The organism is Nocardia concava NBRC 100430 (assembly GCF_000308815.1).
Lineage (GTDB): Bacteria > Actinomycetota > Actinomycetes > Mycobacteriales > Mycobacteriaceae > Nocardia > Nocardia concava.
The window spans coordinates 115,343-173,013 of the sequence record NZ_BAFX01000017.1 but is presented as its reverse complement, the minus strand read 5'-3'; the positions used below and the strand labels follow the sequence as shown (position 1 = coordinate 173,013).

48 protein-coding genes, 1 tRNA gene and 1 pseudogene (2 of these 50 running past the window's edge) are annotated in these 57,671 nt (G+C 67.2%); 25 read left to right on the top strand and 25 right to left on the bottom strand.

Features of this window, described 5'->3' with window-relative positions; all coding sequences use genetic code 11:
- Positions 1-667, bottom strand: partial view of a MerR family transcriptional regulator gene (locus tag ON43_RS05180; RefSeq protein ID WP_218003206.1) — the 5' portion only. Its footprint begins 200 nt before the window's first position; the window shows 667 of its 867 coding nt (coding positions 1-667); its start codon is at positions 665-667; the stop codon falls past the left edge of the window.
- 59 nt (positions 668-726) lie between these two features.
- Between ON43_RS05180 and ON43_RS05175 the strand changes: the two genes are divergently transcribed.
- The 4 genes from ON43_RS05175 (at position 727) to ON43_RS05160 (ending at position 3,257) form a co-directional block, all read left to right on the top strand.
- Positions 727-1,335 (top strand): maleylpyruvate isomerase family mycothiol-dependent enzyme, encoded by a 609-nt coding sequence (locus ON43_RS05175; protein ID WP_051177914.1) that lies wholly within the window; start codon positions 727-729, stop codon positions 1,333-1,335.
- Positions 1,336-1,414: 79 nt separating this feature from the next.
- Complete coding sequence (locus ON43_RS45880) at positions 1,415-2,158, top strand: hypothetical protein (RefSeq protein WP_218003205.1); 744 nt, start codon at positions 1,415-1,417, stop codon at positions 2,156-2,158.
- Between the two features lie 118 nt (positions 2,159-2,276).
- A complete protein-coding gene (locus ON43_RS05165; protein ID WP_040804050.1) occupies positions 2,277-2,519 on the top strand; it encodes a hypothetical protein in 243 nt (80 codons plus the stop codon).
- A gap of 126 nt (positions 2,520-2,645) precedes the next feature.
- On the top strand, positions 2,646-3,257 hold the full coding sequence (locus ON43_RS05160) for a hypothetical protein (protein WP_157513906.1): 612 nt from the start codon (positions 2,646-2,648) through the stop codon (positions 3,255-3,257).
- 73 nt (positions 3,258-3,330) lie between these two features.
- On the opposite strand, the gene ON43_RS05155 is transcribed toward ON43_RS05160, so the two are convergent.
- Positions 3,331-4,794: a glyceraldehyde-3-phosphate dehydrogenase gene (locus tag ON43_RS05155; RefSeq protein ID WP_040804144.1), complete on the bottom strand. Its 1,464-nt coding sequence runs from the start codon at positions 4,792-4,794 to the stop codon at positions 3,331-3,333.
- Between the two features lie 114 nt (positions 4,795-4,908).
- Positions 4,909-5,529 (bottom strand): GNAT family N-acetyltransferase, encoded by a 621-nt coding sequence (locus tag ON43_RS05150; protein WP_040804046.1) that lies wholly within the window; start codon positions 5,527-5,529, stop codon positions 4,909-4,911.
- A gap of 29 nt (positions 5,530-5,558) precedes the next feature.
- Here ON43_RS05150 and ON43_RS05145 point away from each other — a divergent pair, with 29 nt between their 5' ends.
- Positions 5,559-6,650 (top strand): GAF domain-containing protein, encoded by a 1,092-nt coding sequence (locus ON43_RS05145; protein WP_051177913.1) that lies wholly within the window; start codon positions 5,559-5,561, stop codon positions 6,648-6,650.
- A 278-nt stretch (positions 6,651-6,928) separates the two neighbouring features.
- Here ON43_RS05145 and ON43_RS05140 read toward each other — a convergent pair whose 3' ends face one another.
- On the bottom strand, positions 6,929-7,180 hold the full coding sequence (locus ON43_RS05140; RefSeq protein ID WP_157513905.1) for a hypothetical protein: 252 nt from the start codon (positions 7,178-7,180) through the stop codon (positions 6,929-6,931).
- A gap of 267 nt (positions 7,181-7,447) precedes the next feature.
- Here ON43_RS05140 and ON43_RS05135 point away from each other — a divergent pair, with 267 nt between their 5' ends.
- Both ON43_RS05135 and ON43_RS05130 read left to right on the top strand, forming a co-directional pair.
- A complete protein-coding gene (locus ON43_RS05135) occupies positions 7,448-8,023 on the top strand; it encodes a hypothetical protein (RefSeq protein WP_040804043.1) in 576 nt (191 codons plus the stop codon).
- Positions 8,024-8,137: 114 nt separating this feature from the next.
- Complete coding sequence (locus ON43_RS05130; RefSeq protein WP_051177912.1) at positions 8,138-9,586, top strand: amidase; 1,449 nt, start codon at positions 8,138-8,140, stop codon at positions 9,584-9,586.
- A gap of 22 nt (positions 9,587-9,608) precedes the next feature.
- On the opposite strand, the gene ON43_RS05125 is transcribed toward ON43_RS05130, so the two are convergent.
- Together ON43_RS05125 and ON43_RS05120 are read right to left on the bottom strand one after the other, a co-directional pair.
- Positions 9,609-10,802: a lipid-transfer protein gene (locus ON43_RS05125; protein WP_040804041.1), complete on the bottom strand. Its 1,194-nt coding sequence runs from the start codon at positions 10,800-10,802 to the stop codon at positions 9,609-9,611.
- On the bottom strand, positions 10,795-11,241 hold the full coding sequence (locus ON43_RS05120; protein WP_444543734.1) for a Zn-ribbon domain-containing OB-fold protein: 447 nt from the start codon (positions 11,239-11,241) through the stop codon (positions 10,795-10,797). The genes ON43_RS05125 and ON43_RS05120 overlap by 8 nt, the downstream gene beginning before the upstream one ends.
- A 132-nt stretch (positions 11,242-11,373) precedes the next feature.
- Here ON43_RS05120 and ON43_RS05115 point away from each other — a divergent pair, with 132 nt between their 5' ends.
- The gene (locus tag ON43_RS05115) at positions 11,374-11,976 is read left to right on the top strand and encodes a GTP-binding protein (protein ID WP_040804037.1); all 603 of its coding nucleotides are present in this window, start codon (positions 11,374-11,376) and stop codon (positions 11,974-11,976) included.
- A 6-nt stretch (positions 11,977-11,982) separates the two neighbouring features.
- Here the strand turns inward: ON43_RS05115 and ON43_RS05110 are convergent, their stop codons facing one another.
- A complete protein-coding gene (locus tag ON43_RS05110) occupies positions 11,983-12,510 on the bottom strand; it encodes an LppU/SCO3897 family protein (RefSeq protein WP_051177911.1) in 528 nt (175 codons plus the stop codon).
- A gap of 354 nt (positions 12,511-12,864) precedes the next feature.
- On the opposite strand from ON43_RS05110, the gene ON43_RS05105 reads away from it, so the two are divergent.
- Positions 12,865-15,621, top strand: a complete 2,757-nt coding sequence (locus ON43_RS05105; RefSeq protein ID WP_083913166.1) for an AAA family ATPase — start codon at positions 12,865-12,867, stop codon at positions 15,619-15,621.
- A 211-nt stretch (positions 15,622-15,832) separates the two neighbouring features.
- Here the strand turns inward: ON43_RS05105 and ON43_RS44620 are convergent, their stop codons facing one another.
- The 7 genes and pseudogenes from ON43_RS44620 to ON43_RS05075 form a co-directional block, all read right to left on the bottom strand.
- A complete protein-coding gene (locus ON43_RS44620) occupies positions 15,833-18,301 on the bottom strand; it encodes an NB-ARC domain-containing protein (RefSeq protein WP_157513904.1) in 2,469 nt (822 codons plus the stop codon).
- Positions 18,302-18,999: 698 nt separating this feature from the next.
- Positions 19,000-19,095 (bottom strand): annotated as a pseudogene (locus tag ON43_RS47375) (hypothetical protein); the annotation flags it as partial.
- Positions 19,096-19,268: 173 nt separating this feature from the next.
- Positions 19,269-19,592, bottom strand: a complete 324-nt coding sequence (locus tag ON43_RS46055; RefSeq protein ID WP_245568475.1) for a GNAT family N-acetyltransferase — start codon at positions 19,590-19,592, stop codon at positions 19,269-19,271.
- Between the two features lie 353 nt (positions 19,593-19,945).
- Positions 19,946-20,017 (bottom strand) — tRNA-Val (locus tag ON43_RS05090).
- Between the two features lie 65 nt (positions 20,018-20,082).
- Positions 20,083-20,547 carry a peroxiredoxin gene (locus ON43_RS05085; RefSeq protein ID WP_040804134.1) on the bottom strand — a complete coding sequence of 155 codons (465 nt, stop codon included), beginning with the start codon at positions 20,545-20,547 and terminating at the stop codon, positions 20,083-20,085.
- Positions 20,548-20,718: 171 nt separating this feature from the next.
- The gene (locus tag ON43_RS05080; RefSeq protein WP_040804132.1) at positions 20,719-21,141 is read right to left on the bottom strand and encodes a DUF3052 domain-containing protein; all 423 of its coding nucleotides are present in this window, start codon (positions 21,139-21,141) and stop codon (positions 20,719-20,721) included.
- Between the two features lie 137 nt (positions 21,142-21,278).
- Positions 21,279-21,836: an Rv2240c family protein gene (locus ON43_RS05075; RefSeq protein ID WP_040804030.1), complete on the bottom strand. Its 558-nt coding sequence runs from the start codon at positions 21,834-21,836 to the stop codon at positions 21,279-21,281.
- 217 nt (positions 21,837-22,053) lie between these two features.
- On the opposite strand from ON43_RS05075, the gene aceE reads away from it, so the two are divergent.
- The 7 genes from aceE to dctA all read left to right on the top strand — a co-directional run bounded on the left by aceE (position 22,054) and on the right by dctA (position 32,124).
- Entirely contained in the window at positions 22,054-24,921 is a 2,868-nt protein-coding gene (gene aceE / locus ON43_RS05070) for a pyruvate dehydrogenase (acetyl-transferring), homodimeric type (protein ID WP_174416449.1), read from the top strand.
- A gap of 45 nt (positions 24,922-24,966) precedes the next feature.
- Positions 24,967-26,268, top strand: a complete 1,302-nt coding sequence (locus tag ON43_RS05065; RefSeq protein WP_444543735.1) for a PucR family transcriptional regulator — start codon at positions 24,967-24,969, stop codon at positions 26,266-26,268.
- 128 nt (positions 26,269-26,396) lie between these two features.
- Positions 26,397-27,311: an ACP S-malonyltransferase gene (locus ON43_RS05060; protein ID WP_040804023.1), complete on the top strand. Its 915-nt coding sequence runs from the start codon at positions 26,397-26,399 to the stop codon at positions 27,309-27,311.
- 96 nt (positions 27,312-27,407) lie between these two features.
- Positions 27,408-27,713: a meromycolate extension acyl carrier protein AcpM gene (gene acpM, locus ON43_RS05055; protein WP_040804021.1), complete on the top strand. Its 306-nt coding sequence runs from the start codon at positions 27,408-27,410 to the stop codon at positions 27,711-27,713.
- An 8-nt stretch (positions 27,714-27,721) separates the two neighbouring features.
- Positions 27,722-28,972, top strand: a complete 1,251-nt coding sequence (locus ON43_RS05050) for a KasA/KasB family beta-ketoacyl-ACP synthase (protein WP_040804019.1) — start codon at positions 27,722-27,724, stop codon at positions 28,970-28,972.
- A gap of 164 nt (positions 28,973-29,136) precedes the next feature.
- Entirely contained in the window at positions 29,137-30,567 is a 1,431-nt protein-coding gene (locus ON43_RS05045) for an acyl-CoA carboxylase subunit beta (protein ID WP_040804018.1), read from the top strand.
- A gap of 147 nt (positions 30,568-30,714) precedes the next feature.
- Entirely contained in the window at positions 30,715-32,124 is a 1,410-nt protein-coding gene (gene dctA / locus ON43_RS05040) for a C4-dicarboxylate transporter DctA (RefSeq protein WP_051177910.1), read from the top strand.
- 3 nt (positions 32,125-32,127) lie between these two features.
- On the opposite strand, the gene ON43_RS05035 is transcribed toward dctA, so the two are convergent.
- Entirely contained in the window at positions 32,128-33,519 is a 1,392-nt protein-coding gene (locus ON43_RS05035) for an FAD-binding oxidoreductase (protein WP_040804014.1), read from the bottom strand.
- Between the two features lie 162 nt (positions 33,520-33,681).
- Here ON43_RS05035 and ON43_RS42150 point away from each other — a divergent pair, with 162 nt between their 5' ends.
- On the top strand, positions 33,682-36,120 hold the full coding sequence (locus tag ON43_RS42150; protein WP_051177909.1) for a serine/threonine-protein kinase: 2,439 nt from the start codon (positions 33,682-33,684) through the stop codon (positions 36,118-36,120).
- Here ON43_RS42150 and ON43_RS05025 read toward each other — a convergent pair.
- From ON43_RS05025 to ON43_RS05010, 4 genes are all read right to left on the bottom strand, one after another.
- Positions 36,109-36,525, bottom strand: a complete 417-nt coding sequence (locus tag ON43_RS05025) for a hypothetical protein (RefSeq protein WP_040804012.1) — start codon at positions 36,523-36,525, stop codon at positions 36,109-36,111. The genes ON43_RS42150 and ON43_RS05025 overlap by 12 nt on opposite strands.
- 159 nt (positions 36,526-36,684) lie before the next feature.
- Positions 36,685-37,218 (bottom strand): DUF3145 domain-containing protein, encoded by a 534-nt coding sequence (locus tag ON43_RS05020; protein WP_040804128.1) that lies wholly within the window; start codon positions 37,216-37,218, stop codon positions 36,685-36,687.
- Between the two features lie 121 nt (positions 37,219-37,339).
- On the bottom strand, positions 37,340-38,152 hold the full coding sequence (locus tag ON43_RS05015; RefSeq protein WP_040804011.1) for a serine hydrolase domain-containing protein: 813 nt from the start codon (positions 38,150-38,152) through the stop codon (positions 37,340-37,342).
- A 51-nt stretch (positions 38,153-38,203) separates the two neighbouring features.
- Positions 38,204-39,643, bottom strand: a complete 1,440-nt coding sequence (locus ON43_RS05010) for an amino acid permease (RefSeq protein WP_040804008.1) — start codon at positions 39,641-39,643, stop codon at positions 38,204-38,206.
- 159 nt (positions 39,644-39,802) lie between these two features.
- On the opposite strand from ON43_RS05010, the gene ON43_RS05005 reads away from it, so the two are divergent.
- Positions 39,803-40,993, top strand: a complete 1,191-nt coding sequence (locus ON43_RS05005) for a serine hydrolase domain-containing protein (RefSeq protein WP_040804006.1) — start codon at positions 39,803-39,805, stop codon at positions 40,991-40,993.
- A 12-nt stretch (positions 40,994-41,005) separates the two neighbouring features.
- Here the strand turns inward: ON43_RS05005 and ON43_RS05000 are convergent, their stop codons facing one another.
- Entirely contained in the window at positions 41,006-41,584 is a 579-nt protein-coding gene (locus ON43_RS05000) for a hypothetical protein (protein WP_040804002.1), read from the bottom strand.
- An 80-nt stretch (positions 41,585-41,664) separates the two neighbouring features.
- Positions 41,665-42,729: a phosphotransferase family protein gene (locus tag ON43_RS04995; RefSeq protein ID WP_083913164.1), complete on the bottom strand. Its 1,065-nt coding sequence runs from the start codon at positions 42,727-42,729 to the stop codon at positions 41,665-41,667.
- 116 nt (positions 42,730-42,845) lie between these two features.
- Between ON43_RS04995 and pabB the strand changes: the two genes are divergently transcribed.
- Complete coding sequence (gene pabB, locus ON43_RS04990) at positions 42,846-45,014, top strand: aminodeoxychorismate synthase (RefSeq protein ID WP_040804000.1); 2,169 nt, start codon at positions 42,846-42,848, stop codon at positions 45,012-45,014.
- Positions 45,015-45,021: 7 nt separating this feature from the next.
- Here pabB and ON43_RS04985 read toward each other — a convergent pair whose 3' ends face one another.
- A complete protein-coding gene (locus tag ON43_RS04985) occupies positions 45,022-45,519 on the bottom strand; it encodes a hypothetical protein (protein WP_051177908.1) in 498 nt (165 codons plus the stop codon).
- 87 nt (positions 45,520-45,606) lie between these two features.
- Here ON43_RS04985 and ON43_RS04980 point away from each other — a divergent pair, with 87 nt between their 5' ends.
- Positions 45,607-47,250 (top strand): HNH endonuclease, encoded by a 1,644-nt coding sequence (locus ON43_RS04980; RefSeq protein ID WP_040803998.1) that lies wholly within the window; start codon positions 45,607-45,609, stop codon positions 47,248-47,250.
- Between the two features lie 151 nt (positions 47,251-47,401).
- Complete coding sequence (locus tag ON43_RS04975) at positions 47,402-48,172, top strand: SDR family oxidoreductase (RefSeq protein ID WP_040803996.1); 771 nt, start codon at positions 47,402-47,404, stop codon at positions 48,170-48,172.
- 95 nt (positions 48,173-48,267) lie between these two features.
- Here the strand turns inward: ON43_RS04975 and ON43_RS04970 are convergent, their stop codons facing one another.
- Entirely contained in the window at positions 48,268-49,029 is a 762-nt protein-coding gene (locus tag ON43_RS04970; RefSeq protein WP_157513903.1) for a hypothetical protein, read from the bottom strand.
- A 111-nt stretch (positions 49,030-49,140) separates the two neighbouring features.
- Between ON43_RS04970 and ON43_RS04965 the strand changes: the two genes are divergently transcribed.
- The 3 genes from ON43_RS04965 to ON43_RS04955 all read left to right on the top strand — a co-directional run bounded on the left by ON43_RS04965 (position 49,141) and on the right by ON43_RS04955 (position 52,496).
- Positions 49,141-50,379, top strand: coding sequence for an MFS transporter (locus ON43_RS04965; protein ID WP_040804122.1), 1,239 nt, complete (start codon positions 49,141-49,143; stop codon positions 50,377-50,379).
- A 7-nt stretch (positions 50,380-50,386) separates the two neighbouring features.
- Positions 50,387-50,773, top strand: a complete 387-nt coding sequence (locus ON43_RS04960; RefSeq protein ID WP_245568474.1) for an ArsR/SmtB family transcription factor — start codon at positions 50,387-50,389, stop codon at positions 50,771-50,773.
- A 115-nt stretch (positions 50,774-50,888) separates the two neighbouring features.
- Positions 50,889-52,496, top strand: a complete 1,608-nt coding sequence (locus tag ON43_RS04955; protein ID WP_040803992.1) for a flavin-containing monooxygenase — start codon at positions 50,889-50,891, stop codon at positions 52,494-52,496.
- Positions 52,497-52,561: 65 nt separating this feature from the next.
- On the opposite strand, the gene ON43_RS04950 is transcribed toward ON43_RS04955, so the two are convergent.
- Positions 52,562-53,599 (bottom strand): alpha/beta hydrolase, encoded by a 1,038-nt coding sequence (locus ON43_RS04950; RefSeq protein ID WP_245568473.1) that lies wholly within the window; start codon positions 53,597-53,599, stop codon positions 52,562-52,564.
- A gap of 304 nt (positions 53,600-53,903) precedes the next feature.
- Here ON43_RS04950 and ON43_RS04945 point away from each other — a divergent pair, with 304 nt between their 5' ends.
- Positions 53,904-55,274: a serine hydrolase domain-containing protein gene (locus ON43_RS04945; protein WP_040803990.1), complete on the top strand. Its 1,371-nt coding sequence runs from the start codon at positions 53,904-53,906 to the stop codon at positions 55,272-55,274.
- A 53-nt stretch (positions 55,275-55,327) separates the two neighbouring features.
- Here the strand turns inward: ON43_RS04945 and ON43_RS04940 are convergent, their stop codons facing one another.
- A protein-coding gene (locus ON43_RS04940) for an AfsR/SARP family transcriptional regulator (RefSeq protein WP_040803988.1) crosses the window boundary here: on the bottom strand, positions 55,328-57,671 show its 3' portion. It continues 875 nt past the right edge of the window; the window shows 2,344 of its 3,219 coding nt (coding positions 876-3,219); the start codon falls outside the window, past its right edge; its stop codon occupies positions 55,328-55,330.

Sequence of the window (57,671 nt, the reverse complement as noted above, 5' to 3'; positions counted from 1 at the left end):
GTTCGGCTCCCGCGCGCGGTGGTTCGTTCGCCACGAGCAACCCGCCGACGGATTCGCACGCCTCGGCGACTCCGGTGAGCAGCGCCCGCGGGTGCCGGACCCCGGCCGGATCCGATCGCCACAGCAGCCGGGACATGGCGGCGGACAGGCCGGGCTCGCTGATCATCCCGACCAGTTCGCCATAGGCGAGCAGCCGCCGCGGATCCGGCTCATCGGTCGGTGCGGGCGCGTTCATCTCGAGGAACGCGTCGAACAGCTCCGCGGGCAACGGTTCCAGAATCCGCGACCAGAACGCCGTCACCTCCCGATGCGCGCGCCCCGGATCCGTGACCGCCCGCAGCACCTCACGCCGCCGCGTCAGCTCACCCAGCTCGGCCTCCACCGCCCGCCGCTCGGCCGCCGCCGCCTCGGCCACACTGCGCGAACCGCCCAGCACCTCCGCGATCGCGCCGAGCCCCAACCCCAGCCCGCGCAGCCGACGCACCAGCGCGAGCCGATCCACCGCGGCCACCGGATCGAACGCCCGATGCCCGCCCGAACTCCGCCCCGACTCCAGAACCCCTTCATCGCAATAGAACCGGATCGTCCGCACCGGCACACCCGTGCGGCGCGACAGCTCGCCGATACCGATCCACCCGCGAGGGCGTATGCCATGAGTCACATTCACTGGAACCTCCACCCGGCTGGAATTTCTACGGTACTGGGACACCGACCCGGGAGACCCTCATGACCACCACCGAATCGATGACCCCCGACCGCATCTGGCACGCCGTCGCCACCGAACGCACCACCCTGCACGCCTTGCTGACAACCTTGTCCGAGGACCAGTGGAATCACGAATCACTCTGCGATAGTTGGCGAATCCGCGACGTAGTCGCCCACATCATCCTCTCGGCCGACCCCACATTCTCCGCACTCCTGATCGGCCTGATCCGAGCCCGCGGCAACCTGCACGCCATGATCCGCGACACCGCCATCCGCCACGCACGCCAATCGACCACCGCGGACCTCCTGACCCAACTCCACGCCACCATCAACCACCGCACCACCCCACCCGGCACCACCCCCGCCGACCGCCTCATGGACCTACTCGTCCACGGCCAGGACATCGCCATCCCTCTGGGCCTCCCCCGCGAAATCCCCACCCCCGCAGCCCAAGTGGCCCTGGACCGCATCTGCCACGCAGGCACCTTCGGCATCCGGAAGACCCTGACCACCCACCGCCTCATAGCCACCGACACGACCTGGACCGCAGGCACCGGCCACCCCCTCGAGGCCCCCATCGCCACCCTCCTACTCTTCGCCACCGGCCGCGAACAGCCCCACAAACAATGAGTTTTCCGTTGGTTGGCCATTAGTCGGGGCCCGCATTCTCGGTGCACACGATCAGCACCACACGAAGGAATGCACACCGATGATCGCCACTCACGTCCGTACCGCCGCCCGCGCCGCGCTCGCAGCGGCCGTCGTCGGTACCGCAAGTCTCGGATTTCTGGGGAGCATGGGGGTCGCCAATGCCGGCGGCGACTATGGGCCCGATACCTGTCAGGAAGGGTATGTCTGGCGGGAAGCCAATGCGGCCGACCATGTTTGCGTGAAGCCGGCTACGCGCGATCAGGCCCGCGCCGACAATGCGGCCGCCGGATCGCGGCGGGCCGGGGGCGGCGCGTACGGGCCGAACACCTGTGTCAACGGGTTCGTGTGGCGGGAGGCCTACGACGGCGACGTGGTGTGCGTGACCACCGCGGTCCGTCAGGAGGCCAAGGACGACAATGCCGCCGCGGCGTCGCGCAAGGCGTCGCTGAACATCTGGCTCACCACCTACGTCTCCGGCAACAAGTGCACCGGCGACGTCTGCACGGTCGTCTCCGATTCGGGCAGCCAGTACAAGATCAACGGCGACCACTTCAACAACGGCACCATCACCCTGATCGTCAACAGCAACAACGGAACTCGCCTCGCGACCTACACCGTGACCGCCGGCGCCCACAACGGCTACCCCGGCGCCTCCTTCGGCTACGAGACCAATATGTGGGACCCCACCAGCGGCTTCGGCTCCTCCTGCAAGAAGGTCAACGACGCCTACATCCAGGCCTACGACCCGAACTCGCAGCGCTGGTCGGAGAAGCTCCCGTTCGTTCACAACTGCACCCGGTAATCACCGCCGCGACGGCCGCGCTTCGAGGGCGTTTGTCCCTGTAGCGCGGCCGTTGCGCGTTGTTAGCGTCGGACTCGACAGTCATTCCGTGACGCAGTACGTGATCCGAGGAGTCGCAATGTCCGAGACCACCAAGACGCTGAACCCGAATCAGCAGGTGGCGTTCGCGACGATCAATATCGTCACCTTCATGACCGGGTTGATCGTGCTCGCGGTGCTCGATCCGCGCGATCAGCGGTTCCTGCTGACCGCGCTCGTGGTCGCCGCCATCCTGACGGCGGTGAACCTGACGAAGTGCCGCCTCAAGACCATCCAGACCGATCACCTGCGCTACCCGGCGGGCAAGCTCGCCGATCAGTAGTCCGGCAAGAATTCGGCAGTCCGGAAAATTCCGGAACAAGTTCATTTCAAAACCGTCCGGTCACTCCCCGTCTCGGGGTAACTTCCTGCCCGTGTCCGTCCTCGGACCGGAAGGAAATGACAGACAGTGAGTATTGGGCAAATCGTGCTGCCGGCGGTCGGAGCGGTAGTGCTGGTCGCGGGACTGGTCCTGCGATCGCGATCGCAGGCGAAACCCGGCACCATCGTCGCCATCGCGGGCGTGCTGATCCTGGCCCTCGGGCTACTGGCCAGCATCAGCCGGACCACCACCTCCGAGGCCGGCCACCACGATCCCGAGCTGGCCGTCGGCAATTGCGTCACCGCCAAGGACTATCGCGCGGCCCAGATCGGCAAGATCGCGCCCGCCTCCTGCGCCGACCACGCCGCCGTCTACGAACTGGCCGCCTCGGTCACCAACGGGGCCACCTGCCCGGACGGAAAGCTCAAGGACGCCGCCTATTTCGTGCTGACCGACGGCAAGCATTCGCTCTGCTTCGCCCCCAATGTCCAGGTGGGCGACTGCTACAGCATGCAGGCCGACGTCAACCAGATCACCCCGGTCGACTGCGCCGCGAAGACCGACAACGGCGTCACGGTCCAGATCGGCGGCCGCTTCGACGGCACCACCGACACCAGCAAGTGCGCGATGCCCGCGGGCGCGACGGTCACCCCGCAACCTGCCCGCGTGGTGTGCTGGCAGCCGGTGACACCCAGCTAGCACCCCCTCGGCTAGCGCGACGGGCCCGGGCAGAAGCTCTGCCCGGGCCCGATTCGCCTGTGCCGCTTCGGGACTAGCCCGCGACCGCCACGAGGGCGTTCTCGCCCAGCTGCGGGTAGGTCGGGTATTCGATGCCCGAGATGTACTGCACGGTCCGCACCACCTGGCACGAGTAACCGAACTCGTTGTCGTACCACAGGTACAGGATCGCGGTGTCACCATCGACGATGGTGGCATTGGCATCCACGATCGACGCCGCCCGCGAGCCGATGAAGTCGCTGGACACCACATCGGTGGCGGCCGTGAAATCCAGATTGCGACTGAGCGGGCCCGACAGCGAGACGCCGCGCAGGTACTCGAGCACCTCTTCCTTGGTGGTCTCGCGGCGCAGCTGCAGATTCAGGATCGCGACCGAAACATCCGGCGTGGGAACGCGAATCGAGCTGCCGGTGATCTTGGCGGCGAAGTCCGGCATGGCCTTCTTCACCGCGGACTGCGCGCCGGTCTCGGTGAGCACCAGGTTGAACGGCGCGGACCGGCCGCGGCGATCGGATTTGTGGTAGTTGTCCAGCAGGTTCTGGTCATTGGTGAACGAGTGCACCGTCTCCACATGCCCGCGCACGATGCCGAACTCATCCTCCATCGCCTTGAGCGGCGGCACGATCGCATTGGTGGTGCAGGAGGCGCAGGAGTAGATCTGCTGGGTCAGATCCAGCTCGCGGTGGTTGACGCCGTGCACGATGTTCGGCACATCGCCCTTGCCCGGCGCGGTCAGCACGACCTTCGCGATGCCGGGACGCAGGTGCTTCTCGAGGCCCTCACGGTCGCGCCACTTGCCGGTGTTGTCGATCAGGATGGCGTCGTTGATGCCGTACTCGGTGTAGTCGATCGCCGACGGGGAGTCGCTGTAGATGAACTTGATCACGTTGCCGTTGGCGATGATCGTGGAGTTCTCGGCGTCGACCTTGATGGTGCCGTTGAACTTCCCGTGCACCGAGTCGCGCCGCAGCAGCGAGGCCCGCTTGACCAGGTCTTCCTCGCCGCCCTTGCGCACCACGACCGCGCGCAGGTTCAGGCCGTTGCCCGAGCCGACCTTCTCGATGAGCAGCCGGGCCACCAGGCGGCCGATGCGGCCGAAGCCGTAGAGCACGACATCGCGCGGCCCCTGCGCTTCGGCCTTGTTGCCGTCGATGATGTCGGCCAGCACGTCGGCGGTGAACTCCGGCACCGACAGTCCGCGCTGGTCGGCGCGGTAGGCCATGACCAGGCGGCCCAGATCGATCTTGCTCGGGCCCAGGTCCAGGGCGCTGAGCACCTCGAGGAACGGGAAGGTCTCGTCGATCGAGAGCTCCTCGCCCTCGATCTGCCGCGCGAACCGGTGGGTCCGCAGGATGCTGATCACCGACTTGTTCACCAGCGAACGGCTGTGCAGCAGGATCGTCACCCCCTTGTCCCGGTACAGCTTCCCGATGATCGGGATCATCGCCTCCGCCGCGGCCTCGTGGGCGTTCCAGCGGTCAAGATGTTCGGTAGTCAACACACGTCCTCGGGGTTTCCTCGATCTCTACGTGGAACGATGCTATCCAGCGGCTCGGTATCACAATCTCCGGCTACCCGCATGTGAGATCCAGGTCGCGTCCGGGATGGGTGCTCAGCGGACCGCCGGGTCGCGCCACATGGCCCACATGGTCGGGCGGGCTCCGAGCGGCAGCTGGAATTCCCCGGTTACTTCGAAGCCGAATCGCTCGTAGTACGCGACGTTCTCCTGCTTCGTGCACACCAGGTACTGACCCCGGTCGGGCGCGGTCTCGGCGCGGTCGGCGAGCAGCGCGGCCGCGTAGCCCTGACCGCGGTGGGTCGGTGCGGTGCCGAGATTGGCGAGATACCAGTGCTCCGGCTCGCGGGGATGCCGCTCGTCGAGGGCCCGGCGGACGGCGATGGCCGCCGCGATGCGCGTGCGCAGCGCGGGCAGCAGGTCGGGCAGCGCGCGCAGGGTGCGGGTGATCGGCTGATCCCAGGCGCCCGGCGGATCCCACACGGCGACAGCGCAAATGCGATCATCGCGATCGGTGGCGATCTGCACACCGCCGGCGGGCAGGTGGAAGTGCCGCAGCGAGGCCACGAAATAGCCTGGCAGCGCGGCCTTTCGGCGGATCGGATCGGGCCAGATGGTGGACATGAGCGGATCGTCGGCGAAAGCCTGCGCGAGCACCGTGGCACAGGAGTTCAGGTCGGCGAGGGTGGCGACGCGGGTAGTGTGCACGACGATCATCTTTCCTCAGGGCAGCGAGCGGGGCACCGGTGACGAAACAGGGGTGGACACTGGTCGAGACGCTCGGGCCCGACCGGGTCAGCGTCATCGCGCGGGGTGGTGAACCGCGGGCGCGGACATCGTTCGAGCGCACCGTGACCGAGCTCATCGGCGCGGGCAAGGCGCCCGGGGCCGATGCCGCGCGATGGCTGCGGACGGTGATCGAGGAGCTACGCGGACGGCCGGAACCGCGCACCACGTCGATGACGCTGCGTTCCGGCCGCGAAATCCACGCGCGGCTGCTGCCGGTGGTCGGGCCGGATGGTTCGCTGCACGGAATTCACCTGTGGCTGGGCACAATCGAGTCCGCGCCTTCGACTCCTCCATTGTCCGCGTTCGGATTCGAATGGGATGCCCAGCGCCGCATCGCCGATATCCCGCCCGCACTGGCCGCCGGGACGCCGCGTACCCGGCTCACGGCCCCGGAGGTCTTCCGCTTCCTCGAACCTGACGATGCGCTTTCGCTGTTCGAAGCCCTGCTGTCGCAACGACCGGACGCGGACTGGGACGGTGCGGTCACCATGGCCGCCTACGGCGCGCGGCTCCCGGCCCGGCTGGTGATGACATCCGGGGCAGGCTCCAACGCGCACCTGTGGCGCGGCATCCTGTTCGAAACCCCTGCGGCGGAAGGGATTCGCACCGAGAGCCTGGAGGCCGCCGCGCTGGCCGCCATCCCGCGCATGACCTCGGTGCACATGGCCATGCTCGATGTCGCGAAGATGCGGCTGCTGCGCTGGATCACCGATCCCATGACCGATGTGCAGTGGAAGGGCCAGGTCGATCAGCGCGACACACCGCATCCCGAGGATGTCAGGCGCATCTTCGAAGCGGCGGAGGGCATCTTCACCGGGCGCACGGAGGTCGTCACCGTGCCCGGAATTCGCTTGCGGCGCAAGGGCGGTGGCTGGGTGGTCGTGGACTGCACCGGATCGCTCATGCGGACGCCCGCGGATTCGCCGCAGTTGCTGCTCGCGCAGTTCCATGTCACCGGGTACTCCGATGAGCCGGACCCGGTGCCGCCGTCGGACGCCGGGCATCCCGGGCTGGATGATCCGGAGTATCCGCGCTATCCGTTGAAGTGAATCCGGCCCGCCCGGTGATTTGAAACCGACCTGCCCCGTGGTTTGAAACCGGCCCGCACGGCCGACACCACGCTGCTAGGCTGTGGGCCATCTTTCCCGGTACCGGTCTTCGACCGGACGCCGGATGCCACTCACACCGCCTGTGCGGGAATGAGTTCTGTTCGCATGTGCATCCCCGGGTTTCGCTGTTCCGCCTCCACCCCGCCGCACTCGGGCCGGGCTTGGTGAGATGCGCGCGCGGCGAAGGGGGCTGCGCGCGCATCTCAGCGGGCCCGGCCCTAGTGTGCGGACAGGCTGCTGAGGATCTCGCCCAGCGCGCCGCCGGCGTAGCCGCTGCCGAACGCACCGCCCAATATGAGTGCCGCGCTGCCCGCGTCCACCGAGCCCGCGCCCACGGCATTGCCGAGGTCCGCGGCCGAGCCCGGAGAGATGTCCACGTCCTGCAGGGGAATCCCCTGCGCCCCGGCCGTTCCGCCACCGGCGCCGAGCACGGCGAAGGCCGCGATACCCACGAATATGGTTCTTTTCATCAAGATGTCCTCTAATCGATCCGGCGAGGAAGGTGGTGTTTCGCCCACCCCGCGCGCCAGAGCATATGAAATATAGGCGAGTCAGATAGCGGTTTTGGACCGTTTGGTTTCCCGAAATGCCGAGGTCGGACGGTGCCGAGAAGTTGCCCGGCGGCTACTCATAGCCGTCCGGGCATGCTGCGAAGCCGGTCACAAACCTGTTGTGGCGCACGCACCGCCGACGATGGGGTGGTGACGACACGCTGGAACTTCGAGAGGCGGACAGACATGGCAGGACGGCATCGCGCGGAGAGCAAGCCTTCCCGGTTGCTGCGTGGAATTCCGGTGGCGGTCGTGGTCCCCGCCGCGGTCGGCATCGCTGGAACCGGCACGGCCAGTGCCCAGTCCGCGCCCGCCTCGATCGCCGCGCCCGCGGTGGACACGACCGCCGCCGAGGTGACCGAGCGGCCCGCCGCCCTCACACAGCCCATCGCTTCCGCCCGGTCCGCAGCGCCGATCGCCTTCGCCCCGGAAGCGGCCACCTCCGCCCCGGTCGTCGAACTCATCGAACCCGTTGCTCCGCAGCCCATTCCGGCTGCGGCACCGGTCGCCGCGGCCGCACCCATCGCGAGCCCGATGGAGAACGGCACCTATATCGGCCAGACGGCGGGCCAGATCATCGGCGGCATTTCCGGAGCCGTGCTCGTGGGCGGCCTGGGCTCGGCCGTGGGCCCCGTCGGCACGATTGCCGGTGCGATCGTCGGCGGTGTGGCGGGCACGTTCATCGGCTACTACGCCGGATCATTCATCGGCTCCTGGGTGGGCGAGCAAGCGCCCCAACTCATTCCGAACGTCCTGCCTTGACTCGGTAGCGCCGGGTGAACTCGGCACGTTCACACCCGTAGACGTCAGTGCGATACTGCCCATGAATCCCGCGCCCGGCGCGGCGCGCGGGATCGGAGCAGGACGGAATCGGGCATGAGCACCTCGAAACTGGCGGAGACCACCGGCGGGTCGAGCCCTGAACTGGCCTTCGAAGGTGTCGCCGGAATGGCGGAAAAGGTTGCAGGGCGGGCGATTTCCGCGCGGGAGCTGACCGCGTACTGCCTGGATCGTATCGATCGGCTGGATCCGCGACTGGGTGCGTTCGTGGCGGTGCTTCGCGAGGAGGCGCTGGCCGAGGCCGCGGCGCTCGACGAGCGGCAGGCGCGGGGCGAGGAGCTGGGCCCGCTGCACGGCGTGCCGATCGCCATCAAGGACGAGAACCATGTCCGTGGCGTGGTGACCGGTTATGGGACAGGCGCTTTCGATCGGGTCGCCGAGGCCGACAGTGCGGTGGTCGCGCGGCTGCGGGAGGCCGGGGCGGTCATTATCGGCAAGACCGCCATGCCGGAGTTCGGGATCTACCCGTTCACCGAGTCGATCACCCACGGGCACACGCGTAATCCTTGGGATCCGGAGAAATCCACGGCCGGATCGTCGGGCGGCACCGCGGCGGCGGTGGCCTCGGGCATGGTGCCCGCCGGAATCGGTGGCGACGGCGGTGGTTCCATCCGACTGCCCTCGGCCTGGTGCGGATTGTTCGGGCTCAAACCCCAACGGGGGCGGGTGAGCACCGCGCCCAATTCCGACCTGTGGAAATCGCTGGGCACGCTCGGCCCGCTGACCCGATCGGTGCGCGACAGCGCCCTCATCTACGACGCCATCTCCGGTACGACACCGGGTGTGGACCGGTTCACCGCCGAGCCGTGGCCGATCACCCTGTCCGAGGCGGCCGTTCGCGAACCCGGCCGACTACGCATCGCGCTGTCGCTGGCCCCGCCGGCATTCACCACGTCCGTGGACGCGGCCACCGCGAGCGCCGTCCGCCGCATGGCCGATCTGCTCGCCGATCTCGGACACGAAGTGATCGAACAGGATCCGGACTACGTCGAGCTCGCGGCGGCCTTCAGTCCGCAGATGGCCGCGGGCGTCGCGGAGGAGGCGGCGCGCGCCGACCACCGCGAACGACTGGATCGGCGGACGCTGACCCTGGCCGCACTCGGCCGACCGGCGAACAATCGAGTGATCGAGCCTGCGGCCGAAGCACTCGCCGCACGACTGTCGGCGAAGATTCTCGGCATCTTCGACACCGTCGATGTGGTCCTGTGCCCGACGGTGCCGAGCACGGCTTGGCCGCTGGGCCAGCTCGATGATGTCGGCTTCGTCAAGGCGTCGGCCCGCGGCTTGCGGGCCGCCGGGTACACCATCGTGTGGAATGTGTGCGGTAATCCGGCCGCCGCGGTGCCCGCCGGATTCGATGTCACCGGAATGCCTTACAGCGTTCAGCTCGTGGGCCGTCCGCATGACGAGCCGACGCTCGTCAGCCTCGCGGCGCAGATCGAGGCGGCACAGCCGTGGGCGCACGCGCGCCCACGGCTGTCGTGATTCAGCGGGTGACCGTCGCGATTCAGCGGGTGACGATGGTGGCCGAACCGTGGCCGAACAGGCCCTGGTTCACCGCGATGCCCGCGCGGGCATTCTCCACCTGGCGGCCGTCGGCCTGACCGCGCAGCTGCCAGGTGAGCTCGCAGATCTGGGCGATGGCCTGCGCCGGGATCGCCTCGCCGAAGCAAGCCAGGCCGCCACTGGGGTTGACCGGGATCCGGCCGCCCAATGTCGTTGCGCCACTGCGCAACAGCTGCTCCGCGCCGCCGACCTCGCAGAGGCCGATGTCCTCGTACCAGTCGAGTTCGAGGGCGGTGGACAGGTCGTAGACCTCCGCCATGGATAGGTCCTCGGGTCCGATTCCCGCATCCTCGTACGCGGCGTGTGCGATGGCGGAACGGAAGGTGTGCTCCGGGGGCTCCACCGCCACAGCGGAATCCGTCGCGAAATCCGGCAGGTCGAGCACGGTCTTCGGGAAGGTCGGGGTGACCGTGGAGAGCGCGCTGATGCGGACCGGATCGGCGATGCCGTGGCGGCGTGCGTAATCCATCGACGTCAACACCAGTGCCGCGCCGCCGTCGCTGGTCGCGCAGATGTCCAGCAGCCGCAGCGGATCCGAGACGATGGCCGAGGCGGCGATCTCCTCGACCGAGACTTCCTTGCGGTAGCGGGCATTCGGGTTGTTGAGGCCGTGGCGGGCGTTCTTCACCTTGACCGCGGCGAAATCGTCGAGCGTGGCGCCGTGCAGGGCCATGCGGCGGCGGGCGTACAGCGCGAAATAGATGGGGTTGGTCGCGCCGAGCAGGTGGAAGCGCAGCCAGTCCGGGTCGTCGCGGCGTTCGCCGCCGACGGGCTGGAAGAAGCCCTTGGGCGTGGTGTCCGCGCCGATCACCAGGGCGACATCGGTCAGCCCGGCCAGGATCTGCGCGCGGGCGTTCGCGATGGCCTGCGCGCCGGAAGCGCACGCGGCGTAGCTGCTCGAGATGCGCGCACCCGACCAGCCCAGCGCCTGGGCGAAGGTGGCGCCGGACACGAAGCCCGGGTAGCCGTTTCGAATGGTGTCCGCGCCGGCGATGTAGCCGACATCCTGGTGGCTCACCCCGGCGTCGGCCAGGGCGGCGCGGGCGGCGACCAGGCCGTATTCGACGAAATTGCGTCCCCACTTGCCCCACGGGTGCATGCCCGCACCGAGGACGGCGATATCGCGGTTAGTCATTGACCGGCCTCCACTTCCACACCGTGTGCTCTGCCTCGTCGTCCTCGTAGAGGGTGCCGACGGCCAGCTCCACCGGCATGCCGACGGCCAGATCGTCGACCGTGAAGCCCTTCACGACCTGACCGAGGATCACCAGCTGCTCGACCTCGAGCTCCACGGCCGCAATGACATACGGCTCGAACGGATCGGCCGAGACGTAGGGCGCGGGCGGCTTGTACCGGGCATCCGCGTACGACCAGATCCGGCCACGCGTGGAAAACAGGTATTCCTCCAGCTCGGAGCCGTCCTTGGGACCGGCACAGCGGGGATTGCGGCAGGCCAGCGTGTTCTTCGGGAAATACGGTGTGCCGCATTCCTTGCAGCGGCTGCCCTTCAGCCGCGCGACGCCGTCCTCCGCGGTGAACCAGTCGGCCACAGCGGGGCGTTGTTCTTTCTGCACAGCCCCGACGGTATAGGAACACGTTCTACTTTGGGGGCGAATTCCGCTCCCAGGATCCGCGGCCGCGAGTACGGTTGACCCGAGTTGAGGATGCAACCACCTCCTCGAGGCGATCTGGAGTACCGCAATCCGATGGGCACCAAAGCCATTGACCCGCAGTCGATCCGCAATACCACCCTGATCGGTGAGCCGGCCGAGACGACCGGCGTGGTCGATCGCGTGCTCCGCTGCTACGGCAGCAACCGGTCCGGCGGTCAGACCACTGTCCACTGGCCAGCAGACGGGACCGACCACACGATCCGCCTCACCGAGCTGTCCTCCCGAGCCCCGATCGCGACATTGGAACGCTGTATCCGGGTGGCCGACAGCGTGATCGCGATCGTGAACGCCGCGGCCACCCGCACCCCTCGACTGGAAACAACCCTGCGCGTGGCCGACGACCACCAGGTCGCCCGCCTCTGCCTGATCATCGGACTCGATCAGCCCGGCACCGACTTCGAGCGCTGCGTGCGCACCATCGCCGACACCCGCGGCGCGACACCCGTGGTGCTGCACGACCCGGTCGACCTGCCGCACCAGCGAATCCGCTCCCTCACCCGCATCGGCGACATCGTCCCCGTACTGTGCAGCCCGCCGCCCACCAGCGACGACATCGCCCCGCTCCTGGACGCCATCGCCCGCTATCTGCCGTCACCCCTGGACGTCTGCCAACCCGAACACGCCCTCGACTACTGAGCTCTACTACTGCTTCTTCAGGCAGAACGTCGTCTGAGGCTCGGCCAGAGTGATCACACTGTCGGTGTCCCCACCGCACAGGTTCTCGTCGGACTGGCCGTCGAATCGCGACAGCACCATGAAACTCGCGTCGGCAGTACCGCATTCGGCGTATTTGTAGCCGGTCAGCATGGCGTCGTGATAGCACTCGCCCTGCTTGAAGTTCGGCGCCAGGCACAGAAAGGCCATCGACTGCCCGTTCATGGTCTCCTCATACGAGGTGTAATCGGCCGCGCACTCGGTCTTCGCGCCGTACACCTTCGCCACCTTGTACACCGCCTTCGGCGACGCACAATCCACCGGCTCGGTCTTCGAATTGAACATCGACCCCTCGATCACATTGATGCAGTCCCCCACCTTGGCCCGCCCGGTATCCGACTTCCCCGCGTCCTTAACCACATCCGCCCCCTTCTGCACCACGGAACAGCCCGTCACCGCCACGATCGCCAGCGCGACCGCCCCCAGCCGCACCGAATTCGCAGAGATGGAACGCATGTAAGTCTCCTTTGTCAGCCACCGATCGAACCCGGACAACCCAACCCGGCCGGAGCGCGCGGAGCATCCGTGAAACCACGGGATCGGATGCGGCCGGACGGGATCACGACCAGGGATAGCCGCCGCGGCGCCCGGCGCGCACGGCTGTCGATGGCCGACCAGGTTCAGCTACCGCGCTGGAGCGGCATGCCGATCACCACCAACCGGGGTGCGTCGACCCGCGACCGCCCTGATCGCGGCGAGCGGAGGCCCGGGACTACCTGCCGCTGGGCATGAATCCGCGTTCGCTCCGGCCAGGCGCGAGACCGGCGGCGGCCACACCGACAGCGCCCTCTAGTCTGACGGCCTGACCGTTTGCCCGGAAGGGAGTGTCCGATCCCGCCATTCGTCGGCCGTGCCCAGGAACTCGCCGCGCTGCATTCGGAATGCCATGCGCCGGGCGGCGTCGGCGTGTTTCTGGTCGAGGGTCCCGCAGGCATCGGGAAATCGCGGCTCGCTGAGCAATTCGCGAGTGCGATGGAATCGGACGGGTGGCGGTCGCTGACCGTCGCGGGAGCCGAATTCGACCGGTCGGTTCCTGGTTCGCTCATTACCGATGTCCTGCACGGGCTCGGCGGCGCGGATCCGGATCCCGGTGATCGGGATCCGCGGACCTTGGCGCGGATGATCCGGCGACTGCTCGACACCGCGCCAACTCAGCTCCGCTCAGTGCCGACCCTGCTGGTCATCGACGATGTGCACTGGGCCGACACCATGTCGCTGCGGGTGCTGGCGCTGCTCATCCGGAATCGGCCGTCGGCCCGCATCCTGCTCGCCTACCGCGAGGGGCAGTTTCCCGACGTGCTCGGGCCCGCGCTGCACGGCTCGGGGGTGAGCTACCGCCATGTTGTCGTTCCGCCGCTGTCCGCCACCGAGGCTGTGTCTTTGCTACCCGATCTTCCGGCGGGCCGACGCGACCGGTTGATCGATGCGGCACACGGCAATCCGCTGTACCTGCAGTTACTGGCCGACCTGGCCCCGGCTGACTTCGAGGCGGTCCTCCTGGACGGCGATCCGGCCGCCGCCCCCGCCGACCACACCGCGTTGGATCGCACCATCCGCGCCGAGCTGGCCCACCTGCCCGAACGCGAACGCATCGTCGCGCAGGCAGCCGCGGTGTGCGGAACCGACGCCGACGTGGAATTACTCTGTGCCACCGCCGAAGTCACCCGCGCCGACCTCGACGCGGCGATCGACGACCTGAGCCGCCGCGGCTGGCTCACCGTCACTTCCGGCGCCGTGGATTTCCGCCACCCCCTCATCCGCGCCGCCGCCTACCGCCTCTCCGGCCAGGCCTGGCGAGCCGCCGCCCACGCTCGGGCCGCCGAACGTCTCCGCCAAACCGGCGCACCGGTTCTCACCCGAGCCCGACACCTCGAACACGCCTTCGGCCGCGACGAGTCGGCCGCGATCGATCTCCTCGATGCCGCCGAACATGCCCTCGCTACCGACCCCGGCGCCAGCGTCCGCTGGATCACCGCCGGACTGCTGTCCGCCCCGGATACCGCCTCCCACAAGTTGATTCCCACGCGGCTGCTCCTCGGCCGGGCCCTCCTGCTATGCGGATCGATCGAGCACGCCCGCGAAACCCTCGAGGCCCTGCTCCCCGACGGGTCGAGTGTCCCGGTCCGCCAACAGGTCGAAGCAGCCTTGCTCTACGCCCGCTGCGAACGAATCCTCGGCCGTGTCGACAGCGCCCGAAACCTGCTGTCCCAGACCATCGATCAACTCCCGGACGACGAATTCGGCCCGGTAGTCCTGGAATTGGCGATCCTCGAACTCCAGGACAACCGCGACACCGAAGGCGGCCGCCGAGTCCGCCAACTCTTCGAATCCCCCGCCATCCGCGACCCCGCCCTGCGCGCCGCAGCGACCACCCTGCTCAGCATGGGCCTGCTCAACGCCATGGAAATCCAGGACGCGATCGCGAATTACCGCGCGGCGGAACAAGAATTCACCCGCCTCACCGACACCGAACTCCTCGACGGCATCCATGCAATCGCCGCCCTCGGCTGGATGGCCTACTTCCTTGACGATCAACGCACCGGCCTGACCCACATCGAACGAGCGATCCGCGTAGCCCGGACCCGGGGCCGCTCGTTCATCCTCCCCGAACTCCACACCGTCCACGCCTACTCCCTGGCCAAACTGGGCCGCTACGAAGAGGCCTTGGCCGCCGCCGAAGACGCCGCGGAAACCGCCGAAACCTACGCCTACCCAGGCATCCTCCCCCTGGCCGGAGCCCTCAAACTCCGTGTCCTGGAGGAGACTTCACCCCGCGCCGAGGTAATGGCATGGTGGCAAACCATCAACGCCCTCCCTCTCCCCGCCGTCCAGTGGTGGCGTGCCGTCGTCGAGGCCGCCCTCCAGGAAATCTCCGCCCGCCTGAGCGACGGCGAAGTCCCCCTCCGCCAACCGACCCCCCGCCCCCACCCGATGCAGGCGGCGGAACTCTCCGTCACCGCCCTGATCGCCGTCGACCAGGGCGACCTCAATACCGCCGCAAACCTCGTGACCCTGGCCGAAAACGCAGCCGAACGCCTAACCTTCCCCTCCCAACTGGCCGCCGCAGCCCGAGCCCGAGCCGGATACCTCCGCGCCCGAGGCGACCTCACCACCGCCGACCAAGCGGCCAATTCGGCCGCCGACGCCTACGCCCAGGCCGACATGCCCGTGTTCCGAGCCCAATCCATCCTGCTAGCCGCCCAAATCGCCGCCGACCGAGGCGATTTCACCCTGGCCACCGCCCGAATAGCCACCGCCCGCGCCGCCTTCACCACCGCCGGCGCCACCGAACTCCTCCGCTCAACCCTCACGACCCAACGTCGCCTGGCAGGCCACCAACCCCCCACCGCACCAACCACTCTGACCAATCGCGAACACCAGATAGCCGAACTGGCAGCCAAGGGCCTGTCCAACAAGGACATAGCCACCCACCTCTACCTGAGCCCCCGCACGGTGGAAGACCACCTGAGCCGAATCCTCCGCAAACTGGGCCTGACCAGCCGAGCCGGCATAGCCCACCGCCTGACCGCCCTCGACAAAGCCCAGCTCTCCCCCACCGAGGGCTGAAAAGTTTGGACGACGCCGGGGAACTCAACTCAGCCCCCAGCTATAGATCCAGGAGCATTCCCCGCGTCGCGGCGACCACGATAACGACCCCCGTCCAGAGCCGCCACCTAATTACCTCCCGAGCGATTCCGAGAGCGAGGGGTCCGACGGTCCGCAGCGGCCGAACCGCTCTCCGGGGGACCGGGCCTGTCCAGCGCGGTCAAATCGCCGACTACGACGCCCCGAGAGACCGCTCAAGCGTTGATCTTATCCGCGTCTGTGCTGTCCAGAGTTCAGTTCCCGCACTAGATAGCTCACATGCTGTGGACATGGCATCACGAAGTATTCTTCTCTTGTGAAACGAAAGCACAGAAATATTTCGATCGATAAATTTACCGATCACAGTGAATACCCTCAAAGCTAGTTCATTATCTTGATTTCCCCTACGAGCAAGACTATTACTCGCCCGAGTGGTAAGGATCGCACATTCCGCCGTCACTGCTGCTAGCTTCTCATCACGAGAAAACTCTCGAAGTACCTTCACGCCGATATGGATCCCGGCGCTCGACTTCTCAAGGGCACTCTGATAGTTCGCTGCCTTTATCTCTGCATCAGACCAGCGCGACCAATTGTCTACGAGTGCAGTATATCCAATCGCTTTGAAGGTACCAGAAGCGTCTTCCAAGGCTTCCTCCACGTAACGCTGCCCTTCATCGAAATCGCCAGACCAAGTCAGAATCCGTCCCAACAGAAGCGCAGTTTGAGCGTTCGGAAGAAAATCATATGCTCGGCGCGCTTGCGGCAAAGCAAGTTCAGTATCTCGCATTTGACGAGCCAAAACATTGGCGAGCTCGAAGCAAGCTGTTGCTGTCGAAATATCGTCGCGAACGTAGTCCAAGGCGTGACGAAACTTCTCGACTGCCGTTCCAATCCTGCCCTCCATCAAGTAAACATGGCCAGCAACTCGATGCACTTCAGAGTATTCCGGCGAAAACGCCTCAGCCCGCCTGATATCCTCATGCGCTCGATCGAATTGACTAGACTTTGCCAGTTTCAGCGCTCTACTTAGAAGAAAGGCGGCAGGGCGATCCTTTTCATCCTGAACGAAAACTCGCTTAGTATCAATTCGGTCAACGTGACTCGCGACGCCAGCCCGTACGGCTGTTCTAAATTCATGCTCTCGCCGCAGAATTTCAGCAATAAAGAGTCCCTGCCCGTCAGGAATGGGCAGAAAAGTACGGGCAGTCTCGGTCAACGCGAGCCGACCCGCTGTCGAACCCTCAGGATCAGCTTCAATACTCACGAGCGATCCTCGCGTCAGCTCCTGGGTGGCCTTGCGCAGAACGTCAATAGTGAAATTTGTAAGGATGGAGAATTCATTAAATCCTATAGCTCGATCGAGAGCCCTGATAATATTCAATACCACATGAGACTCATCCCCAAGGCCTTCATAAACGTTCCGAACACAGAAGTCCAGCAACTCCTTTTGGTTCGAGATGACATCCAAGGGAACGCGCCCCGATTCTGCTGAGAGCACGTACCATCGAATCGCAAGAGGGCTATACCGAAGCTTCCCTACGGTATCTCTAATTTCCTTCTCAGACATTCTGAGAAGAATCCTTTGGCCACGAGCTGAAGCAAATTTCCTCAAGAGCAGTACGGACTCCCGTTCACCAAGCGGCGGAAGGGCAAATCGGCGTTCTATCTGACCAATTCCCACCCTACTGGTGAAAAGATAGTTCACGTTCGTCGGAAGTTTATCATACATTTCGACTACTTCGTCACCACGAACAGATTCTAGATTATCGATGATAATCAGTGAACTGATGCCATCCAGAGCGAAGGCTAGCTCCTCAAGCCTGCCAGAGAATTCACCGTCTATCGTCTTACCTAGCTCAACAATTGACTCCGGGATGCCCTGAATGGCATTTCTAATCTCCTCGACACCGTTGGCAGTGAGACGTTCCGTCTTAAGAGATACCCACAGAATAGCTTCATACGGGTTATCTGCGCTGTCGAGCAGCTTGTACGCTACATCCAATGCCAAGGCGGTCTTGCCGATTCCGCCTTCACCAGTCACGGTTATGACAGCATCACGCCGACGCTTCAGGTCAGAGAGCAGCTTATCCGCTTCTTCCTTCCGACCGATGAACGATGTCTCATCGTAGTCGACCTCTGGAAGGTTATGCAACGTTCGCTCGTCGGGCACGGGGAGCTTCTCAAAGAAGGGCTCCCAGGTCGGATCCTTTCGCAGACGTGCCAAGGTCTCTTTGGTGCTAGCCCAATGACGCGTCTTGTACTCATCCAGAATAGAAATCGCCTGAGCCGCATCATCGGCATTAAGCGGTCGTCCATGCATAACTCGATGCCTGATAGGCACCAGATGCTGGATATGCGGGGCATTCCTTGTCAGCTCCGAAGTAAGAGCGTGTGGCAATTCGTCACGATTCCGGAGAAGGAGGTCGTATGTGGCCCTTAAATCCATGTAGTGCACGAGACTTACATCGTCGCCATTTTCATCTCGCTCTTTCCGTTTGACCGCCTCCTCAAGCTCGCCAGCAGTTAGAAGGTCTTCCTCTGTCTTATCCACCAGCAACGCCTTGTCGATAATTTTTCGCATGTCATGCTCAAAACCGTCGATGAGGACGTAGAGTCTAGCGCGACTCATTCGCACTTGACTGATGATGGTCTGTTGAATCACGCGTAAGCTCCAAATAGCTGATGTCTTGGGTTTCACTGTCTAGGGCCGGTGCGTTCAGAAACGTTGATCGGTAGCCGATACTGACGCCCACGCGGTGGTACTCCTGATCGCTCCCCCTCGCGCCGCAAAGCTGTCAAGCCTCGATACGATTTCTATCACACTTAAGCCAGAGTCGCCGCCAATCATGCTGGGCGGGTGAGCTTTTCACCGGATGACCGCCAGGAGTCCGATCTCGACCGGCTAATTAGGAAAAAGCAGATGCGTGGGCCTTCCGGGGTTCGGTCGACGGCTGACGTGGGATAACCCGTTGTCGCTAGAAGAACAGCCGTCATGCCCGGCGATATCCGTAGTCCGGCCGACGTCATCGATCGGGCTGTGCGCCGACTCGACATTTCCGGCTGCACCACCACGATGCGCCCATGCACAGGGGCTCAAGCGTGGACAACAGCCCCTCAATACGATCGCTTCCTGCCTGGTCTCGAGGTCAGAGCCTCTCGATCCCCTTCAGACGCGCTATTGGATTCCGTTTGACCCGCGCGGTGTTTCGATCGGCGGCGAGTCTCAGCCAGCTTGCAGACGCTGCTGAATCAACGCAGGCATGTCCTCAATCGAGACGGCTGTGGTACGACCAGTTGCGCTTTCGATCCGCGCGGCCTTCTCCAGCAGCCGCTGGTGCGAACCAGGGGCTCGGATCTCCATCACAGCGGTGCGCTGCCTTGGTTCAACAGGTCGTGGATCTCCCGCAGGGAATGTGGCTGCTTCGCACGATCCAGTGCCAGTACCCACTCGGCGTCGAACTCCTCGCGCGCAACGCGGCAGGTAGAGCTAACCGTAGCGCCTCGGGATCCGCAGCGGGAATCTGCGGAGGATGCGGAAGCGGCACGGGAGTAGCCATGCGCCCACGATAACCGGCATCACCGACGAAATCGCCGATGATCCGGTGTGTGCACCGTCAAGATGCGGATGCCTACGGGTTGTAGCGCATGAGCCAGTTGCGGGGCCAGCCGCCGGGCGGGTCGACTGTGGCGGTTAGCTCGAAGCCGAATCGCTCGTAGTACGGGATGTTTTCGGGGTTCGAGGTTTCCAAGTGGGCGGGTAGGCGGTCGGATTGGCAGCGGGCGAGGCCGGAGAGGAGGAGGGCTTCGCCGTAGCCGTGGCCGCGGACTTCCGGGGCGGTTCCGATGGCGAGGAGGTGCCAGTGTGGTTCCTGGACATGGGAATCCAGATCTGGCGGGTTCCGGTTGTCGCCAGGCGGGTGCGCGATCCGTAGATCCGCCGCATTGTGAGCCACTCGTCCAGCGTCAGCGATAGGCGGGGCCGCAGGTGGGGAGTCGCGAGCCACAGGGCGCTGCCCACGATCCGCTGCGCCTCGTCGACGGCGAGATCGACCCCGTCGCTGAGGCGGTAGGCAGCCTGATAGGAACTCTCGAACGAGATGCGGAGCCGCCTCCGTCGCGAACGCGGCTGTGGATGGAACCACCGTACTTGCGGATCTTCATCGAAGGACCGCGCAAGCGTGTACGCGGCGATCGGCATATCGAAGGGTTGTCCGCGGCGAATGGTTTTGCGGACCGAGTCCATATTCTCGACCACGAATCCGCCCCACCATTTCCCGCACCGGCAAGCATGACCTGCCTCCATGAGTGGGCGCAGAGGGTTTCGAACCCCCGACCGCTGGTGTGTAAAACCAGAGCTCTACCACTGAGCTATACGCCCGGACCGGCCGGCTGGTGCCGGGGTCGGTTGTTGCGTTCGGACCCCGAGGGTTCGAACGCGACGGGTTATGAATCTAGTGTGGCCAACGCTTTTTCCCAAGCTTGCTGGTCACGGGGCTCGCCGGGGCCGTTCATCTCGGCGAAACGGATGATGCCGTCCTTGTCGATGACGAAGGTGCCGCGGTTGGGGTAGCCGGATTTCTCGTTGAAGACGCCGTAAGTTTGGGCTACTGCGCCGTGGGGCCAGAAGTCGGAGAGGAGGGGGAAGGTGTAGCCCTGTTCGGCGGCCCAGATTTTGTGGGTGGGGGGCGGGCCTACGGAGATGGCGAGGATTTCGGCGTTGTCGTTCTGGAACTTGGGGAGTTCGTCTCGGACCTTGCAGAGTTCGCCTTGGCAGATGCCGGTGAAGGCGAGGGGGTAGAAGACGAGCAGGACGTTCTTCTCGCCGCGGAAGCTCGACAGGGTGACTTCCTGGTTGTTCTGGTCCTTCAGCGTGAAGTCCGGTGCGACCGTACCGACCTCGAGCGGCATAGCGTCCCCTCCATCCTCGTTCTGGCGCGGCGCCCGCCGGATCTCGGCGGCGCCGGCCTTTTCCCGGTGCAGCGGGCCGGGCACAGCCGACCCAATGCCGAGCGACTCGCGGTGGAGACACGGGGAAACCACCGAAGTCGTCTCGGCTGACTGAAACCCTAGTGGAGGGCCTCAGCGCTGCTTGGAGGGCGTCTTGGGCTGAGTGAGTTTGGTGCCTGTCCAGGAACCCAGGGAGACCGGGGTGGTCGAGGTGAGGCCCGCGGGGGTGGCCGATTCGGCGATCTCACTGGGGTCCACGTGGCCGGGCTGTCCGGTCTTGGGAGTCAGTACCCAGACCACACCGTCGTCGGCGAGAGGAGTGATGACATCCATCAGCTCGTCGACTAGATCGCCGTCTCCGTCCCGCCACCACAGCAGCACGACGTCGACGACCTCATCGGTGTCTTCGTCGAGCAACTCGGAACCGGTGGCCTCTTCGACGGAGGCTCGAAGCGCATCATCGGTGTCTTCGTCCCAGCCCAGTTCCTGAACCACCATGTCGTGTGAAATGCCAAGCTTCTGAGCGTAGTTCTGCGCGTCCGCCGCGGCGACCACGGTGGTGTCCTCCTCAACTCCAGACAATAGGTAGTTGCAAGCGAACATGGTAAAAGCCCCCAGCGCAAGCCGATCGGCCGAAATCGCACCCTAAATGTCGTATGTGAGACCGGTGGGAACCGACGGACAGGCCGGTTTCACTTGGCCGGACACGCGTTGCGAACCGCCGTCAGAGCATCGTTGACCTTCTTGCTCGCGTCGTTCAGCGGCGCCACCGACGCCCCGGAGGACAGCTTGCGAATCTCCGCGGCCAACGCGCGCGCCGCGGTCACGTAATCGGTGAACTTGCCCGCGAGATCGGCCGGCAGCGCCGCACCGGTGGCCGTCAGCTGGGTCTCGACGCCCTTGGCCGCGTCCTCGAGCGCGGTGGCCGCCGCGTCCCGCTTGGTCAGCTGGTCGGCCGCGCTGGCGTCGTGCGCGTCCACGAACTCGTTGTACCGGTCGACCGCGTTCCCCGCCGATTTGCGGAACGGATCACAGTTGTCCGCAGTGGCTTTCGCGACCGCCGCCGCGGCCTTGGCCGAGCTGGCGGCCGCCGCCGAGGTCGCCGCAGCCGCCTTGTACGAGGTCACCTCGGCCTGATTCACCGTCGGGGTACCCTCGACGGTGTTCGAGCATCCGGCTAGAACCAGTCCCGCCGCCACGGCCGCGGATGCGCACACCAACCCGAACCCCCGCGGGTTCAGCAGCTTCACTTGGTTCCTCCCCGATCACAGCCCGGCGGTTCCCTGCGCAACCGTACTGGATTTCCGGCTGACATGATGACCTGGGCCGCATCATCGGCAAGGATGTGAGATGCGCCCCAGACCAATCGTTACGGGTATGCCGCCGACCGGCGGATATCCGGGGTATTGACGCCACACCAGATGTCCCACCCCATGTGTACGAGGAGCAAACGTCTTGACCGACTTGATGCACCCGGCTTCGTCGAATTCCGCTAATGGATCGGCACGCAAATCCCCGGCGGGAGGCCGGGTTCGAGTGATTCGCGAGGGGGTGGCGTCATACCTGCCGGACATCGATCCGGAGGAAACCAGTGAATGGCTCGACTCCTTCGACGAGATGCTCACCCGCGAAGGCCCCGGCCGCGCCCGCTATCTCATGCTGCGCCTACTCGAGCGCGCCGGCGAACGCCACGTCGCGATCCCCGCGCTGACCTCCACCGACTACGTCAACACCATCCCCACCGAGAACGAGCCCTGGTTCCCCGGCGACGAAGAGGTGGAGCGCCGCTTCCGCGCCTACATCCGCTGGAACGCCGCGATCATGGTGCACCGCGCCCAGCGCCCGGGAATCGGTGTGGGCGGCCACATTTCGACCTACGCGTCCTCCGCGGCGCTCTACGAGGTCGGCTTCAACCACTTCTTCCGCGGCAAGGACCACATCGGCGGCGGCGACCAGATCTTCATCCAGGGCCACGCCTCGCCGGGCATCTACGCCCGCGCGTTCCTGGAGGGCCGCCTCAGCACCGACCAGCTGGACGGCTTCCGCCAGGAGTACAGCCACGGCGGCCCGGGCCACGGCCTCTCGTCCTACCCGCACCCGCGCCTGATGCCCGACTTCTGGGAATTCCCCACGGTCTCCATGGGTCTGGGCCCGATGAATGCCATCTACCAGGCCCGCTTCAACCACTACCTGCACGACCGCGGCATCAAGGACACCTCGGACCAGCACGTCTGGGCGTTCCTCGGCGACGGCGAGATGGACGAGCCGGAATCGCGCGGCCTGATCCAGGTGGCCGCCAACGAGGGCCTGGACAACCTGACCTTCGTCATCAACTGCAACCTGCAGCGCCTCGACGGCCCGGTCCGCGGCAACGGCAAGATCATCCAGGAGCTGGAGTCGTTCTTCCGCGGCGCCGGCTGGAACGTCATCAAGGTGGTGTGGGGCCGCGAGTGGGACGCCCTGCTGCAGGCCGATCGCGACGGCGCGCTGGTGAACCTGATGAACACCACCCCCGACGGCGACTACCAGACCTACAAGGCCAATGACGGCGCGTACGTCCGCGAGCACTTCTTCGGAAGGGACCCGCGCACCAAGGAACTCGTCAAGGGTCTGTCCGATTCGCAGGTCTGGAACCTCAAGCGCGGCGGCCACGACTACCGCAAGATCTACGCCGCCTACGCCGCGGCCATGGCGCACAAGGGCCAGCCGACGGTCATCCTCGCCAAGACCATCAAGGGCTACGGCCTGGGCAAGCACTTCGAGGCCCGCAACGCCACGCACCAGATGAAGAAGATGACCCTCGACGATCTGAAGGCGTTCCGCGATCTGCAACGCATTCCGATCACCGACGCCGAGCTCGAGGCGAATCCGTATCTGCCGCCGTACTACCACCCCGGCCCGGACGCGCCCGAGATCCAGTACATGATGAACCGCCGTCAGCAGCTGGGCGGTTTCGCGCCCGAGCGCCGCACGATGGCAAAGCCGCTGCAACTCCCCGGCGACGAGGCCTACCGCAGCGTCCGCAAGGGTTCGGGCAAGCAGCACGTGGCCACCACCATGGCGTTCGTGCGCCTGATGAAGGAGCTGTTGCGCGACAAGGAGATCGGCAAGCGCATCGTCCCGATCATCCCCGACGAGGCCCGCACCTTCGGTATGGACTCGTGGTTCCCGTCGTTGAAGATCTACAACCGCAACGGCCAGTTGTACACCTCGGTCGACGCGGATTTGATGCTTGCCTACAAAGAGTCGAGCGTCGGCCAGATCCTGCACGAGGGCATCAACGAGGCCGGTTCCACCTCGAGCTTCACCGCGGTCGGCACCTCCTACGCCACCCACGGCGAGCCGATGATCCCGCTCTACATCTTCTATTCGATGTTCGGTTTCCAGCGCACGGGCGACGGCCTGTGGGCGGCGGCCGACCAGATGGCCCGCGGCTTCGTCCTCGGCGCTACCGCCGGGCGAACCACGCTGACCGGTGAGGGCCTGCAGCACAACGACGGTCACTCACTGCTGCTGGCGTCCACCAACCCGGCGTGCGTCCCCTACGATCCGGCCTTCTCCTTCGAGATCGCCCACATCGTGCGCGACGGCATGCGCCGCATGTACGGCGGCGGCGTGGCACAGGGTTATCAGGAGGCGCTGCCGGGCACCGATCCCGAATCGCATTCGGTGCACCACGAATTCGGCGGCGAGGACATCTTCTACTACATCACCCTCTACAACGAGCCGTATGTACAGCCGGCCGAGCCGGAGAACCTGGACATTCAGGGTCTGCTCAAGGGCATCTATCTCTACAACCCCGGCGCCGCGGGCGAGCTGCGCGCGAACATCCTGGTCTCGGGCGTCACCATGCCCGACGGCCTGCGCGCCCAGGAGATGCTGGCGAGCGAATGGAATGTCCAGGCCGACGTCTACTCGGTGACCTCGTGGGGTGAGCTCCGCAAGGAGGCCCTGGCCAAGGAGATCGCGAAACTTCGCCACCCCGACCAGGATCCGGGCCAGCCCTACATCACCCAGGTGCTGTCGAAGGCCCAGGGCCCGTTCGTCGCCGCCTCCGACTGGATGCGCGCGGTACCGGACCAGATCCGCCAGTGGGTCCCGGGCGAGTACATCACCCTGGGCACGGACGGTTTCGGTTTCTCCGATACGCGTCCGGCCGCGCGCCGCGTCTTCAATGTCGATGCCGCGTCCATCGTGGTAGCGGCCCTGCAGGGTCTCGCCACCCAGGGCAAGATCGCACCCGCGACGGTCGCCGAGGCGGCCCGCCGCTACGCCATCGACGATGTGAACGCCGCGCCGAAGGCCGCACCCGGTACCGAAGGCGGCGACGCATAACCGAACATAAGTACCGTGGAACGTAAACCGCCGAGGCCGCGCCGGATCAACGAAGAGGGCACCTCCTCCCACGAGGTCTATCTCCCGACCGGCGCGCTCTCCCCGAATCGGCAGACGCGCGACCCGCTTCCGGACACCCTCCTGAAACGGGTCAAGCAGTTCTCCGGTCGCCTGTCGACCGAGGCCGTGGCCTCGATGCAGGATCGGTTGCCGTTCTTCGCCAATCTGGACGCCGCCCAGCGCGCCGGGGTCCAGATGCTGGTGCAGACGGCGGTGGTGAACTTCCTGGAATGGCTGCAGGACCCGGAATCCGACATCCGGTTCAGTCTCGATGCCTTCCAAGTGATTCCGGACGATCTGGCGCGGCGGCTCACGCTGCGCCAGACCGTCGACATGGTCCGGGTGGCCATGGAGTTCTTCGAGCAGTGGCTACCGGCCTTGGCGCGCAACGACCGTCAGCTGGTGGCCCTCACCGAGGCGGTGCTGCGCTACGGGCGCGAGCTCGGTTTCGCCGCCGCCTCGGTGTACGCCTCGGCCGCCGAATCGCGTGGCGCGTGGGACACCCGATTGGAGGCCCTGGTCGTCGACGCCGTGGTGCGCGGCGACACCGGCCCCGAGATGCTCTCGCGCGCCGCCACGCTCAATTGGGATGCCACCGCCCCCGCGACCGTCCTTGTGGGCACTCCCCCCAAGGATCAGGTGGCCGTTGTCAGTTCCGTACATAGTGTCGCGGCCCGGCACAACCGGAACGCGCTCGCGGTGGTGCAGGGTTCGCGGCTCGTCATGGTAGTCAGCGGACATCTCGGGGACCCGATGTATCCGTCCCAGTTCCTCTCCGATCTGCTCGCCGAGGCCTTCTCCGAGGGCCCGGTGGTGATCGGCCCGACCATGCGCACGCTGTCCGCCGCGCACGTCAGCTCGGTCGAGGCCATGGCCGGTATGGAGGCCGTGGTGGGCTGGCGTGGCGCGCCGCGCCCGGTGCACGCCTCCGAACTGCTGCCCGAACGCGCCCTGCTGGGTGACCGCGCGGCGATAGACGCCCTGAACGAGCACCTCGTGCTACCGTTGGCCGCCGCCAGCGCCGATCTCTCGGACACGCTGGATGCGTACCTGGATTGCGGTGGAGCCGTCGAGACCTGTGCCCGCCAGCTGTTCGTTCATCCAAATACGGTGCGCTATCGGCTCAAGCGAATCGGCGACATCACGGGCCGGGATCCCATGAATCCGCGCGATGCCTACGTGTTACGTATCGCCGCCACAGTAGGCAGGCTGACTCGAACTCGTAACGAATCACCCACTCCTGCCACTGATGTGACTCCCGTCACAGACCCCAACGAGGGGGTGTAACGAGATTCGCGGATGGGGCGATCCGGACAACCCACTTGGTCTTTTGTGGACTCCTCACAAAAGACCAAAGCAAGCTTCATTCGCGCCGACATCTCGTGAGAGCGCGGCCACAGTGTTTTCTTAATCCCGTGATCGCATTGCTCGCCCCTGGACAGGGCTCTCAGACACCCGGCATGCTCACCCCTTGGCTCGAACTTCCCGGCGCCGCGGATCGCATCGCGCTGTGGTCGAAGGCCTCGGGGCTGGACCTGCTGCGTTTGGGTACGACTGCGACCGCGGAAGAGATCGTGGACACGGCTGTCACCCAGCCGCTCGTCGTCGCGGCCGCTCTGCTTGCCTTTGCTGAAATCCCGCAGGAATCGCTTCCCGCGGATACCATCGTCGCCGGACACTCGGTCGGCGAATTCGCCGCCGCTGCCGTCGCCGGAGTCCTCTCCGCCGATGACGCGGTGGCCCTGGCCGCCATCCGCGGAGCGGAAATGGCCAAAGCTTGCGCCCTCGAGCCGACCGGAATGTCCGCGGTGCTCGGTGGTGACGAAGCGGTGGTGCTCGCTCGTCTCGAGGAACTGGGCCTCGTTCCGGCCAACCGCAACGCGGTGGGTCAGATCGTGGCAGCGGGTAAGCTCGAGGCGCTCGAAGCCCTTGCCGCGAACCCGCCCGAAAAGGCTCGCGTCCGTGCTCTGCCGGTCGCCGGCGCCTTCCACACCGCGTTCATGGCACCCGCCCAGGACGCGGTCGCGGAGGCCATCGCCAAGATCGCTCCCAACGAGCCGACCCGGACCCTGCTGTCGAACTTCGACGGGCAGCCGGTCGGCTCCGGACAGGACGCGATCGACAAGCTCGCTGCTCAGGTCACCCGCCCCGTGCGCTGGGACCTGTGCACCGAAACGATCCGTACCGCAGGGGTTTCCGCGGTGGCAGAGTTGCCGCCGGCGGGCACCCTGGTCGGCATCGCCAAGCGGGAGCTCAAGGGCATCCCGAATCTGGCGCTGAAGACCCCGGCGGATCTCCCCGCGCTCGCCGAGCTGGCCGCAACCAGCTAGCTTGGCTCGCGGCCCGCTCTCATCAACGGCGATGGAGCAATCGGGTCGCAAACAACGAAAATCCCCACCCCTCACAGAAGATAAGGAGCCACCACAGTGGCCGCTCTGACCCAGGAACAGATCGTCGAAGAGCTCGGTAAGATCATCGAAGAGGTGACCGGCATCGAGCCGTCCGAGGTCACCATCGAGAAGTCCTTCGTCGACGACCTGGACATCGACTCGCTGTCGATGGTCGAGATCGCCGTTCAGACCGAGGACAAGTACGGCGTCAAGATCCCGGACGAGGACCTGGCGAGCCTGAAGACCGTCGGTGACGCGGTGGCGTACATCCAGAAGCTCGAGGCGGAGAACGCTGACGCGGCCGCCGAGCTGAAGTCCAAGTTCGGCGCCGAGGGCGAGTAGGACCCACCGTGACCACTCCTTCCACCTTGAACGGGAACTTTCCCAATGTCGTCGTGACGAGCATGGCGGCGACCACGTCGATCGCCGGTGACGTCGATGCGACGTGGAAGGGCCTCCTCAATGGCGAGAGCGGCATCGACACTCTCGAGGACGACTTCATTGCGGAGTACGACCTTCCGGTTCGAATCGGCGGCCACCTGAAGGTGTCGCCGGACACGCTGCTCGATCGCGTCGAGATCCGTCGCATGGCGTATGTCGAGCGCCTCGCCATCACGCTCGGTCGTGAGGTGTGGAAGAACGCCGGCTCGCCCGAGGTCGATCCGTTGCGGCTGGGTGTCGCCATCGGCACCGGTCTCGGCGGCGGCGACGCGCTGATCGATTCGGTCGACAAGCTGAAGAACGGTGGCTATCGCAAGATTTCGCCGCTGGCTGTTCAGATGGTCATGCCGAACGGTCCGTCCGCCGTGGTGGGTCTCGAACTCAAGGCCCGGGCAGGAGTGATCACTCCGGTCTCGGCGTGCTCGTCGGGTTCGGAGGCCATCGCCAACGCGTGGCGGATGATCGTCATGGGTGACGCCGACATGGTGGTCACCGGCGGTGTCGAGGGCTTCATCGACTCGGTGCCGATCGCCGCGTTCTCCATGATGCGGGCCATGTCGACCCGCAACGACAACCCGAAGGCGGCCTCGCGCCCCTTCGACAAGGACCGCGACGGCTTCGTCTTCGGCGAGGCGGGCGCGCTCATGGTCATCGAGACCGAGGAGAGCGCCAAGGCGCGCGGCGCCACCATCCACGCCCGGCTCATGGGCGCGGGTATCACCTCCGACGGGTTCCACCTGGTGGCGCCCGATCCGGAGGGCAGCGGTGCGGCTCGCGCCATGCAGCGCGCGATGCAGACCGCCGGGCTGTCGGCCTCCGACATCACCCACATCAATGCTCACGCGACTGCCACCCCCGTCGGTGACACCGCGGAAGCGAACGCGATTCACAAGGCAGGCGTTCAGCATGCCTCGGTGTACGCGCCCAAGTCGGCCCTGGGCCACTCGATCGGCGCCGTCGGCGCCCTCGAGTCGATTCTCACGGTGCTCAGCATCCGGGACGGCATCGTCCCCCCGACGCTGAACCTCGAGAACCAGGATCCGGCGATCGATCTGGATGTCGTGCACGGCGCGGCGCGCCAGCAGGACATCCAGTACGCGATCAACAACTCCTTCGGTTTCGGTGGGCACAATGTCGCGCTCGCCTTCGGCCGGTACTGACGCGCAAATTTCCAGAAGAACCGCGCACTTCTAGAACCGGTCAGTAGACAAGCGATCCCGGTAGGGGATCCGAACAGCTCTTCGGCTTTCGGATCCCCTACCGGGGCAACGACATTCGCAGCCGCTAGCAGCGACCGCGCTTCCTTATACGAGGAGAGTTCGCGATGACCATCATGGCTCCCGCACACGCTGACACCACGACCGATCCCCGTGACCCGCTGGGCCGGTTGCAACGTTTCTTCGATCCGGGAACCGTGCTCCCGCTGCACCCCCGCGACAAGTCCGGCGTGCTGGCCGCCATCGGTGAGGTCGACGGTGTCCGCACCGTCGCGTACTGCTCCGATGCGACCGTGATGGGCGGCGCCATGGGCGTCGAGGGCTGCAAGCACATCGTCGATGCGATCGATACCGCCATCGAATCCAAGATTCCCGTTGTCGGCCTGTGGCATTCGGGCGGCGCCCGGCTCGCCGAGGGCGTCGAGGCCCTGCACGCCGTCGGCCTGGTATTCGAGGCCATGGTCCGCGCGTCCGGCCAGGTCCCCCAGATTTCCGTGGTGCTCGGCTTCGCCGCCGGTGGCGCCGCCTACGGTCCCGCGCTGACCGATATCGTGATCATGGCTCCGGAAGGCCGGGTCTTCGTGACCGGGCCCGACATCGTGAAGACCGTGACCGGCGAGAGCGTCGATATGGAGACCCTGGGTGGCCCGGTCACCCACGGCAAGAAGTCCGGCGTCTGCCACATCGTCGCCGATGACGAGTCCGACGCCATGCACCGGGCGCGCCGCCTGGTCTCGATGTTCGCCGAGCAGGGCGAATTCGACCTGGCCGCCGCCGCGCACGGCGACGTCGACCTCAAGGCCATGATGCCGGAGTCGGCCAAGCGCGCCTACGACGTCAAGCCGATCATCAACGAGCTGCTCGACAATGTCGACGGCGAAAGCACTTTCGAGGAACTGCAGGGCGGCTACGCCCGCTCCATGGTGGTCGGCCTGGGCCGCCTCGGCGGTCGCACCGTCGGCGTGCTGGCCAACAACCCGATCCGCCTGGGTGGCTGCCTCAACTCCGAGAGCGCCGAGAAGGCCTCGCGTTTCGTGCGGCTGTGCAACGCCTTCGGCATCCCGCTGATCGTCGTCACCGACGTGCCCGGCTACCTGCCCGGCGTCTCGCAGGAGTTCGAGGGCGTGGTGCGCCGCGGCGCGAAACTGCTGCACGCCTTCGCCGAGGCCCGCGTCCCGCGCGTCACCCTGGTGACCCGCAAGATCTACGGCGGCGCCTACATCGCCATGAACGCCCGCGCCCTGGGCGCGACGGCCGTCTACGCCTGGCCCGGTTCGGAAGTCGCCGTCATGGGCGCCAAGGCCGCGGTCGGCATCCTGCACAAGAAGGCCCTCGCGGCCGCTCCCGAGGAGGAGCGCGAGGCCCTGCTCGAGCGCCTCACCGAGGAGCACGAGCGCATCGCCGGCGGCGTCGAGCGCGCCATGGCCATCGGTGTCGTCGACCAGATCGTCGATCCGGCCAAGACCCGCTCCACCATCGCGGCGGCGCTGGCCGCGGCTCCGGCCCGGCCGCAGCACAACAAGAACATTCCGCTGTAACTCGTTACGCGGCAACGCAATAGCGGGCGGCCTCCTCGGAGGCCGCCCGCTTCGCTTTTCCGATGGCCGCCGTGTACAAAACTTACGAAATGCTGGGGATACGGGCTGGTCACCCCGGGGATACGGTGCGTGCCTAGCGTGCGGTCCATGTCTGAGACGTTCGAGGCCGCAGCGGCAGCAGAGGTCGGGGTGGCGGGGGCGCCCCGGACTGCGTGGTATCGCTCGATGTTCGTGCAGTTGCTGGTCGCCGTGGTGGCGGGCATTGTGGTGGGGCGGCTGTGGCCGTGGCTGGGGACGGATCTGAAACCGTTGGGGGACGGGTTCATCAAGCTGATCAAGATGGTGATCGCGCCCATCGTGTTCTGCACGGTGGTGCTGGGGATCGCGCATGTGGGCAACCTGAAGTCGGTGGGGCGGATCGGGGTCAAGGCGCTGATCTACTTCGAGGTGGTGACCACCTTCGCGCTGCTGTTCGGGCTGGCGGTCGGGAATCTGGTCAAGCCGGGCGCGGGATTCAGCATCGATGCGAAGACGCTGGCGACCGGGGCCGATCAGATCGCGAAGACGACGAAGAACGGCGAGCTCCCGCACACCGTCGACTTTCTGATGAATATCATTCCCACCTCGTTCATTTCGGCGTTCGCCGAGAACAAGCTGCTGCAGGTGCTGTTCGTCTCGGTGCTGTTCGGCCTGGCGCTGGCCAAGTTCGGGGAGAACGGGCCGCCGGTGGTGCTGGAGGCCATCGACCATGTCAGCCGGATCCTGTTCATCGTCATCGGCTGGATCATGCGGCTGTCGCCGCTGGGCGCGTTCGGGGCGATGGCGTTCATCATCGGGCAGTACGGGCTGAAAACCCTTGGCACGTACGGGAAGCTGATCGCCTGCTGTTATGGCGCGGCGGTATTGTTCATTCTGGTGCTGGCGGCGATCACGCGGCTGTATGTGGGCGCGAATCTATGGAAGTTCCTGCGCTACATCAAGAATGAGTTGTTCGTGGCGCTGGGCACCGCCTCGACCGAAGTGGTGCTGCCGCGGATCATGACCAAGCTGGTGGACGCGGGCTGCTCGCGCGCGACCACGGGATTGGTTGTGCCCACCGGGTATTCGTTCAATCTCGACGGCGCGACGCTGTATCTGGCGATCTGTGTGCTGTTCCTGTCCCAGGCGCTCGGCGTCGATCTGAGCGTGGGCGAGCAGATCACCGCGCTGCTCACCCTGATGCTGACCTCCAAGGGCATGGCCGGGGTGCCCGGTTCCTCCTTCCTGGCGTTGTCGGCAACGATCAGCGCCATCGGGCACGGGTCGATTCCCGTTGCGGCCGTGGCGATTCTGCTCGGCGCGGACCGGCTCATGGACTCCATGCGGGTGACGGTGAACCTGCTCGGCAACTGTGTCGCCACGCTGGTCGTCGCCAAGTGGGAGGGGCAGTTGGACTCCGAGCGGCTCGCCCGCGTACTCGACGGCAAGCCGGTGGAACCGCTGCCCGACCCTGATCCGATGGCCGACCCGGACTCGATGGCCGACCCGGACTCGATGGCCGATCCGGCGCGGGTGTGAGCGTCAGGCCGGGGGGATGTTGGCGTTGTGGTGGAAGATGTTGTCCGGATCCCAGGTGGATTTGATGGCGGTCAGGCGGGAGTACTTGTCGCCGTAGGACTCTCGCAGCCGGGCCGGATCCTCCTCGGCGAGGAAGTTGACGTAGGTCGCCGAGGAGTTGGCGTACGGGCGCAGAGCGTCCCAGAGGTCGCGGACCCATTGACGTTCAGCGGCGAAATCGGCCGGGTCCGGGGTCATGGCGCTGATGTTGACGACCCAGCAGGGATGACGGGGACCGCTGAAAGCCGTTTCGCCGTCCGGGATTTCGCTGTAGGCGCCGCGCAGCGGGAAGATCGGGACGAGGGTCAGCGGGGAGCTGCGCAGTGGGAAGCGGTCGATGATGGTGGTCAGGACCGCGTTGGACAGGTCGTCGACGTAGAGGGACTTCTCGTAGGCGGGCAGGCCGGGCGGGGTGCCGGCGTCGAACATCTGCTGCAGCGCGGTGTACGGGATCGGGGTGACCAGGTCCCAGGCGGGCGCGGGAGCGGCGTCGCGCAGCGGCTTCACCACCGACTCGAGTTCGGCGGGCGAATCGAAACCGACGATGGCCACGGCGCAGCCCGGCCGGCCCTGATACTGCTCGGGGACGAACGGTTCCGGCGGGCCGCAGACGGCGAAGACCGCCGCGCAATAGCCGGCGGGCAGGTTCTCGATGAGGGCGCGGCCCGCGGCGAGACCCGCGGCGGCGGTATCGGGTGTCCACCACAGCATGGTGAGCTGGGCCAGCGGCGAGAGCTCGTGCAGGGCGAAGGTGAAGGTGGTGACGATGCCGAAATTGCCGCCGCCGCCACGCAATCCCCAATACAGGTCGGGGTTCTCGTCGGGTGAGGCGGTGACGATGCGGCCGTCGGCGGTGACCACCTCGGCGGCGACCAGATTGTCGCAGCTGAGGCCGTGGCGCATGGTGAGCCAGCCCATGCCGCCGCCGAGCGTCAGGCCGCCGATGCCGGTGCTGCTGATGAAGCCGCCGGTGACGGCGAGGGCGTGCGCGGTGGTCGCGGCATCGACCTGGGCCCAGGTCGCGCCGCCGCCGCAGCGGGCCAGCTTGGCGTCCGGGTCGACCGTGACCGAGTCGAGGGCGCGCAGGTCGATCATCATGGCGTCGTTGGCGACCGCGTGGCCCGCGTAGTTGTGGCCGCCGCCGCGCACGGTCAGGTCCAGGCCGAAACGGCGGGCGGCCAGCACCGCGGCGGCCACCCCGGCGGCGCTGGCCGGGCGGACGATGATCCGGGGGCGGCGATCGAAACAGCCGTTCCAAACCTTGCGCGCCTGTTCGTATTCCGCGTCCTCGGGGGTGATCACCACCCCGTCGACCGTCGCGCGCAGCCCCTCGATATCGATTTCCGCAGTGGTCATATCCCGCTCCTTCGGTGTATCCGCCTATCGACAGACGCTCGGTGTCGTGCTGCTCTCCAGTCGTTACGCGCGGCGCGCGGCCGGGGTTCAATTCGCGGGTCGGCGGGCACAGCCCGGGCGTATGGTGGCCTGGCTGGCATTTGGGGCATCGGCGGAGGCGGCATGCGGCTCGATCCGGGGGCGGAGTTCGCGGGGTTCACGATCGAGCGGGTGCTCGGCCAGGGCGGCATGGGCGTCGTGTATCTGGCCCGCAATCCGCGGCTTAACCGACTGGTTGCCCTGAAAGTGCTGGGCGATCTGATCGCCACCGATCCGCGCGGCCGCGCCAAGTTCGAGCGAGAGGCGGCGCTGGCGGCCCGGCTCGAGCATCCGAACATCGTCGCCATCTACGATCGCGCGGGTTCGGAGGCCGAAACTCCGTGGATCTCCATGAAATACGTCCCCGGTGGCGACGTCGCGCAACTGATCGGCAACCGCGGCGGCCCGCTCTCCCCCGACGAGGCCGTCCGCATCCTCACCGACGCGGCGCAAGCCCTCGACCACGCCCACCGCCACGGCATCCTGCACCGCGACGTGAAGCCCGGCAACATCCTCCTCGACCACACCGACACCGGCCGAGACAACTACGGCCACGCCGGGGACCGCGCCGTCCTCACCGACTTCGGCATCGCCCGCGCCCTCGACGACACCCTCACCATGACCGGCACCGCCGCCACCTTCGCCTACGCCGCCCCCGAACGCTTCCACGGCACCCCCGCCGACCACCGCGCCGACATCTACTCCCTCGGCTGCACCTTCTACGAACTCCTCACCGCCACCCAACCTTTCCCCCGCACCGACCAAGCCGCCATCATCGCCGCCCACCTCCACACACCCCCACCCCGACCGACCGCCACCCAACCCACCCTCCCACCCGGCCTCAACGACGTCATCGCCATAGCCATGGCAAAAAGCCCCGAAGACCGCTACCCCACCTGCGCCGCCCTCGCCGACGCCGCCACCAAGGTCCTGACCCGAGCCAGGACATCCCCCACCCCACTCGAAAACCCGCGCACCGCCCCAACTCTCGCCGCCCAACCCCGCCCCGAATTCATCGAAACCCTCCCTCCGGCAACCCTGACACCGCCCGGCAAAACCGCTGCCCCTCCTCCGCCATCGAGCAAACATGCGGCCCCCGACCCGCCTCCCCCGGCCGATCGGCCCGAGCCCTCCGACACGACCGCCGAAGTGCCGGAATCAATTCGCGCCGCCCTGGACAGCCCCCACCCCGAAATCCGCCTCGGAGCCGTCCAAGCCCTGGCCACCCAGCTCTCCTCCGCCGACGCCCGCCGCGCCGACGCCGCCCGAAAAGCCCTCCACCACATAGCCACCCACGACTCCCCGGCCGTAGCATCCGCCGCCCGCGAAGCCCTCGGCGGCGCCTCGACCATGGACAGCCCCCGAATCCCCAAGGACCGCCGTCTCGTCGGCGAACCAATGCCGGATCGCGAAGGCCGCAATGCCCCGGACGAGCAACAGACGACCGGTGAGCAGCAGCCGGGCATCCATTCGGACAGGCCCCAGCAGTCGGACAGGCCCCAGCAGATAGACGATCGGGCCGAGGACCGCCCCGGCTCGATCCGCCGACCAGAGACCGGTGGCGTCGAACCTGCCGGCATGGCAGCCCTCGATACCCCTCCCGCTCAGGGGGATTCGCGATCTGTCCCCGGCCGGGAGGTGACCGGCCAGCGGCCTTCGAGCCGGTGGGCCAGGGGCGCACCACTATTGCGGATCTTGTCCGGGGTGCTCGCTCTCGCGGGCGCGGCGTTGCTCGGTTACTGCTTGTCCAAGCCGCCCGCGGTGGACATCTACTACGACAGTTCCGTCGATCCGCTCGGATACAAGAGCGGCTACTACGTGATGTCGCTGGCGATCGTATCGGCGCTCGCCGGTGCTACGGTCCTGATCCCGCGGATTCGGAAGGAGATCGGCCAAGGCGTGCTCATCGGGCTGTCGGTGGTCGGGGTATGGGCGACCGTCGTGCTCGAGGTCCTCGGCGGTCGGCTGGATAACGGTCACGCCGGTGGCGACCCGACCAAAACCGCCACGGGCTTCACCTTCGCTCTGTTCGGACACTACTTCCTGCTCGCCGCGGGGATAGTCGCGTTCCTCGCGCTCTGGCTGGCCCGGACGCGCGGTATCGGTCTTCGCACTCCCCGTGACGGCCTCTCGATCGCCACCCTGATCCTCGCCGTACTCGCCTGCGCGGCAATCGGAATCACCCACTCGCAGTTCGACGGACGGGCCTTCCTGAGCGATGACTACACGTGGGTGACCATCGCGGCGGCAACCACCGCGGTGGCGCCGATAGCGATGTCGTTCATGAGATCTCGTACCCTGGCGGGCGCGGTCACCATCGGCTGGGCGCTCGGCGGAGTGGCGCTGTGCTTCTTCTTCTACTCGCTGGGCCAGCCCGTCGACGAAACGACCGGCGAGGCCTACGGCGCGAACGGCAGTGCCACCGCGACCCGGCTATTGGCGCTGATCCTGGTCGCGCTCATGGTGATCGGTGTGCTCACCATTTACGGGGATGGGCGACACCGGGCCTCATCAGCTGAGTAGGCGGACCTTGTCGGCGGATTCGTTTTGGCTGGCGCATTCCTGGTAGGGGTTGGGGGTGCCCTGGCGTTCGCCGCAGACCCAGCGGACGGTGTCGACCACCACCGCGATGTCGCCGTTGGATTTCTTGCCGCGTTCGTCGGCGTAGGCGGTGACCACCGAGAGGGCGGTGGGGCAGAAGTCGTTGCCCTTGGCGGTGGCGGCTACTACGGCCAAACCCCAAGGGCCCGTGCCGCAGTGGACGGCTTCCATGCCTGCCGCGGGGAAGGGGGCGGCGGAGGTGGGGGCGGGTTTGGCGGAGGTGGCGGCGGCCGGGGCGTCGGCGGCCTTGGTGGAGTCGTTGCAGGCGGTGAGGGCGAAGGCCGCTGTCAGGGCCAGGGCCGCGCCCGCGATCGCTGTGGTCCGCACGAAAAACCCTCCTCGTCGGCTGCCCCTCCCCTGGGCATTCTGCCCGGTTCGCCGCGATCGCGAAGGTAGGCACGCGCAATTCACGAGACAAGCCCAGCGTGTGGCAACACCGGTCGGTCCGCGTGGCGGCAGAGCTACTACCGAACCAAGGCGAGCAGGTCAGCCGACGTCGCGCCGCAGCCAGGTGACCTCGGCGCCGTCGCCGCCCAAGCGGTAGGGGTCGAGGATGTCGTCCCAGGCGGTGCCGAGGGCGCGGTCGATTTCCGCGGCGATCTCGGCGGCGGAGTTGCGGCCATGGGCGCGGGCCTGGGCGACGATGGCGCGCAGGCGGTTCTCGCCGACCATGATGTCGCCGCTGGCGCCGGTCGCGCCGTTCCAGAGGCCGAGGCCGGGGACGAAGGAGAAACGCTCGCCGTCGACGCCCTCGCTGGGATCCTCGGTCACCTCGAAATAGAGCACGGGCCAATCCCGCAATGCTCTGGCTAATCTGCCTCCGGTACCGACCGGGCCGTACCAATCGGTGGTGGCGCGCAGCTGTCCCGGATCGGCGGGCTGTGCCGTCCAGCGGAGTTTCGCGGGAGCCTTGAGCGTGGAGGTCAGGGCCCATTCGATGTGCGGGCACAGCGCCGCCGGCGACGAATGGATATAGACGACCCCAGACGTCGCTTCCGCGAACTGACTAGACGCGTGCACCACTGACACCTCCGGCTCGACGAGGGACGTCTTCCCCAACGGCCCCTGCTCGAGCTCGGCGTTGCCCGAGTTTACTGGAGTGCCCGGTGTTGCGTGTGTTACTTAATGCCCGTGTCGGGGTCTACCCAAACTCCGCGATCACGGCATCGCTGAGGGGTGGCCAGGCCACGCGGGCCCAATCACCGAAATTTTCGTCCGCGAGCGCTAGACACGCCATGCCGACGTCCGGATCGACCCAGAGGAATGTCCCGGACTGCCCGAAGTGCCCGAAAGTGCGCGGCGAGTTCGCGCTACCGGTCCAGTGCGGAATCTTGTGGTCGCGAATTTCGAATCCCAGCCCCCAGTCGTTGGGTCGCTGCGAACCGTATCCGGGCAGCACGCCATTGCGATCCGGGAATTGCACTGTGCTTGCTTCGGAAACCAATTCGGCACTCACGACCACCGGTTCCAGCAATTCTCCGGCGAACCGCAATAGATCTGCGACCGAGGAGCGGCCGGCATGCCCGGCCGGACCGACCAGCGCCGAGGAGCTCATGCCCAGCGGCTCGAAGACGGCCTCGCGCAGGTACTGATCGAACGGGATACCGGTCTGTGCCGCAACGAAATCCGCGAGCACCTCGAACCCGGCGCTGGAGTAGATGCGCTTGGCGCCCGGCTCGGCCAGCACGTCGGTGGTGTCGAAGGCGAGCCCGGAGGTGTGCGCCAGCAGGTGCCGCACGGTGGACCCGGGTGGCCCGGCGGGCTGGTCGAGCTCGATCGCGCCCTCCTCGACCGCGACCAGAACCCCGTACGCCACAAGCGGTTTGGTCACCGAGGCGAGGGGGAAGACCTTCGCGGTGTCGCCCTCGGTGTCCACCACGCCCTTGCCCCGCACGACGACACCCGCCGCCGCGTTCCGGACCGGCCACTGTCGGAGTTGTTCCAGCGCTCGCACGCCATCGAGCCTACGAGCCCGGGCAAACCACCCGGTACCGGGGTCGCCGCGCTACGAATGCACTTCCGGCGCAGCCACTTCGACGGCGGCGGCCCGGTTCAGCGCCGAGCGGCGGCGGCCGTAGCCGAAGTACACGACCAGTCCGACCGCCGACCACAGCGTGAAGGCCAGCCAGGTCACACCCGGCAGGTGGATGAGCAGCCACACGCACATGAGCACGCCGCACACCGGCACCAGCGGCACCAGCGTGCGGAACGAGCGCGGGAGATCGGGCTTGGTGCGGCGCAGCACCAGCACGCCGATGTTCACCAGCGCGAAGGAGACCAGCGTGCCGATATTGGTGGCGTTCACCAGTTCTCCGAGCGGAATCAGCGCCGAGAGCACGGCCACCACGCCGCCGACGATCAGCGTGTTGACCGTCGGCACCCGCTTCTGCCCGACCCGGGAGAGCACCTTGGGCATGAGCCCGTCGCGCGACATGGCGACCAGGATGCGGGTCTGCCCGTACAGCACGGTCAGCACGACCGAGGCGATGGCGATGACCGCGCCGCCCGCGAGGATGGTGGCGGGCCACCCGCGCCCGGTGACCTGTTCCAGCACGGTCGCCAGTGACGCCCCCGAGCTGCTCACATCGTCCACGCCGACCGCGCCGACGGCGGTGAGCGCCACCAGCACGTACATCAGCGTCACGATGCCGAGCGAAATGATGATGGCGCGCGGCAGATCTCGCTGCGGGTTCTTGGCCTCCTCGCCCGCGGTGGAGGCGGCGTCGAAGCCGATGAACGAGAAGAACACCATGGACGCGGCAGCGCCGATGCCGGAGACGCCGTAGGGCGAGAAGGGGTGCAGATTCGAGGAGGTGAACGCGGTGACCGCCACGCACACGAAGAAGATCAGCACCGCGATCTTGATCATGGTGGTGATCGTGGTGACCCGCGAGCTCTCGCGAATCCCGCCCAGTAGCACCACGGTCGCGAGCACCACGACGATGAACGCGGGCAGATTGAACACCCCGCCCTCGCCGGGCGGCTGCGCCAGCACATCCGGAATCCGCCAGCCGACGGTCGATCCCAGGAATTCGTTGAGGTACGCACCCCACCCCACGGCCACCGCCGCGACCGAGACGCCGTACTCGAGCAGCAGGCACCAGCCGCACACCCAGGCCACGATCTCGCCCAGCGTCGCATAGGTATAGGAGTAGGCCGACCCGGACACCGGCACGGCACTGGCGAGTTCGGCATACGACAGCGCCGAGAACAGCGCGGCCAGTGCGGCGATCACGAAGGAGACGACCACGGCGGGCCCGGCCAGCGGCGCGGCCTCGCCGAGCACGACGAAGATGCCGGTGCCCAGGGTCGCGCCGACCGACAGCGAGATCAGAGGAATCAGGCCCATGCTGCGGCGCAGTGCGGTGTGCTCGCCGTCGGCTTCGATCTGTTCTACGGGCTTGACGCGCAGCAATGTCGAGGTAATCCGTGGGATTCCGGGCATGTACGGCCACGCTACCTGCTCAGAGGTGCATTCCACCCATCAGGGTGTCGTGTCACGGCTATTCGCAGAACCCTCAGTTATGTACTGGCGTCGCAGCCGTGCACTGGGCGATCACGCGGCCTGGCGCGGTTGCCGGTACCGGTTACGATCGGTCACATCATGAGTGAGCAGGTCACGATCCACGGCGAGGTGGACGCGGGCTTCGGCCCGGTCGCCGACGCGTTCCGCCGCAACTTCACCCGGCACGGCGAAATCGGTGCGGCCGTGGCCGTATTCGACGGGGACCGGCCGGTGGTGGATCTGTGGGCGGGGCATCGCGATCGCAAGCGGCGGGTGGCATGGGAGCGCGACACCATGGCCCCGGTGTTCTCCTCCACCAAGGGCATGGCCGCGTTCGTGATGGCGTGGACGGTGTCGCAGGGGCTGCTCGACTACGAGGACCCGGTGGCCCTGCATTGGCCGGAGTTCGCCGCGCACGGCAAGGAGTCGGTCACCGTGCGGCAGCTGCTGGACCATCAGGCGGGCGTGCCCGCGCTGGATCGGGTGCTGCGGCTCGAGGATGTAGCCGATCTGGACGGCACGGCCACCGTGCTCGCCGAGCAGAAACCGTTGTGGCGGCCCGGAACTCGGCACGGCTACCACCCCATCACCGCCGGGTTGTATCAGCGCGAGCTGGTCCGCCGCGTCGATCCGCGGCACCGCACGCTGGGCCGCATCTTCGCCGAGGAGTTCGCCGCACCGCTGGGCCTGGACTTCCATATCGGTCTGCCCGAAGACGTTTCGATGGATCGCATTGCCGCCATGTCGGCCACCGAGGGCCTGGATGTGCTGCGTTACGAGCGAGATCTGCCGGTGCGCATCGGAATTCAGCTCTACAGCAAGCGCGGTCTGTCCTATCGGTCGCTCAACAGCCCGCGCATGGGGGCGGCCGCCCGCGCGGCCCGGCGCGAATTCCTCGCGGTGGAGAGCCCGGGTCACGGCGGCGTCGGCACCGCCCGCGCACTGGCTCGCGTCTACGGCGCGGCCGCCGCGCGCACCGGCGAGCTCCCCATCGAGCGAGAGCTGCTGGATCGCCTGGCCGCCGCGGACACCGCCGACGATGTACCCGCCGAGGATCTGGTGCTGCTCACCCCCAGCCGCTACCACCTGGGCTTCCGCAAGTCCCGCGGCAGTTTCCGTTTCGGTTCCGACAAGCGCGCCTACGGCACCACCGGCTACGGCGGCTCGTTCGGATTCGCCGATCCGGCAACGGGTCTCGGCTTCGGCTATGTGATGAACCGCCTGGGCATGGCGGTGCTCGACGACGTCCGCTCCCGCAATCTGCGTGAGGCCCTGCTTCGCTGTAGCTGATCGCCCGCCGGATTATCCGCGGACGTCGTGCACGTGGTGCACGAGGTCGTGGATGAAATAGCGAGCCATCGAGTCGATGGTGAACGCGGACCCGTTGCTGCGCAGCGCCGCCTTGTCGCGCTCGCCCACGGGCACGGATTCGAAGGCGCGGGCGACGGTTTCGGCGGCGGCAGCGAGTTCGGTGGCCACGATGGCGGTTTCAGCGGCGGCGTAGTTCTCGGCCACGGCCGTCACGTCCTGATCCCAGTTGGCGAACATGGGAATCCCGTTGTCCCCCACCGTGACCGTGGTGTCGTAGCCGCCGATCACCGGCCCCGGCCGGACGGACCCGGTGCGGGCGATGTCGAGTCGGTGACCGAAGATCCGGCACACGTCGCGGACGTGGGCGGCGTACTCCAGGGTCGACCAGGTGGAGTCGTCGGGGCGCTGGGCCGCGTCCGGTCGTTCCAGGGCGACGGCCAAGCGGGCCGCGCTGTCGCGGGTCAACCCCGGCACGGCCTCGAAGGCGGTGGCGGCGGGGTCGAATCCGCAGTCGGCGCAGGCGCGTTCGAGCACCCAGGTCCAGTCTTTGGCATCAGGAACGATCGGCATGGCAGATAACCTACTGTGGCATTAATTTATCTGCCACAAATATTCTGCCAACTGCCGCCAAGATGGCGACACGTTTGCTGTCACTCCATCCAGCGGTGCGCCTTCTCGAACAGTTCGAGGGTGATGGCGTGCAGGAAGTCGCCGACCTGCTTGGGGGCCTTGCCCGCGAAGGCGCGGGCGTGCGTGCCCTCCAGCACGATGCCCAGCTTGAAACAGGCCAGCACGCTGTACCAGGTGACGTGGCTCAGGTCGCGCTCGGAGAACTGCCCGTAGTGGGCGACCATCTCCTCGATCGTGGGCAGGCCGCCCACCGCGCCGAGCGAGCCAACCAGCGCCGCGCCGGTGGTGCCGGGCTCGGGGCGGGTGGCGATCTGCCAGCCCAGATCCAGCAGCGGGTCGCCGATGGTCGACATCTCCCAGTCGACCATGGCCACCACCTCGGGGCCGTCGAAGGAGAACATCATGTTGGCCAGGTGGCAGTCGCCGTGCAGGATGCCGGGTTTCGCGGTGGTGGGGCGGTTGCGGTCGAGCCATTCGCCGACCTTCTCCACGCCCGGGATCTGCGGGCCGGGGTAGCCCTCGTTGACGCCGTAGGAGTCGAGTTCCTTGAGCCAGCGCGGCACCTGGCGTTCCAGGAAGCCCTCCGGCTTGCCGTAGTCGGCCAGGCCGAGCGCCTCGTGGTCGAGGGAGCCGAGACGGGCGATGGCCTCTACGGCCGAGAGTCCCATCCGCCGGCGCACTTCCGGGTCGGAGGCGTGCAGCTCGGGGAGTTCGTTCTGCGGGTTGAAGCCGGTGATGGGCTCCATCAGATAGAAGGACGCGCCGAGCACGGACTCGTCGGGGCAGGCGGCGATCACCTTCGGCGCGCGGATCTCGGTGTCGCCGAGCGCGCCGAGGATGCGGGATTCGCGCTGGATGACCGTGTTGCTGGCCGAGCGCAGATGCTTGGGCCCGCGCCGCAGCACGTAGTCGCGACCGCCCCGGGAGAAGCGCAGCATGATGTTCTGGGTGCCGCCGCCGAGCGGCCGCACCTCCTCGAACTCCCCGCCGGGCAAGCCCTGCTCTTCCATCCATTTGCCGACAATGGCGAAATCGACGACGTCACGATCCACTTCGACCGGCTGCGCTACAGACATGCCGCCCATTGTGCCGTAGGCCGCACGAGAAACTGAAGGCGTCCGCCCGCAGTAGTGGCGCGGGCCTCGTTCACCCAGGTCGCGGCGCGGTGTTCCGGGGGCGCAGGCGTAATGTTGCCGAGCAAATGCGCACCCTGTTGATCGACAACTACGACTCGTTCACCTACAACCTGTATCAGCTGATCAGCCAGGTGAACGGGAGCGAGCCCGTGGTCGTGCGTAATGACGAGGTGGCCACGCTCGAGGAGTTGGGGCTCGACGGATTCGACAACATCGTCATCTCACCCGGGCCGGGGCGGCCCGATATTTCCCGCGACTTCGGGATCTCAGCGGAATTGATCGCGCGGGCGGAGTTGCCGTTGCTGGGTGTGTGCCTGGGGCATCAGGGGATCGTGATCGCGGCGGGCGGGAGCGTGGTGGCCGCGCCGCGGGCCCGGCACGGGTATCCGGATCGGATCACGCATGACGGGCGGGAGTTGTTCGCCGGTGTGCCGCAGGACTTCTCGGCGGTGCGGTATCACTCGCTGTGCGCGGGGCGGCCGCTGCCGGAGGAGTTGGAGGTCACCGCGACCGCGCCGGACGGGGTGATCATGGGGGTACGGCATCGGAGTCGGCCGCAGTGGGGTGTGCAGTTCCATCCGGAGTCGATTTCGAGTGAGCACGGTGAACTGCTGCTGCGGAATTTCGCATCCCTGACCGCCGAATGGCACCGTCCACCCCGTCATCGTCCACCCCGTCATTCCGGCGTGCTTTTGGCCGGAATCCACGACGCGACGGTGGATCCCGGCCAAAAGCATGCCGGGATGACGGGGGAAGTCACCGGGATGACGGGTGGGGACTCAGTCCGCTATTCGGTCGAGCAGACGGTGATCGAGCGCGCGGTCGACACCGAGGCCGTGTTCGATGCCCTGTATTCGACCTCCCCGCATGCCTTCTGGCTGGACAGCGAGCACGTGGAGCCCGGCCTGGATCGCTTCTCCTTCCTCGGCGACGCGTCCGGCCCACTGGCCGAGGTGGTGCGCTACCGAGTCGGCCTCGGCCATGTCGAGATCGAATCCGCGACCGGGCACCGCACCGTGCCGGGTGGGGTCCTCGACTATCTATCCGCCGAGCTACGCCGCCGCGAGATCGACTTCCCGGATGTGCCTTTCGATTTCGCAGGCGGCTATGTCGGCTATCTCGGCTACGAGATGAAGGTCGACTGCGGCGCGCAAGCGGTGCACCACGCCCCCGCACCCGATGCGCAGTGGATCTTCGCCGACCGCCTGATCGTGGTCGATCACGAGGCGGGACGCACCCACCTGCTGGCCTTGTCCGAGCCGGAATCCGCTGCCGCCAGCCAGGATTGGCTCGCCGCCACCCGGGCAATCGTGGAAACCCTTCCGACCTGGGAGAATCCGGCCCCGCTCGAACTGCATATGGACGAGGCGACGGTCGCCCCCTTCCTGACCCGCGGCCGCGACCGCTATCTCGCCGATGTCGCCGCCTGCCAGGTGCAGCTGCTCGCTGGCGAGTCCTACGAAATCTGCATCACTGACAGCGCCTATCCCCCGGGCGACGCCGATGGTCTGACCGTCTACCGCACCCTGCGCCGCAGCAACCCGGCCCCCTACGCCGCCTTCCTGCGCTTCGCCGACCTGGAGGTGGCCTGCTCCTCCCCCGAGCGCTTCCTCAAGGTGGACCGCCACCGCACGGTGGAAAGCAAACCCATCAAGGGCACCGCCCCGCGCGGCCATACCCCCGACGAAGACGCCGCCCTAGCAGCCGAATTGGCCCGCAACCCCAAAACCCGCGCCGAAAACCTCATGATCGTCGACCTGCTCCGCAACGACCTCGGCCGCGTCTGCGAAATCGGCTCCGTCCACGTCCCCCACCTGATGGCCGTCGAGACCTACACGACCCTCCACCAACTGGTCTCCACCGTCCGAGGCACCCTCCGCCCCGGCCTCTCCGTAATCGACTGCCTCCGAGCCTGTTTCCCCGGCGGCTCCATGACCGGCGCCCCCAAACTCCGTACCCTGGAGATCATCGACACCCTCGAAACCGAAGCCCGCGGGATCTACTCCGGCACCATCGGCTTCCTGGGCCTCAACGGCACAGCCGACCTGAACATCGTCATCCGCACCGCAGTCCGCCACAACGGCCACTGGCGAGTCGGCGCAGGCGGCGCAATAGTCCTCGACTCCGACCCCGCCGACGAATACCGCGAAATGCTCTGGAAGGCAGCCGCACCCCTGCGCGCCCTCCCGGGCCTGGCCGCCGAACCGCGGACCCCGCTGCCGTCTCGCGGCTAGCAGTCCTCTACTTGCGGCCGGGGCGACGGGGCTTGTCCTCGACCGGCTCGGATTCGGCGGGTTGGGCTTTGGTGAAGCGGCCGAGCAGGGAGATGCCGGGGAGTTTGTCCAGGCGGGTGAAGACCTCTTCACCCAGGGCGGTGAGGGATTCGAGGCGGGTGAGCATCTTGTCGTAGGCGACGAAGGCGGGTTCGGCCAGGGCGAGGGTGCGGTCCAGGCGGTCGATGGTGGCGTTGAGGCGGTTGACGGCGGTGGTGAGGTTCTCGATCAGGTCCGGGAGTTGGGCGGCCAGTTGGATGGAGGCGGGTGGGAGGCGGACCGCGGTGTCGAAGGCCGTGGTGGCGGTGACCTGGGCTGAGTCGAGGGCTTGGCCGGCCGCGTTCTGGGCGGCTTCGACGGCGGCCTGGGCGGCGGCGAGGATGTCGCCGGCGGTGGGGACGCGCGGGGTGGTGGGTTTGGGGCGGGGGGACGGGTTTTGGCGGCCGGAGCCTTTGGGGGTGGTCATGTGTCTACTGTGCCGGAGAATTTCCGGATTCTGGTGGAGGGATGGTCGCGATCTCCTGTCGGTGGGTCGTGGCATCATTCGGGCACGATGAAACTGACCAAAGGCGGGCATACGGCGGTTCCGACATCGCTTCTGACGGTGGTGCTTTCGTGGCGGTCGGCGCACCGGGTGCGGGCGCAGGCAGTGCTGGTGGGCGACCACGGGCGGGTGCGGTCGGAGCGGGACTTCGTGTGGTTCGACGCGCCCCGGCACGTATCGCAGGCGGTGACGGTGGATCGGGAGCCCGAGGCCGGGACGGCGCGGCTGTCGGTGTCCTTGCCGCGCACCGGGTCCGAGGTGGCGGGGATCGTGGTCATCGGGTCGGTGGAGGGGAGTTTCGCCGAGGTCGCGGGGTTGCGGCTGACCGTCTTCGATCATGACCGGGCAGTCGCTTGGTATGACGTGGAGGCGCCAGAGCGGGTTCCGGCCATGGTGCTGGGCGAGTTCTCGCGCACCGAAGATCCGGGCGGGGACGAGATTTCGAGTGATGGCTGGGAGTTCCGGGCATTGAGCGACGGGGGCGTCAGCCTCGCCGGGCTGGTGCGCGAGTTCGGGGTGCGGATCGATCCGGCCCGCGCCCACGCACCGGAGCCGCGGCGCACCCCGCCGCCGCCGAATGCCGAACGCGCGGACTGGCATCCGGACCCGCGCGATCCGGCCCGCCTGCGCTGGTGGGACGGCGCCACCTGGACCGCCTCGACTCGCCCGGTCACGCCGCAGGATTCGCGCCACTGCCCGCGCTGCGGCGCACCCCGCCGACGCCTGCTGGGCGCGGCGGCCGGACTGTTCGGCTCCTCCCCGCTGTGCCGCGAATGCGCCACCGAGACAGCCGAATACCTGCGTGCCTGGCTCCCCCGCGCCGAGCGCACCCTGCGCGGCCTCGACCCCGCCGACGATTGGGAGACCCACTGGGCCGCCCTGCGCTTCCAGCGCATAGACCGTGCTCCGGCCCTCGATCTGCTGCGCCCGGTGGCCCACGACCATCTGGAACGCCTGGTGGCCTTCACTTTCGCCGACGGCGTGGTCGAACAGGCCGACCTGGAGGACTTCGAGGACACCGTCGCCGAGCTGTCCCTGACCGGCCCGCTCATCGAGGACCTGCGCCGCCGCGTGCACCGCGGCCGCATGCTCACCCGCCTGCGCTCGGGTGAACTCCCCCTGGCCCAGACCACCGGCCTGCACCTGGACCCCGACGAACGCGTGCACCTCGATATCCCCGCCGCCCACATCCGCCACCTGGCCCGCGGCCCCAAGCGCACCGAGGGCCGCCTCATTGTCAGCAATCGCAAGCTCCGCTTCACCGGCTCCGACGCGGGCACCGAAATGCCCTGGGCCCGAGTGGTTTCGGTGATCTCGACCGATGGCCTGGTCGAGGTCGCCGCCACCTCCGCGAGGGGCGGCGCGCTGCTCGAGGTCGCCGACCCCGACTTCGTCGCCGCCGCCATGGAGGGCGCTCTCCGCATCGCCAAACGCCTGGCCCTCACCCCCGGCCGCCGCGACACCCGCACCATCCCGCCGGACGTCAAGGCCGTCGTCTGGCAGCGCGACGGCGGTAAATGCGTCGAATGCGGTGACAGCCACTACCTCGAATTCGACCACATCATCCCGATCAGCCGCGGCGGCGCGACCAGTCCCGCCAACCTGCAGATCCTGTGCCGCGGCTGCAACCGCACCAAGGGCACCCACATCTGACCCCGCTTGTGTGAAACGGACGCATCCAACCGCAGAGACGCGCGACGAATCCCGGAATGTGGCGAATCCGACGCCATGCGATGAATCATGTTGAGCGGCAGTCGGTGTGGTTCTAGCGTCCGAGGGAAGCGCGGCGAGTCAGGAGATCGACATGCAGGTAGCGGTGGTCGGCGGAACCGGAACATTGGGCGTCCCGGTGGTTCTCGATCTGGTCTCCCGGGGCCACACGGTGCGCGTCCTGAGCCGATCCGCGCCCGCCGAACCCGTGCCCGGCACCGAGCACCACCCGGTCGATCTGGCCACCGGCGCGGGTCTCGACGCCGCTTTGGAGGGCGTCCACACGGTCGTCGATACCGCGAATCACCGCAGCCTGCGCAGCGCCCGGGTCATGGTCGAGGGCGTCCGCACCCTGTTGGCCGCCGAGCAGCGCGCCAAAGTGGGCCACCACGTCGAGATTTCGATAGTCGGCTGCGATCAGGTCCCTTTCTCCTACTACCGCACCAAGGTCGCCCAGGAACGACTGGTCACCCAGGGCCCGATCCCCTGGACCCTCCTGCGCGCCACCCAATTCCACGATCTCATCGACGAAATCCTCGGCGCCGCAGCCAAGTTCCGCATTTCCCCGCGCGGCTCCATGCTCTTCCAGCCGATCGACACCGCCGCCGTGGCCACCCGGCTGGCCGACGCCGTCGAATCGGGCCCCTCCGGCCGCCTCCGCGACATCGGCGGCCCGGCCGTCCAATCCCTGGCCGCCCTGGCCGATCTCCGCCGCCGCGCCCTCGGCCAGCCCCTGCTCCCGCTCCCCATCCCGCCCGTCGGCCGAGCCATCCGCCGAGTGCGCAACGCCGCGCTCTGTCTCGACAACGCTGGCGAGACCCTGTCTTTCGACTACTCCGAATGGCTCCACCGCCGCTATTCCTAGCCGCCGTTCCAATCTGATTCCATCGTCGCCGAGCCGCCGACCCCCGGCCATCCGGAATCCCCCGGAGAATCCCCGGATTCCGGTGCCGCCGGTCCCTAGCGCATGACGCGCAGAACCGTCGGTTCGGCGCAGAACTGGGTGGTGGCCTGGACGAGCGTGAGTCCGGTCCGCGGCAGCCCGCCATTGTCGGTGACCGTGCACTGACTGCCGCCGATGTGTCCCGTGCCGTCGTCGAGGAAGTGGACCTCGGCCGTGACCAAGGGGGTCAGCTGGTCGCCGGTGAACGTCCAGAACTCGATCTTCCAGAGTTCGTAGCTGTCCCGGGCGGTGACGGCCACGTAGTTGGCGGCGGTGGTGTCGAGGCCGATGCCCGCCAGCTCCCCGGCGCGGGTGAAGCGGGTCGAGTCGCCGGTGGCGCGGTAGATGAGATAGCGGGTGTTGGAGGTGGCCAGCATGATCGGGATGATCAGCTCGTCGCGGCCGTCGTTGTCCAGATCGCGCAGGCGCGGTTCCGTGGTGCCCACGGACTGCTCGGTCATGGTCTGTAGTTGTTCACCGGTCGGGTCCAGAACCGTCAGGACGACCGAGGACTGCTGGCCGGTGCCGGTGTGGTGGACCTCGACAGTCAGCCCGGCCGGGTCGCGCGACTGCAGATAGCAGTCGGGAGGGGTTGCGGTGGTGGCGATGTCACCGCAGGGCGGCAGGTCGGAGACGGGCGGCGGCGGGGGCGAGGTCACGGGGGCGCGCTCGACGCTGGCCGGATTGCCGGACCTGGGGTTGGTCGCGGGGTGCTGCGTGCAACCGGCCGCCGCGAGTGCTGCGGCGGCCAGGATCACGACCGCGAGTTTCCTCCCCATGCAAGCGAGGATAGCGACGAATCGCCCAGCAACCCGCAACGAAACAGGACGATGAGAGATATACCGGACATCAAGTGCACAACTGCGCACATGATGGCGTATGGTGGTGGCGTGCTCGCAGCGCTCCGTCATCCGCAATTCCGCAAGCTGTTCACCGCCCAGGTGGTCGCCCTGGTCGGCACCGGACTGCTCACCGTCGCCCTCGGCCTGCTCGCCTACGACATCGCCGGCGGCCAGGCGGGCGCGGTGCTGGGCACCGCACTGGCCATCAAGATGATCGCGTATGTGGCTGTGGCACCGGTGATCTCGGCGTTCACCCAGCGACTGCCGCGCCGTCTGGTGCTGGTCTCCGCGGATGCGATACGCGCCGCAATCGCGCTGATGCTGCCGTTCGTCACCCACACCTGGCAGATCTACGTGCTGATCGCGCTGCTGCAATCGGCCTCGGCGACCTTCACGCCCGCGTTCCAGTCGCTCATCCCGTCGATCCTGGTCGACGAGGACGATTACACGCACGGCCTGTCGCTCTCCCGCCTGGCCTACGACCTCGAGTCGCTGCTGAGCCCGGTGCTGGCGGCCGCGCTGCTGACCGTCATCAGCTACCACTCCCTGTTCGTCGGCACCGCAGCCGGTTTCGTGGCCTCGGCCCTGCTGGTGGTGACCACCCGGCTACCGCGCCTCGCCCCGCCCGAACGCTCCGCCCCGCTGCTCGAGCGGATCACCGAGGGCGCGCGCATCATGATGAACCGCCCGGTCCTGCGCGGCCTGCTGGCCATGAACATGGTGGTCGCCGCGGCTACCGCGCTGGTGATCGTGAATACCGTTGTGTACGTGCGGGATCAGCTGGGCGGCTCGAACACCGGGGTCGCATTGGCGCTGGGCTGCTTCGGATTCGGCTCCATGGCGGTGGCGCTCTCGACTCCGCGCCTGCTGCGCTTCATCCCCGATCGCCGGTTCATGCTGACCGGCTGCGCGGTGCTGCCCATCGGCCTGCTCGCCGCGGCCCTGCCGACCCTGCTCCCCCGTCCGGTCGGCGCCGCCGTCCTGGCGCTGACCTGGGTTCTGCTGGGCGCGGGCACCTCCCTGATCAACACGCCTTCCGCCCGCCTGCTGCGCGCCCAGTCCGAACCAGCCACCCGCACAGCGGTTTTCACCGCGCAGTTCTCCCTCTCGCACGCCTGCTTCCTGGCCACCTACCCCATCGCCGGCAAACTCGGCGCGCTGGCGGGTATGCCGACAACGGCGATCACCCTGGCCGCGCTGGCTACACTGGCGGCTACGACGGCGGCGCGCGCGTGGCCCGCGTCCGCTCCGGCGGGCATCGAGGCGGTGTCAGCGACAGGAAGGTGAGGCGAAGGTGACCAAGGCGAAACCGCTACCCGCGGTGCCGAATCTCACCCACCCGGTCGAGCCGAGTCTCACCCACCCCGTCGACCCGGATCAGGCCCGGCTGGAGGCGGCCACCGCCACCTTCCGCATGCTCTCGGATCCGACCCGCCTGCACATTCTCTGGATCCTCGCCGAGGGCGAGGCCGATGTCACCGCCCTGACCGAGGCCTGCGGCGCCTCGCGCACCGCGGTCAGCCAGCACCTGGCCAAACTCCGCTTCACCGGCCTGGTCGAGACCCGCCGCGACGGCCGCCGCATCATCTACCGGATTCGCGACGGCCACCTGACCCGGCTGGTCCGCGAGGGCCTCAATCACGCCGATCACATCGTGACCGGCGAGCCCGCGCACGAGTAACCATCTCCCGGACGCACGCTCCTGGTCAGTGGGACCTGCTATCGCCCGCTGCCCGCATTCGCCTCGACGATATGCCTAATCGAAATATCGCAAGACGAATACCGAGAGGACGCGCATGCATCCCGAGCAGGGCAGCCCATTCGATGTGATCATCATCGGTGCCGGATTCGCCGGACTCTACGGCGTCCATCGGGCGGCGAAGGCCGGACTGAACGTGCTCGGCCTCGAGGCCGGCGACGACGTCGGCGGCACCTGGTACTGGAACAAGTACCCCGGTGCGCGCTGCGATGTGGAGAGCGTCGACTACTCCTACTCCTTCGACGAGGACCTGCAGCAGAGCTGGACCTGGACCGAGCGATTCGCCGCGCAGCCGGAGATCCTGGCCTACATCAACCATGTCGCCGAGCGCTTCGACCTGAAGCGCCACTACCGATTCGGGCAGCGCGTCACCGCCGCCCGCTTCGACGAGACGGCCGCGCTGTGGACCCTGCACACCGAGCGCGGTGACGAATTCCGTTCGCAGTTCGTGGTTTTCGCGACCGGCTGCCTGTCGACCCCGATCAAGCCGAATCTGCCCGGCATCGAAACCTTCGCGGGTGAGGAGCTTTTCACCGCGCAGTGGCCCGAGGAGGGCGCGTCCTTCGAGGGCAAGCGGGTCGGTGTCATCGGAACCGGATCCTCCGGCATCCAGGTCTCCCCGATCATCGCGCGACAGGCGCGGGCGCTCACCGTCTTCCAGCGGTCGGCGAACTTCAGCGTGCCCGTGCCGAACCGGCCGTGGACCGAGCAGGAGCAGGGCGAGATCCGCGCCACCTACCGGCAGCGGCGCGAGAACTCCTACTACGCACCGGCGGCCACGCCGCACCGCTCGCTCGAGGTCAAGGCGCTGGAGCTCACCGCCGAGCAGCGCGAAGCGGCGATGGAGGACCGCTGGAACGGTGGCGGCGTGCTGTTCAACAAGGTGTTCCCGGATCAGAACAGCGATCTGGCCGCCAATGAGCTGGTACGCGAGTTCGCGGTGGCCAAGATTCGCGCGAAGGTGCAGGACCAATCGGTGGCCGACGACCTCATCCCCTACGACCACCCGATCGGCACCAAGCGCATCTGCACCGACTCCGGGTACTACGAGATGTTCAACCGGACGAATGTGGATCTGGTGAACCTACGGCGCGAGGCCATCGTGGAGGTCACCCCGACCGGCATCCGCACCGCCGAGAAGTTCATCGAGCTCGACACCCTCGTCTACGCAACGGGTTTCGACGCCATGACCGGCACCCTGCTGCGCATCGACCTGCACGGCGCGAACGATGCCCGCCTCGGCGATGCCTGGGCCGACGGGCCGGTCACCTACCTGGGCTTCGGCATTCCGGGATTCCCGAACATGTTCAGCGTCAACAGCGTCGGCACGCCGTCGGTGATGGCGAATATGGTGCTGCACTCCGAGCAGCAGCTGGATTGGGTGCTGGCACTGGTGGAACACTGCCGCGCCAAGGGAATTCGCACCGTAGCGGCGCGCGAGGACGCCGCGGTCAAATGGACCGACCACCTGTTGGAGGTCGCCGAGGGCACGCTGTTCGTGAAGGCCGACTCCTGGTACATGGGCGCGAACATCGAGGGCAAGAAGCGCGTATTCATGCCCTACATCGGCGGCTTCGGCAATTACCGCCGCTACTGCGACGAGGAGCGCGACAACGGCTACCCGAACTTCGAGCTGGCTGTCTAATACTCCGAAACCAACGAAACCGGCTCGCTTCCCCTAAGAGGCGCGCCGGTCTCGTCGTCTCCGGACTAGGCGGGCAGGCCCAGACCGGTAGCCAGGACGGGCCACGACTGCTTCAGCGCGTCCTGCCAGTACCCCCACGAGTGGGTGCCGGTGGGCGTGAAGTCATAGGTGGCCGGGATACCCAGGCCGTCCAGCTTGGCCTTCAGGTTGTGGGTGCAGTAGTTGGTGGCGGCCTCGAGTCCGGCGCCGAGGGTGTTCTGATTGGCCCAGCCGGCCACACCGGGCAGGGTGTGCGGACCGTCGAGGGTGTCCCACTGGCCCGGCAGGCCGGAACCGCTGGAGATGAACAGGTTCAGGCCGCGCAACTGGTCGGCGTGCACGTAGGGATCGTTGGCGGCCCACATCGGATCGTTCTGCGGGCCGTACATGTTCTTGCTGTCACCGCCGCCCGCGGCGACCACGGTATTGACGAAGTTCCAGCCGATCGGATCACTGATCTGCGCGCACCCGCTGTACGCGGCGACCGACTGATACAGCCCCGGCGCGGCGATGGGCAACTGCAGTACCGAGGTGCCCGCCATGGACAGACCGGCAATCGCATTGCGCCCGTTGGTGTTCAGCGCCTTGTCGATGAGCGGCGGCAGCTCCTCGGTGAGGAAGGTCTTCCACTTGTTCACGCCCAGTGTGGGATCGGTTTCGCGCCAGTCGGTGTAGTAGCTGAAGCCGCCGCCGATCGGCTGCACCACATTGACGTTCTTGTCGGACAGGAAGTTCAGCACATCGGTCTGCTTCTGCCAGGTCGCGGAGTCGGTGCCGCCGCCCGCTCCGTTGAGCAGGTACAGGACCGGGGTGGGCTGCGAGGTGTCGGCGGCGCGCTGCACGTCGACCTCGATGTTCTTGTCCATGGCGGCCGAGTAGACCTGCAGGGTGAGGGTGCGCGCGTCGGTCGCCTTGCTGGAGGCGATCTTGGAGCCATCGGCGGAGGTGCCCGCGTAGTTCGGCGACGTGCCCGGGTCGGCGGTGGCGGTACCCGCCGCGATCGGTAGCAGAACGGTTGCCGTCAACGCTATGACCGCGCTGCCCCAGATCCTCTTCGAACGCACGCGGTATCTCCTCAATGCAGGTTGTTTCCGATCGGAACTAGTCAGCCCGCTACGTTGCCCTCCCGCACTGAGCAATTGCTGGCCCGAAGCTGAACTTGTCCTGAGAGGGCCGCTCGAGCACCGGTCAGAACCGGAAATCGACCCGCGTGTTCTGACTCACGACCGCCGCTCGGCAATCGCGATCGACTCCGGATTCGCCGCTGTCAGCGGGCTGCCGGTGGCCGTCGGCGCACTGTCGGCGGGCTGTCAGCGCGGGTGGGCATCGTCATGGACAACGAAGCAACCACCGCTGAAAGGCAAGCCAATGAACGACATCGCGCTCACCGAATTCGTCGCAGCCACCGCCGCCAAGTTCGATATGCCCGGCATCTCCGTCGGCATCTGGGTCGACGGCCGCGAGATCATCGCCAACTACGGCGTGACCAGCACCGAGAACCCGGTTCCCGTCACCGAGCACACCATCTTCTCGATCGGCTCCACCAGCAAGACCTTCACCGCCACCGCGCTCATGCGGCTGGTCGCCGAGGGCAAGGTCGACCTGGACGCCCCGGTCCGCACCTACGTCCCGGAGCTGAAGCTGCTCGACGAGGGCCACGCCGCCGCCATCACCGTGCGGCAGGTGCTCAACCACACCGCGGGCCTGGAGTGGAACCTCATCAACAACACCGGTGAGGGCGAGGACGGTCTGGCCGCGTTCGTGGCCTCCCTGGCGGAGCTGCCGCTGATCGGCAAGCCCGGCGAGCGCGCCTCCTACAGCCAGGCCGGATTCAACCTGCTCGGCCGGGTCATCGAGAACGTGACCGGGCAGCCGTTCGAGCAGGTCGTCGCCGAGACCGTACTGGAGCCGGTCGGGATGCGCGAGAGCTTCTACTTCCAGGGCGACATCATGACCCGCCGCTTCTCCGCCGGGCACGAGCGCCAGCAGGACGGCACCCTCGAGATCTCCCGCTCCTGGAAGGGCACCCGCGCCAACAATCCCGGCGGCGGGCTCGGCACCACCGTCTCGGATCTGTTGCGCTGGGGCCGATTCCACCTCGGCGACGGCCGCACCGAATCCGGCGAGACCGTCCTGCCCGCCGAACTGCTGCACCGGATGCAGGAGCCCACCATCACCCTGCGCGCCAGCACCCTCGCGGACGCCTTCGGGCTGTGCTGGATGCTGCGCGAGGTGGACGGTGTCCGCACCGTCGGCCACGGCGGCTCGGTGTTCGGCCAGTTCACCGAATTCCAGTTGGTCCCGGAGCACGATTTCGCCATCGCGATCGTCTCCAACGCCAGCCCCGACGGCGTCCCCGCCAACCAGGCCATTCTGCGCTGGGCCCTCGAGCACTACCTGGGTGTCATCGACAAGGACCCGGAGCCGCTGCCCTTCGACGCCGACCGCGTCGCGGAACTGCTGGGCGGCTACGAGATCGACGCCATGACCGCCGAATTCCTTGTCGAGGACGGCAATCTCTTCCTCGAATGCAAGGTCAAGCCCGAAATCCGCGCCGCCGCACCCGAATCCGAGATCCCCCAGGACCACCCGCCGTTCCCGGTCGGCCTGCTGCCCGACGACGAGTACATCATCACCGAGGGCTCCTTCCAGGGCCAGCGCGGCTTCCTCAGCCGCAACGACCGGGGCGAGATCACCGGCCTGGATCTCGCCGGTCGCCTCTTCACCCGGGCGTCCTGACCCGCGGGTCGCTCGAAAGGGAGCCCACGTGCGCGAAGCACGTGGGCCCCTTTTCAGTTGGCGGCCTCCTGCGCAAGCAGCTCCAGTGCCTCGGAGCGGGACAGTTCGCTTCCCCGGCGATATGCCTGATGGAACTCCTCCTCGCCGAGTCGAGTAGCGAGTTCGGTCGTGAGAGCGGCCAGTTCGGGGTTGCCGTGATCGAACAGGCCGCGCACGACTTCACTGAGGCCGAGCGCGGCGGCGGAGCCGATCGAATCACCCTCCAGGAGCCGGAGTTTCGCCAGCAACTCGGCGGTGTGGGCCACGGCCTGAGCGATCGTCGCCGAGTCACCGTAGACGAATGCGCCCTCGATCACCTGCGGAAGCAGGGCGCGGGCCGCCTCGGAATCGCCTTCGGCCAGCCGGTTGCGGAACCGGCACATCGCAATATGACCGGCAGCCATGGCCTCCGGATACGGCAGGCGACGGACACGGTGCTCGAGGTTGTCCAGGTCCCGGTCGGCCTGGCCGATATCGCCGGAGCGGCGGTGCAATTCGGCACTCGAGAGGAGCAGTACGGCCGCGAGACGCGAGAAACCCTCGGTCTCAGCAAGGCGCCTGGCGGCCTCGATATCCCGGGCCGCCTCGGCGAGGTCACCGCCGCGCATGCGCTCCTCGACGAGGGCGGTGCGGGCGGCGAAAATATCGTCCTCCGTATTGAGTTCGGAGGCGAGGGCCACGGCACGCCCGTAGGCGGCGAGCGCCTGTTCGTGCTCGCCCCGCAGCGAATGTTCGCGGCCGATAGCGAGCAAGGCGAGTCCCAAACCCCAGCGATCACCGACGGTTTCGAAGCCGCGCAGCGCCGCCTGCCGCTCCTCGGCCCCGGCGGGAAGCAGGCCCTGCCCGGTGAGCGCCACATCGCGGGCGAGGTGCGTGCTGGCCCGCACCCAGGGGTCCGGCCAGGCCATGGCCTGCGCGAGCTGCCGATCGGACAGCGTCTCGTCCTCGGCCTGGCCCGCCATGAGCGCGACCCAGGTCGGCATGGCCTGGTGGAATTCCAGCCCGCCGGCCTGCACACAGTCCTCGATCAGCGCGGGCAGCGTGCTCCCGGCCGGTGGCGAACCAGCCATCAACGCGATCACCCGAAATGCGGCGCGCGCCTGCCCCGTCAGCTCCTCCGCGAAGCTCAGCACCGCTGCCAGAGAGTTCTCGAACTGCGAGCTCATCCCTCGAATTCCCCAGTACCAGAACATCGCTCGCACCAGCCGCGCCGCGAGGGCCGCATCGCCGGTCGCCCGGTCGGTGGTGCCGTCGGCCGCATGGCCGGAAGTCCCGTGCGGCCCACCGAGAGCGCCGGCGCCGGCGTGATCACCGAGGGCGGCACGCAGGGCAGCGGTCAGATTGGCGTGTTCGGCATCGAAAAAGGCGATGGCGTCGAGTTGTTCGACGGCGCGGAGCTGCGGTTCGTGGTGTTCGGCGAGGGCGAGGTAGTAGTCGGTGAAGCGTGGCGTGAGGTCGTCGGTGGAGTGGCTCAGCTGCTCGGCGGCGTAGGCGCGGATGGTTTCGAGCATGCGGTAGCGGGGCGGGTCGTCGGGGGTGACGGTGACGAGGGATTTCTCGACGAGGGTGTCGAGGAGGTAGAGGATGTCGTCGACCGGGAGGTCGGCGTCGGAGCAGACGGCCTCGAGGGCTTCGACCGTCGCGCCGCCCGGGAACGCGGAAAACCTTCGGGCCAAGAGCTTTTCGGGCTCTTCGAGCAGATCCCAGCTCCACTCCACCAGGGCGAGCAGGGTCCGCTGGCGGGGTAGTGCTGTTCGGCTGCCGGAGGTCAGCAGCCGGAACCGATCGCCGAGCCGGCGGGCAACCTGATCGACGCTCATCGACCGCAGTTTGGCGGCGGCCAGTTCCAAAGCCAGTGGGAGGCCGTCGAGTTGGCGGCAGATCTCCACCACCGGGCCGACGGTGGTGTCGTCGACCACGAAGCCGGGGCGGATGGCCGCGGCGCGGTCGGCGAACAGCGCGACGGCCGAAGACCTTTGGGCCACAGCCGGATCGGTCGTCTCGACCGGCGGCTCGAAGGGGCCGAGATGGCAGAGCACCTCGCCGGTGATGGCCAGGGGTTCGCGGCTGGTGGCCAGCACGCGCAGCTGCGGGAGCCGGTCCAGCAGCCGTTCGGCGAGTTCGGCGGCGGCCGCGATGACGTGCTCGCAGTTGTCGAGCACCAGGACGGCGGGGCCGACGTCGAGCAGTTCGATGAGCCGGGCGGTCTTGTCGGGGCGCTCGGCGGTGTCGCCGTCGAGCGCGCCCGTCACTGCGTCCGCGAGTTGATCCGGGGCGCCCAGCTCGGCCAGCGGCACGAAGAACACCGCGCCGGAGGCATAGCGGTCCATGGCTTCCAAGGACAGCCGCGTCTTGCCG

Excerpts from the sequence above, each read along its gene's own strand:
- ON43_RS05175 (WP_051177914.1), top strand. The coding sequence starts at position 727 with ATGACCACCACCGAATCGATGACCCCCGACCGCATCTGGCACGCCGTC.
- ON43_RS45880 (WP_218003205.1), top strand. The coding sequence starts at position 1,415 with ATGATCGCCACTCACGTCCGTACCGCCGCCCGCGCCGCGCTCGCAGCG.
- ON43_RS05165 (WP_040804050.1), top strand. The coding sequence starts at position 2,277 with ATGTCCGAGACCACCAAGACGCTGAACCCGAATCAGCAGGTGGCGTTC.
- ON43_RS05150 (WP_040804046.1), bottom strand. The coding sequence starts at position 5,529 with ATGATCGTCGTGCACACTACCCGCGTCGCCACCCTCGCCGACCTGAAC.
- ON43_RS05140 (WP_157513905.1), bottom strand. The coding sequence starts at position 7,180 with ATGAAAAGAACCATATTCGTGGGTATCGCGGCCTTCGCCGTGCTCGGC.
- ON43_RS05135 (WP_040804043.1), top strand. The coding sequence starts at position 7,448 with ATGGCAGGACGGCATCGCGCGGAGAGCAAGCCTTCCCGGTTGCTGCGT.
- ON43_RS05130 (WP_051177912.1), top strand. The coding sequence starts at position 8,138 with ATGAGCACCTCGAAACTGGCGGAGACCACCGGCGGGTCGAGCCCTGAA.
- ON43_RS05125 (WP_040804041.1), bottom strand. The coding sequence starts at position 10,802 with ATGACTAACCGCGATATCGCCGTCCTCGGTGCGGGCATGCACCCGTGG.
- ON43_RS05115 (WP_040804037.1), top strand. The coding sequence starts at position 11,374 with ATGGGCACCAAAGCCATTGACCCGCAGTCGATCCGCAATACCACCCTG.
- ON43_RS05110 (WP_051177911.1), bottom strand. The coding sequence starts at position 12,510 with ATGCGTTCCATCTCTGCGAATTCGGTGCGGCTGGGGGCGGTCGCGCTG.
- ON43_RS05085 (WP_040804134.1), bottom strand. The coding sequence starts at position 20,547 with ATGCCGCTCGAGGTCGGTACGGTCGCACCGGACTTCACGCTGAAGGAC.
- aceE (WP_174416449.1), top strand. The coding sequence starts at position 22,054 with ATGCACCCGGCTTCGTCGAATTCCGCTAATGGATCGGCACGCAAATCC.
- ON43_RS05045 (WP_040804018.1), top strand. The coding sequence starts at position 29,137 with ATGACCATCATGGCTCCCGCACACGCTGACACCACGACCGATCCCCGT.
- dctA (WP_051177910.1), top strand. The coding sequence starts at position 30,715 with ATGTCTGAGACGTTCGAGGCCGCAGCGGCAGCAGAGGTCGGGGTGGCG.
- ON43_RS05035 (WP_040804014.1), bottom strand. The coding sequence starts at position 33,519 with ATGACCACTGCGGAAATCGATATCGAGGGGCTGCGCGCGACGGTCGAC.
- ON43_RS42150 (WP_051177909.1), top strand. The coding sequence starts at position 33,682 with ATGCGGCTCGATCCGGGGGCGGAGTTCGCGGGGTTCACGATCGAGCGG.
- ON43_RS05010 (WP_040804008.1), bottom strand. The coding sequence starts at position 39,643 with ATGCCCGGAATCCCACGGATTACCTCGACATTGCTGCGCGTCAAGCCC.
- ON43_RS05005 (WP_040804006.1), top strand. The coding sequence starts at position 39,803 with ATGAGTGAGCAGGTCACGATCCACGGCGAGGTGGACGCGGGCTTCGGC.
- ON43_RS05000 (WP_040804002.1), bottom strand. The coding sequence starts at position 41,584 with ATGCCGATCGTTCCTGATGCCAAAGACTGGACCTGGGTGCTCGAACGC.
- ON43_RS04995 (WP_083913164.1), bottom strand. The coding sequence starts at position 42,729 with ATGGGCGGCATGTCTGTAGCGCAGCCGGTCGAAGTGGATCGTGACGTC.
- pabB (WP_040804000.1), top strand. The coding sequence starts at position 42,846 with ATGCGCACCCTGTTGATCGACAACTACGACTCGTTCACCTACAACCTG.
- ON43_RS04985 (WP_051177908.1), bottom strand. The coding sequence starts at position 45,519 with ATGACCACCCCCAAAGGCTCCGGCCGCCAAAACCCGTCCCCCCGCCCC.
- ON43_RS04980 (WP_040803998.1), top strand. The coding sequence starts at position 45,607 with ATGAAACTGACCAAAGGCGGGCATACGGCGGTTCCGACATCGCTTCTG.
- ON43_RS04975 (WP_040803996.1), top strand. The coding sequence starts at position 47,402 with ATGCAGGTAGCGGTGGTCGGCGGAACCGGAACATTGGGCGTCCCGGTG.
- ON43_RS04970 (WP_157513903.1), bottom strand. The coding sequence starts at position 49,029 with ATGGGGAGGAAACTCGCGGTCGTGATCCTGGCCGCCGCAGCACTCGCG.
- ON43_RS04955 (WP_040803992.1), top strand. The coding sequence starts at position 50,889 with ATGCATCCCGAGCAGGGCAGCCCATTCGATGTGATCATCATCGGTGCC.
- ON43_RS04945 (WP_040803990.1), top strand. The coding sequence starts at position 53,904 with ATGAACGACATCGCGCTCACCGAATTCGTCGCAGCCACCGCCGCCAAG.